The organism is Streptomyces sp. GS7, from assembly GCF_009834125.1.
Classification (GTDB): Bacteria; Actinomycetota; Actinomycetes; order Streptomycetales; family Streptomycetaceae; genus Streptomyces.
Genome location: NZ_CP047146.1, coordinates 6,179,208 through 6,233,878, shown reverse-complemented (window position 1 = coordinate 6,233,878; position 54,671 = coordinate 6,179,208). Strand labels below are relative to the sequence as shown.

General features: G+C 72.0%; 53 protein-coding genes and 2 pseudogenes (2 of these 55 cut by a window edge). 21 read left to right on the top strand and 34 right to left on the bottom strand.

Features of this window, described 5'->3' with window-relative positions; genetic code table 11:
- From GR130_RS27175 to GR130_RS27165, 3 genes are all read right to left on the bottom strand, one after another.
- On the bottom strand, nt 1-18 hold the start of the coding sequence (locus GR130_RS27175) for a hypothetical protein (RefSeq protein ID WP_159507146.1). Its footprint begins 333 nt before the window's first position; only the first 18 of its 351 coding nucleotides appear in the window; the start codon lies at nt 16-18; its stop codon lies beyond the left edge, outside the window.
- A gap of 126 nt (nt 19-144) precedes the next feature.
- Nucleotides 145-432 carry a hypothetical protein gene (locus GR130_RS27170; RefSeq protein WP_159507145.1) on the bottom strand — a complete coding sequence of 96 codons (288 nt, stop codon included), beginning with the start codon at nt 430-432 and terminating at the stop codon, nt 145-147.
- Nucleotides 433-757: 325 nt separating this feature from the next.
- Nucleotides 758-1,009 carry a hypothetical protein gene (locus GR130_RS27165; protein WP_159507144.1) on the bottom strand — a complete coding sequence of 84 codons (252 nt, stop codon included), beginning with the start codon at nt 1,007-1,009 and terminating at the stop codon, nt 758-760.
- 748 nt (nt 1,010-1,757) lie between these two features.
- Between GR130_RS27165 and GR130_RS39995 the strand changes: the two genes are divergently transcribed.
- Together GR130_RS39995 and GR130_RS27150 are read left to right on the top strand one after the other, a co-directional pair.
- Complete coding sequence (locus GR130_RS39995) at nt 1,758-2,315, top strand: hypothetical protein (RefSeq protein WP_201305281.1); 558 nt, start codon at nt 1,758-1,760, stop codon at nt 2,313-2,315.
- A gap of 129 nt (nt 2,316-2,444) precedes the next feature.
- Nucleotides 2,445-2,792 (top strand): hypothetical protein, encoded by a 348-nt coding sequence (locus GR130_RS27150; protein WP_159507142.1) that lies wholly within the window; start codon nt 2,445-2,447, stop codon nt 2,790-2,792.
- A 374-nt stretch (nt 2,793-3,166) separates the two neighbouring features.
- Here GR130_RS27150 and GR130_RS27145 read toward each other — a convergent pair whose 3' ends face one another.
- Entirely contained in the window at nt 3,167-3,454 is a 288-nt protein-coding gene (locus tag GR130_RS27145; protein WP_159507141.1) for a hypothetical protein, read from the bottom strand.
- A 1,081-nt stretch (nt 3,455-4,535) separates the two neighbouring features.
- Here GR130_RS27145 and GR130_RS40955 point away from each other — a divergent pair.
- The 3 genes and pseudogenes from GR130_RS40955 to GR130_RS27135 all read left to right on the top strand — a co-directional run.
- A pseudogene (locus GR130_RS40955) lies at nt 4,536-4,763 on the top strand (chaplin); the annotation flags it as partial.
- Between the two features lie 75 nt (nt 4,764-4,838).
- Nucleotides 4,839-5,081, top strand: a complete 243-nt coding sequence (locus GR130_RS41430; protein ID WP_268977980.1) for an LPXTG cell wall anchor domain-containing protein — start codon at nt 4,839-4,841, stop codon at nt 5,079-5,081.
- A 521-nt stretch (nt 5,082-5,602) separates the two neighbouring features.
- Entirely contained in the window at nt 5,603-6,784 is a 1,182-nt protein-coding gene (locus tag GR130_RS27135) for a serine hydrolase domain-containing protein (RefSeq protein ID WP_236573529.1), read from the top strand.
- Between the two features lie 138 nt (nt 6,785-6,922).
- On the opposite strand, the gene GR130_RS27130 is transcribed toward GR130_RS27135, so the two are convergent.
- On the bottom strand, nt 6,923-8,815 hold the full coding sequence (locus GR130_RS27130) for an alpha-keto acid decarboxylase family protein (protein ID WP_159507139.1): 1,893 nt from the start codon (nt 8,813-8,815) through the stop codon (nt 6,923-6,925).
- Nucleotides 8,812-10,935, bottom strand: coding sequence for a flavin monoamine oxidase family protein (locus GR130_RS27125; protein ID WP_159507138.1), 2,124 nt, complete (start codon nt 10,933-10,935; stop codon nt 8,812-8,814). Before GR130_RS27125 ends, GR130_RS27130 begins: the two co-directional genes overlap by 4 nt.
- A 429-nt stretch (nt 10,936-11,364) precedes the next feature.
- Between GR130_RS27125 and GR130_RS27120 the strand changes: the two genes are divergently transcribed.
- Together GR130_RS27120 and GR130_RS27115 are read left to right on the top strand one after the other, a co-directional pair.
- A complete protein-coding gene (locus tag GR130_RS27120; RefSeq protein ID WP_159507137.1) occupies nt 11,365-11,781 on the top strand; it encodes a hypothetical protein in 417 nt (138 codons plus the stop codon).
- Between the two features lie 93 nt (nt 11,782-11,874).
- Nucleotides 11,875-12,462, top strand: a complete 588-nt coding sequence (locus GR130_RS27115) for a GNAT family N-acetyltransferase (RefSeq protein ID WP_159507136.1) — start codon at nt 11,875-11,877, stop codon at nt 12,460-12,462.
- 11 nt (nt 12,463-12,473) lie between these two features.
- Here the strand turns inward: GR130_RS27115 and GR130_RS27110 are convergent.
- A pseudogene (locus GR130_RS27110) lies at nt 12,474-12,668 on the bottom strand (hypothetical protein); the annotation flags it as partial.
- Between the two features lie 252 nt (nt 12,669-12,920).
- Here GR130_RS27110 and GR130_RS27105 point away from each other — a divergent pair.
- The gene (locus tag GR130_RS27105) at nt 12,921-14,069 is read left to right on the top strand and encodes a HoxN/HupN/NixA family nickel/cobalt transporter (protein WP_236573527.1); all 1,149 of its coding nucleotides are present in this window, start codon (nt 12,921-12,923) and stop codon (nt 14,067-14,069) included.
- A gap of 37 nt (nt 14,070-14,106) precedes the next feature.
- On the opposite strand, the gene GR130_RS27100 is transcribed toward GR130_RS27105, so the two are convergent.
- The 4 genes from GR130_RS27100 to GR130_RS27085 form a co-directional block, all read right to left on the bottom strand.
- Entirely contained in the window at nt 14,107-14,325 is a 219-nt protein-coding gene (locus GR130_RS27100; RefSeq protein WP_159507134.1) for a hypothetical protein, read from the bottom strand.
- Nucleotides 14,326-14,452: 127 nt separating this feature from the next.
- Entirely contained in the window at nt 14,453-16,024 is a 1,572-nt protein-coding gene (locus GR130_RS27095; protein ID WP_159507133.1) for a GMC family oxidoreductase, read from the bottom strand.
- Nucleotides 16,025-16,050: 26 nt separating this feature from the next.
- Nucleotides 16,051-17,637 (bottom strand): APC family permease, encoded by a 1,587-nt coding sequence (locus GR130_RS27090; protein WP_236573525.1) that lies wholly within the window; start codon nt 17,635-17,637, stop codon nt 16,051-16,053.
- Nucleotides 17,634-19,103 carry an aldehyde dehydrogenase family protein gene (locus GR130_RS27085; RefSeq protein WP_159507132.1) on the bottom strand — a complete coding sequence of 490 codons (1,470 nt, stop codon included), beginning with the start codon at nt 19,101-19,103 and terminating at the stop codon, nt 17,634-17,636. The genes GR130_RS27090 and GR130_RS27085 overlap by 4 nt, the downstream gene beginning before the upstream one ends.
- 175 nt (nt 19,104-19,278) lie before the next feature.
- Between GR130_RS27085 and GR130_RS27080 the strand changes: the two genes are divergently transcribed.
- The gene (locus GR130_RS27080; RefSeq protein WP_159507131.1) at nt 19,279-19,713 is read left to right on the top strand and encodes a DUF6314 family protein; all 435 of its coding nucleotides are present in this window, start codon (nt 19,279-19,281) and stop codon (nt 19,711-19,713) included.
- A 17-nt stretch (nt 19,714-19,730) separates the two neighbouring features.
- Here the strand turns inward: GR130_RS27080 and GR130_RS27075 are convergent, their stop codons facing one another.
- Both GR130_RS27075 and GR130_RS27070 read right to left on the bottom strand, forming a co-directional pair.
- Nucleotides 19,731-20,621, bottom strand: a complete 891-nt coding sequence (locus tag GR130_RS27075) for a class I SAM-dependent methyltransferase (RefSeq protein WP_159507130.1) — start codon at nt 20,619-20,621, stop codon at nt 19,731-19,733.
- Nucleotides 20,622-20,631: 10 nt separating this feature from the next.
- Nucleotides 20,632-21,375: an ATP-binding cassette domain-containing protein gene (locus GR130_RS27070; RefSeq protein WP_159507129.1), complete on the bottom strand. Its 744-nt coding sequence runs from the start codon at nt 21,373-21,375 to the stop codon at nt 20,632-20,634.
- A 298-nt stretch (nt 21,376-21,673) separates the two neighbouring features.
- Here GR130_RS27070 and GR130_RS27065 point away from each other — a divergent pair, with 298 nt between their 5' ends.
- Entirely contained in the window at nt 21,674-22,492 is an 819-nt protein-coding gene (locus GR130_RS27065) for an SAM-dependent methyltransferase (RefSeq protein WP_159507128.1), read from the top strand.
- Nucleotides 22,493-22,556: 64 nt separating this feature from the next.
- Here the strand turns inward: GR130_RS27065 and GR130_RS27060 are convergent, their stop codons facing one another.
- Both GR130_RS27060 and GR130_RS27055 read right to left on the bottom strand, forming a co-directional pair.
- Nucleotides 22,557-23,465, bottom strand: a complete 909-nt coding sequence (locus tag GR130_RS27060; protein WP_159507127.1) for a helix-turn-helix domain-containing protein — start codon at nt 23,463-23,465, stop codon at nt 22,557-22,559.
- Nucleotides 23,466-23,587: 122 nt separating this feature from the next.
- Nucleotides 23,588-23,830 carry a DUF397 domain-containing protein gene (locus tag GR130_RS27055; protein ID WP_159507126.1) on the bottom strand — a complete coding sequence of 81 codons (243 nt, stop codon included), beginning with the start codon at nt 23,828-23,830 and terminating at the stop codon, nt 23,588-23,590.
- 211 nt (nt 23,831-24,041) lie between these two features.
- Between GR130_RS27055 and GR130_RS27050 the strand changes: the two genes are divergently transcribed.
- Nucleotides 24,042-24,578 carry an ATP-binding protein gene (locus tag GR130_RS27050; RefSeq protein ID WP_159507125.1) on the top strand — a complete coding sequence of 179 codons (537 nt, stop codon included), beginning with the start codon at nt 24,042-24,044 and terminating at the stop codon, nt 24,576-24,578.
- 205 nt (nt 24,579-24,783) lie between these two features.
- Here the strand turns inward: GR130_RS27050 and GR130_RS27045 are convergent, their stop codons facing one another.
- The 4 genes from GR130_RS27045 to GR130_RS27030 all read right to left on the bottom strand — a co-directional run bounded on the left by GR130_RS27045 (nt 24,784) and on the right by GR130_RS27030 (nt 31,153).
- Nucleotides 24,784-25,788 (bottom strand): carboxymuconolactone decarboxylase family protein, encoded by a 1,005-nt coding sequence (locus GR130_RS27045; protein ID WP_201305012.1) that lies wholly within the window; start codon nt 25,786-25,788, stop codon nt 24,784-24,786.
- A 169-nt stretch (nt 25,789-25,957) separates the two neighbouring features.
- Entirely contained in the window at nt 25,958-26,962 is a 1,005-nt protein-coding gene (gene meaB, locus GR130_RS27040) for a methylmalonyl Co-A mutase-associated GTPase MeaB (RefSeq protein ID WP_159507124.1), read from the bottom strand.
- Nucleotides 26,963-26,972: 10 nt separating this feature from the next.
- Nucleotides 26,973-29,237, bottom strand: a complete 2,265-nt coding sequence (gene scpA / locus GR130_RS27035) for a methylmalonyl-CoA mutase (RefSeq protein WP_159507123.1) — start codon at nt 29,235-29,237, stop codon at nt 26,973-26,975.
- On the bottom strand, nt 29,237-31,153 hold the full coding sequence (locus GR130_RS27030; RefSeq protein ID WP_159507122.1) for a methylmalonyl-CoA mutase subunit beta: 1,917 nt from the start codon (nt 31,151-31,153) through the stop codon (nt 29,237-29,239). The genes scpA and GR130_RS27030 overlap by 1 nt, the downstream gene beginning before the upstream one ends.
- A gap of 246 nt (nt 31,154-31,399) precedes the next feature.
- On the opposite strand from GR130_RS27030, the gene GR130_RS27025 reads away from it, so the two are divergent.
- Nucleotides 31,400-32,689 carry a DUF4185 domain-containing protein gene (locus GR130_RS27025; protein ID WP_159507121.1) on the top strand — a complete coding sequence of 430 codons (1,290 nt, stop codon included), beginning with the start codon at nt 31,400-31,402 and terminating at the stop codon, nt 32,687-32,689.
- An 18-nt stretch (nt 32,690-32,707) separates the two neighbouring features.
- On the opposite strand, the gene GR130_RS27020 is transcribed toward GR130_RS27025, so the two are convergent.
- The 4 genes from GR130_RS27020 to GR130_RS27005 form a co-directional block, all read right to left on the bottom strand.
- Entirely contained in the window at nt 32,708-33,109 is a 402-nt protein-coding gene (locus GR130_RS27020; protein WP_159507120.1) for a J-domain-containing protein, read from the bottom strand.
- A 74-nt stretch (nt 33,110-33,183) separates the two neighbouring features.
- A complete protein-coding gene (locus tag GR130_RS27015; RefSeq protein ID WP_159507119.1) occupies nt 33,184-33,816 on the bottom strand; it encodes a hypothetical protein in 633 nt (210 codons plus the stop codon).
- The gene (locus tag GR130_RS27010) at nt 33,813-35,477 is read right to left on the bottom strand and encodes a sensor histidine kinase (protein ID WP_159507118.1); all 1,665 of its coding nucleotides are present in this window, start codon (nt 35,475-35,477) and stop codon (nt 33,813-33,815) included. Before GR130_RS27010 ends, GR130_RS27015 begins: the two co-directional genes overlap by 4 nt.
- Nucleotides 35,474-36,178, bottom strand: a complete 705-nt coding sequence (locus tag GR130_RS27005; protein ID WP_159507117.1) for a response regulator transcription factor — start codon at nt 36,176-36,178, stop codon at nt 35,474-35,476. The genes GR130_RS27010 and GR130_RS27005 overlap by 4 nt, the downstream gene beginning before the upstream one ends.
- 157 nt (nt 36,179-36,335) lie before the next feature.
- Between GR130_RS27005 and GR130_RS27000 the strand changes: the two genes are divergently transcribed.
- Entirely contained in the window at nt 36,336-37,130 is a 795-nt protein-coding gene (locus GR130_RS27000) for a polysaccharide deacetylase family protein (protein ID WP_159507116.1), read from the top strand.
- Between the two features lie 163 nt (nt 37,131-37,293).
- On the opposite strand, the gene GR130_RS26995 is transcribed toward GR130_RS27000, so the two are convergent.
- The 3 genes from GR130_RS26995 to GR130_RS26985 all read right to left on the bottom strand — a co-directional run bounded on the left by GR130_RS26995 (nt 37,294) and on the right by GR130_RS26985 (nt 39,937).
- A complete protein-coding gene (locus tag GR130_RS26995; protein WP_159507115.1) occupies nt 37,294-37,707 on the bottom strand; it encodes an SsgA family sporulation/cell division regulator in 414 nt (137 codons plus the stop codon).
- A 149-nt stretch (nt 37,708-37,856) separates the two neighbouring features.
- Nucleotides 37,857-39,422 carry a PH domain-containing protein gene (locus GR130_RS26990; protein ID WP_443043671.1) on the bottom strand — a complete coding sequence of 522 codons (1,566 nt, stop codon included), beginning with the start codon at nt 39,420-39,422 and terminating at the stop codon, nt 37,857-37,859.
- Nucleotides 39,419-39,937: a PH domain-containing protein gene (locus GR130_RS26985; RefSeq protein WP_159507114.1), complete on the bottom strand. Its 519-nt coding sequence runs from the start codon at nt 39,935-39,937 to the stop codon at nt 39,419-39,421. The genes GR130_RS26990 and GR130_RS26985 overlap by 4 nt, the downstream gene beginning before the upstream one ends.
- Nucleotides 39,938-40,076: 139 nt before the next feature.
- Here GR130_RS26985 and GR130_RS26980 point away from each other — a divergent pair, with 139 nt between their 5' ends.
- Together GR130_RS26980 and GR130_RS26975 are read left to right on the top strand one after the other, a co-directional pair.
- The gene (locus GR130_RS26980; RefSeq protein ID WP_159507113.1) at nt 40,077-40,715 is read left to right on the top strand and encodes a TetR/AcrR family transcriptional regulator; all 639 of its coding nucleotides are present in this window, start codon (nt 40,077-40,079) and stop codon (nt 40,713-40,715) included.
- A 350-nt stretch (nt 40,716-41,065) separates the two neighbouring features.
- Nucleotides 41,066-41,389: a hypothetical protein gene (locus tag GR130_RS26975; protein WP_159507112.1), complete on the top strand. Its 324-nt coding sequence runs from the start codon at nt 41,066-41,068 to the stop codon at nt 41,387-41,389.
- 172 nt (nt 41,390-41,561) lie between these two features.
- Here GR130_RS26975 and GR130_RS26970 read toward each other — a convergent pair whose 3' ends face one another.
- Together GR130_RS26970 and GR130_RS26965 are read right to left on the bottom strand one after the other, a co-directional pair.
- Nucleotides 41,562-42,068, bottom strand: a complete 507-nt coding sequence (locus GR130_RS26970; protein WP_159507111.1) for a MarR family winged helix-turn-helix transcriptional regulator — start codon at nt 42,066-42,068, stop codon at nt 41,562-41,564.
- A gap of 171 nt (nt 42,069-42,239) precedes the next feature.
- Complete coding sequence (locus tag GR130_RS26965; protein ID WP_236573522.1) at nt 42,240-44,288, bottom strand: FUSC family protein; 2,049 nt, start codon at nt 44,286-44,288, stop codon at nt 42,240-42,242.
- Nucleotides 44,289-44,366: 78 nt separating this feature from the next.
- Here GR130_RS26965 and GR130_RS26960 point away from each other — a divergent pair, with 78 nt between their 5' ends.
- Nucleotides 44,367-44,987 (top strand): TetR/AcrR family transcriptional regulator, encoded by a 621-nt coding sequence (locus GR130_RS26960; RefSeq protein ID WP_159507110.1) that lies wholly within the window; start codon nt 44,367-44,369, stop codon nt 44,985-44,987.
- A gap of 345 nt (nt 44,988-45,332) precedes the next feature.
- Here GR130_RS26960 and GR130_RS26955 read toward each other — a convergent pair whose 3' ends face one another.
- The 4 genes from GR130_RS26955 to GR130_RS26940 form a co-directional block, all read right to left on the bottom strand.
- A complete protein-coding gene (locus tag GR130_RS26955) occupies nt 45,333-45,644 on the bottom strand; it encodes a hypothetical protein (RefSeq protein ID WP_159507109.1) in 312 nt (103 codons plus the stop codon).
- Nucleotides 45,645-46,035: 391 nt separating this feature from the next.
- On the bottom strand, nt 46,036-46,839 hold the full coding sequence (locus GR130_RS26950) for a DeoR/GlpR family DNA-binding transcription regulator (protein WP_159507108.1): 804 nt from the start codon (nt 46,837-46,839) through the stop codon (nt 46,036-46,038).
- A gap of 227 nt (nt 46,840-47,066) precedes the next feature.
- Nucleotides 47,067-47,948, bottom strand: coding sequence for a class II fructose-bisphosphate aldolase (locus tag GR130_RS26945; RefSeq protein ID WP_159507107.1), 882 nt, complete (start codon nt 47,946-47,948; stop codon nt 47,067-47,069).
- Between the two features lie 90 nt (nt 47,949-48,038).
- Complete coding sequence (locus tag GR130_RS26940) at nt 48,039-48,944, bottom strand: SIS domain-containing protein (RefSeq protein WP_159507106.1); 906 nt, start codon at nt 48,942-48,944, stop codon at nt 48,039-48,041.
- A 257-nt stretch (nt 48,945-49,201) separates the two neighbouring features.
- Here GR130_RS26940 and GR130_RS26935 point away from each other — a divergent pair, with 257 nt between their 5' ends.
- The 3 genes from GR130_RS26935 (at nt 49,202) to GR130_RS42045 (ending at nt 51,808) form a co-directional block, all read left to right on the top strand.
- Nucleotides 49,202-50,770, top strand: coding sequence for a sugar porter family MFS transporter (locus GR130_RS26935; protein ID WP_159507105.1), 1,569 nt, complete (start codon nt 49,202-49,204; stop codon nt 50,768-50,770).
- 181 nt (nt 50,771-50,951) lie between these two features.
- Nucleotides 50,952-51,305, top strand: coding sequence for a hypothetical protein (locus GR130_RS42050; RefSeq protein WP_443043670.1), 354 nt, complete (start codon nt 50,952-50,954; stop codon nt 51,303-51,305).
- Nucleotides 51,302-51,808: a hypothetical protein gene (locus GR130_RS42045; protein WP_443043669.1), complete on the top strand. Its 507-nt coding sequence runs from the start codon at nt 51,302-51,304 to the stop codon at nt 51,806-51,808. Before GR130_RS42050 ends, GR130_RS42045 begins: the two co-directional genes overlap by 4 nt.
- Before the next feature lie 72 nt (nt 51,809-51,880).
- Here GR130_RS42045 and GR130_RS26925 read toward each other — a convergent pair whose 3' ends face one another.
- A complete protein-coding gene (locus tag GR130_RS26925; protein WP_159507104.1) occupies nt 51,881-52,180 on the bottom strand; it encodes a YciI family protein in 300 nt (99 codons plus the stop codon).
- 138 nt (nt 52,181-52,318) lie between these two features.
- Here GR130_RS26925 and GR130_RS26920 point away from each other — a divergent pair, with 138 nt between their 5' ends.
- Entirely contained in the window at nt 52,319-53,041 is a 723-nt protein-coding gene (locus GR130_RS26920) for an endonuclease V (RefSeq protein WP_159507103.1), read from the top strand.
- Between the two features lie 15 nt (nt 53,042-53,056).
- Here the strand turns inward: GR130_RS26920 and GR130_RS26915 are convergent, their stop codons facing one another.
- On the bottom strand, nt 53,057-54,244 hold the full coding sequence (locus GR130_RS26915; RefSeq protein ID WP_159507102.1) for a saccharopine dehydrogenase family protein: 1,188 nt from the start codon (nt 54,242-54,244) through the stop codon (nt 53,057-53,059).
- A gap of 228 nt (nt 54,245-54,472) precedes the next feature.
- Here GR130_RS26915 and GR130_RS26910 point away from each other — a divergent pair, with 228 nt between their 5' ends.
- A protein-coding gene (locus tag GR130_RS26910) for a sialate:H+ symport family MFS transporter (protein ID WP_159507101.1) crosses the window boundary here: on the top strand, nt 54,473-54,671 show its 5' portion. Its footprint extends 1,325 nt past the window's final position; the window shows 199 of its 1,524 coding nt (coding positions 1-199); the start codon lies at nt 54,473-54,475; its stop codon lies off the right edge, out of view.

The following is a 54,671-nucleotide window of genomic DNA, read 5'->3' as shown; positions in this document are numbered from 1 at the left end:
CTTCTTCCGACTGAACATGTACTGCGTTCCTTTGTGATTGGTGCCCGGGTGTGCAGTGGCAAGTGCCGGTCCGCGCCCGAGCCTGGAGAATGCCGGCGGGTTCTGGTGTCCGGGCGTGTGCACCGGACACCAGAAACCTTCCGGCTACTTGTTGAGGGCGCTGTTGTCGCAGCCCACCCTCGACCCGATCGGGGTGGCCTGCGAGCCGGCGTTGCCCTCGCCGTTGATCGCGTTGCCCAGCAGGCCGTTGAGGATCCCGACCTCGCCGAGGACATCGACGTTCAGGTCGTGCGACCGGCACTGGGAACCCTGACCGACGCTGACGTGGTTCTCGCCGCCCTGCCCGCCGTAGGCGTACGAGGTACCGGCGCCGAAGAAGCCGACGCTACCGAGGGCAACGGCGACGACAGCAACTCTCTGAAGCTTGCGCATTTCTTCTCCATAGATTGAGCGGAGCGATCTGTGAGCGATCGACTTCGTACAGTTGCGGAAAGTTAATACGAAAGATCCGCAGTTGCTGAGCGACGCGCCGGATGTTATGAGCGTTGGGAACCGGCATCGGCCCCGGCACGGTCCCATGTTCCGGGCGGGCAGCGGGCTCAACGGGCCCGGGCAGGCTCGGGAGCTCCGTGGTGAACCACCCGTTCGGCCGTACCGCTTACGACTCGATCGGTCGGGCGCAAGCGAACGGGCCCTTCGGGGAACATTCCCGAAGGGCCCGCGATCGGTGTCGGGTGCGGCTGCCCCGGCGACCCGCCTACCTCTTCTTGGCGAAGGCGTGGTTGAACTGGCCGCAGGCGAAGCCCTCCGTCTCGGGCACCGCGAGCACGCCGAACGGGAAGTTCGCCGCGGCGAAAGTCTGCGGGCTGCACTCCTGGTAGGGGCGGAAGATGTCGTTCGCCCGCGCCTTGGCGCCATCGTGGGCATAGGCGGTGCCGGCGCCGGCACCGATGGCCGACAGACTGCCGGCCGCGGCGGCGACGAGCATGACCTGCTGAAGCTTGCGCATGGAACCCTCGACCCTTCGGTCCCTATACAAGGAGACCTAGTTGCTGGTTGTGACCGCGCGAACACTAGCAGTAGTCAAACTGGGCGTTCCACTTCGTTGTGCGTCTTGTGTCGAGTCGTGGCGGAGAGTTTCTGCGCACTATGCGGCAACGGGTCGGCAGCGGCGGCGCATTCGGTTCCGGCGGGCTTTCTTTTCGTGGGCGATGAGGGAAGGGTGCGCGGTCGAAAATCGCTGTCTTCGCCGGGAATTCGGTGAGTGCGGCTGACGCGGTGGTGGGGGTGCGTGAAGAGGGGCGTGCGCGATCTCCGTGTTGACGTCAGGGGCAAACGGGTGACCGTGGAGCGGCTTCCGTGACCCTGTCGGGGGGGCGTGTCGTTTCTCCCTCGGAGGGAGTAGAGGAAGGGGTTTCGGTGGTGTCGCCCTTCCTCTGGGCCGCAGGTTCGCGATGCGCGCCTTCGGCGAACTCCGTCGACGTCAAGTGGCCTGCCGTGCCTGTCTCGTTGGGCGACTTCCGGAGTGAATTCGCACGAGAGGTGATGGGGTTTGCCGTTCGTTTTTCGGGGCCTCGGAATGTGCGGTGGCGAGCGCCGGTCGCGGGCCTAAGGGAGGGGCGCTCCTGTTGCGGGCTCGACACGAAGTGTGTAGCGGGGGGAAATGCGCGATTGATTACACTCGGTGTGCATATACTCACACTAAGTAGTCAAGGCATGTCATCTCCATCCACACGCAACCAAGGATCAAGGGTTCCATGCGCACACTTCAACGAGTCGCCATCGTCGTCGCAGCGGTCGGCTGCCTGTCCACCGTAGGTGCCGGAGTCAGCCTTGCTGACGGCGGGCCGGAGGCCAACGCCTGGGCCGTTTCGTCGTCCGCCGCGGGAGCCACTTCGCGTGGCGGCGGCGGGTACGGCGGTGAGCAGACCGCTCCGCAGGTTGCCCCGCAGCCGGCCCCGGCTCCGCAGGCCGCTCCGCAGCCCGTTCAGCAGGCTCCTGCTCCGCAGGTCGCCCCGCAGCCGATGCAACAGGCCCCGGCCCCGCAGCCGATGCCGCAGGCTCCTGCTCCGCAGGTCGCCCCGCAGCCGATGCAGCAGGGGCCGGCTGAGAAGTCCGAGGGTCGCCGTGAAGACATCAACGTCAACCAGCACACCATGTGCCGGTCGCACGACCTGAACGTCGACGTCCTCGGCCAGGTCGGCGTACTCAACGGCCTGCTGGGCAACGCGCTCAACGGTGAGGGTGCCGCCGGTGCGCAGAACACCCGCCAGGGTTCGCGCATGGGCTGCGACAACGTCGCCCTCCGCAAGTAACCGGAAGGGGTTCTGGTGTCCGGCCGGCAGGTCGGGCGCCAGAACCCCCTTTCGCTATTCCTCAGGCTCGGGCGCGAACCGGCACACGGTACTTCGCGCCCGGGCATCGATCGCAAAGGAACGCAGCAGATGTTCAGTCGGAATCAGATCGCAGCCATCGCGGCACTCCTCGGCGGCGTCGCCGCGTCCGCAGTCGTCGCCCCCCAGGCGTACGCGTCAGGAGCGGATGACTGCAACCGCGGCGCCGCGGGCCACAGGAGCTGCGTCCACAGGAGCGGGGGCTCCTTCATCGCCAAGGACGGCAGGGACATCGTCGTCAGGCAGACGCAGAGGTGCTCGTCGGCCTCCCGGCAGCGACTGATCTGGCCCGAGAGCGGCCTGCTGAGCCGGGGTGACACGGAGATCGGTCCGCACCTGAACTGCTCGAACAGGCTCCCCGCCCCCAAGGAGTTGAAGCGGCTGCGCGCCGAGTTCTGACCTCACGCGATCGATAGCCGGGCCAGGTTGATCCTGTGCCCGGCTTTGCCGTGCCGCGGAGAGGTGACCCGCGCGCAGGCGATGTCCCGGCGGTCCGTACGCCGGCCGCCGGCGGGGTGCCGCCCGCACACCAGACTCCGGGGCGATGGCGCAAGGTGCGGCCGTCGCCCCGGAGTCGGTGGTTACTTCTGTGTGCGAGGGCTGATCCTGCTCCGTACGGCCCACGGGTCGGGGCCGACCAGGCGTGCGGACGGTCCACCGCGCAGGAAGCCCGGTCGGAGTTGTCCAATCCCCGCAGACTGTCCGGGCGTTGGGGGAGGGCAGGCATGAGTCCGGCGCCCGGCCGGTGGCTCGGGCGCCGGACTCGTTTTCCGTTACTTGCCGAAGGCTTCGTTGTCGCAACCCATGGTCGAGCCCATGTGGGTGGACTGCGCGCCCGGTGCGCCTTCACCGCCGAGCAGGTTGCCGGCCAGGCCGTTCGCGACGCCGACCTCACCGAGGATGTCGACGTTGGTGTCGTGTGACCGGCACTGGGCGCTCTGCTTGATGTCGAAGTGGGATCCGCCGCCTCCCTGGCCTCCGGCAAAGGCGGTGCCGGTACCGAGGATGCTGACGCTGCCGAGGGCGGCGGCCACGAGAGCGGCCTTGTGAAGCTTGCGCATTTCTTCTCCGGTGGATTGAGCGGATGGTGTCGCAGAAGTACCGAGTTCGTACTTGTAGTGAGGATAGTGCTAAATGTCCGTGAAGTCGCTTAACGACGCGCCGGATTGTATGATTGAGGTTTTGTGATCTGTGCAGGTCAGGCGGGGTTTTGAGGCCCTTTCAGGCACTGTCGGCCGCCGTTGTCGTGTGGCAACCCACCTGGTCGGCCGTATGTGCCGACTCTTTTTTCGACGGCGCCGCACCGCGGCCTCGTCTCGGCATGCCGCCTGTTCGCCGGCGTCCTCTGGGTGGTGGGCGGTCGCGCGTCGGTAGCGTGCTCTCCGCGCTCGCGCGATCAGGTGACCGCGTGGCGTGGGCGGCCGAGCCTGCGGCGGTCGGGTGCGAGGGTGGCGAGTGCCAGAGCACGCCAAGCCACGAAATGAAGCAGGAGCTGCTTATGCGCCGTGTATGTGCCGCCCTTCTGGGGGCCTTTGCTCTCGCTGGGGCCCTCTCCGTACCCGCCCACGCCGACGGTCCCGGTGCGGGCGTCCTCGGAATCATCGGAAACCCCGTGAAGGCCACCTCCGATATCGGTCCCGTGCACATCGGTCGACTGCCGCTGCTCGGCGGGAAGTGATCGCCCGTCGCAGGCCGGGTCGGTTACCGGTCGGGCTCGTTCGGCCGGCCGCTGCTCGGGATTGCCGCGGCCGGCCGGTGAGTTGCCCGTAGGGTGCAGGGTGATGAGGGGGCGGGGTGGGTGCGATGCCGTCTGTGCCCGTCGAGAGGTGCGCGTGAAGCCGCGCCGGGGGTGCGAAGGCCGCATCGGGATGACGGTGAGATGCGCCGGAGGGTTTCGCGAGCCGCGTAAAGCAAGATCGAATTCGGGCGGTGGAGGCGGGGTTCCCCTTCGAATTCGACTGGGCTGATTATCGTTGGGAATGCATCTCAGTAAAAAAGGAATATGTGTCACTCTTCAGCCGGGTGAGCATACATATCAAGCTGAAAGAGTGATCGAAATGACGCATTCGGAGCTTTCCTCCTTCGGGCTCGTTGTGTGTTGTGCGGTCCGCGGACGTGACCGCACTGTCTAGGAGGAGTCACGTGATCAAAAAGGTCATTGCCGCTTCGGTTGCCACGGGCGGCCTGCTGCTCGTCGGCGCGGGCACGTCCGTTGCCGACGCCGGTGCCGGAGGGGCTGCTGTCGGTTCTCCCGGCGTTCTGTCCGGCAATCAGATTCAGGTGCCCGTGCACATCCCGGTGAACGCCTGCGGCAACACCGTGAATGTGGTCGGCGCGCTCAACCCCGCCTTCGGCAACCGTTGCGCCAACGTATCGAAGGTCGAGAAGGTCGAGAAGGGCAAGAAGGGCCACGAGCGGCGGCGCCACCACCGTGAGCAGGAGCACATGCCGCAGCTGCGCCACGAGCGCCCGGAGGTCCACCACCGGGCGGCGCCGGAGACTCCGGCCGTCACTCAAGAGGCCGGGAACCACCGGCACCACCAGCACCACCGTGTCGTGTCTCACGCCCGCCCCCAGCTGGCGAAGACCGGTGGCGCGCAGACCGGCATGGCGATCGCGGCCAGTGCCGGGCTGCTGGCGGGTGGCACCCTGCTCTACCGCCGGGGCCGTCGCGCCGCCAACAACTGAACGAGCGGAGCGGTAACTGTCCGGCGGCGGCGCTCGGTTGTGCAGGAGCGTCGCGCCGGCAGGAATCGCCCGGCGCGGACGTGGGCGTTGACACGGTAGGACTCGCGGTCGGCCATCTCGGGCCGTGAACAGGTGACGAGGTGGTCGGCGTGCGTCCGGCACGCGGCGCGCGCATCCGGCCGGCCGTTCAGTGAAATCCAGCAGAGCCCGGGCCGTGGTGGTCCGGGCGACAGCTGGTCCTTCTCGGCAGTTCACCGCCGTCGGTGGTGAACTGCCGGTCTGTGAGGGGGGCGGCCCGTGCTGGGGCACGGGGTCCGTCCGACCTGCCGGAGCGCAGGCGGAGGGGCGTGATCGAGGGGCGCAGGGAGCCGCCGGCCTGCGTTCACGCGGAGTCGGGTCCGGAGGCCGGCCCTACGCCGCAGGGTCCCGCTGACCGGATGGGGCGGAGCACCGTGAGCGTGCAGGCCGGGCAGGTCCGGAAGGCCGCTGCGGCCGGCGGGCCGCACCACAAGGGGGTTGCCATGACCGATCGTTGCCGACGGCCGGTGCGGGTGCGCGGGCTGTCAGCGGCGGGGTGTCAGGCGATCGTGATGGTGGCGGTGACGGCGGCCGCGCTGGCCACCGGGGGTACGCTGCCGGCGGTCGTGGCGCAGGCCCGTGGGCCCGGTGACGCCGTGCGGCAGGGGCTGCACCGGCTGGTGCACGAGGACCGTTACCCGGCAGCGCTGGCCGCCGTCACCGGGCGGGACGGGCGCGACCGCAACTACACCGCGGGCGTGGCGGACGTGCGGACCGGGGCGAGGGTGCCGGTCGACGGGCAGGTGCGGGTGGCGAGCAACACCAAGGTGTTCACGGCCGCCGTCGTCCTTCAACTGGTCGGCGAGGGCCGGGTGGCGCTCGACGCGCCCGTGGAGCGGTATCTGCCGGGCCTGGTGCGGGGCGAGGGGATCGACGGGCGGCGGATCACGGTGCGCCAGCTGCTCCAGCACACCAGCGGACTGCCGAACTACACCGACTTCCTGGGCGACTTCGCCACGTACCGCCATGCGCACCTCCGCCCCCGGGCGCTGCTCGACCTGGCGCTGGCGCACAAGGCGGTGTTCGCGCCGGGTACCCACTGGTCGTACAGCAACACCAACTACCTCCTGGCCGGGCTGCTCGTCGAGAAGGTCACCGGCCGCCCCCTGGCGGAGCAGATCACCCGGCGGGTCATCGACCGCATCGGGCTGCGCCACACCTACCTCCCGGGGGTGGGTGAAGAGCGCCTGCGCGCCGCGCACCCCGAGGGCTACCGCCCGGTGAAGGGGGGCGGGCCGCTGGAGGACGTCACGGAGATGGATACGTCCTGGGCCTGGGCCGCCGGACAGCTCGTCTCCACCCCGAGCGATCTGAACCGCTTCTTCACGGCGCTGTTCGGCGGTGCGCTGCTGCGTCCCGAGCAGCTCGCCCAGATGCGCACCACCGTTCCGGCCGACCACGGCCTGTGGCCGGGGGCCCGGTACGGGCTCGGCGTGATCAGCACGCCGCTGCGGTGCGGCGGTCTGATGTGGGGCCACGGCGGCGACATCCCCGGCTACCGTACGCGCACCGGTGTCACCGACGACGGCCGTGCGGTCACCGTCGCCGTCACCGCCGACCCCGCGCCCGTGGCGCAGGACCCCGATGACTCCCTGGCCTTCCTCGACGGTGTCCTGTGCCGGTGACAGCGACGGTGACGGTGGCGGTACGCGGCCGTGAGTGGCATGCCGCCCCCCGGTGGTCGGGAGGCGGCATGCGGTGGGCGGGTCCCCGTGAGTCGCCGGGGACGGCCCCGGGAGTGGGCGTGCGGGGCTAGTTGCCGCTCATGCCACCCTCTCCCTCAGGACCGCGCCGGACGGGGGCGGGCAGTTCTCCTGGATCTTGTACTTGAGCGCCTCGGGGTAGTCGTGGCGCGAGAGGCACACCCGTACGACGATCGGGCCCCGGTTGATCGGGTCGTTGGGCTCGCCGATCTGCTGGAGGAGGGCGGCGAGTTCGTCGTGGGTGGTCACGGCGACGCCGTGCATCGGGTGCTTGGCGGAGCCGAAGACCTCGGCGAGCTTCTCGTAGCGCCAGGGGTGGAGCTCGTTGTAGAAGTCGGCGCCGTCGGAGGGCGGGGTGCCCTGCGGCTTGTAGTAGCAGGGGTGCACCAGCATCTGCTCGATGCCGTAGAAGCCCTCGTTGTCCAGGACGAACACCACCGGGTTCAGGCCCTCGCGGACGTGGGTGGACATCTCCTGGCAGGTCTCCTGGAACGAGCCGTCGCCGACGAAGACCAGCGGCCGCTTGCCCGCCTGGCGGCGGCCGAGACCCACCCCGGTGGCGGCGCCGACCGAGTAGCCGATGGACAGCCAGCTGTTCTGCGCCACGTAGGAGGCGCGCTCGGGCATCCGCAGGTTCATCGAGCCGATCAGTGCGAACGCGGCGTCGCTGATCACGGTGAAGGGGGTGGTGCGCTGCCCGAACTCCCCGGTGGTCTGGGATTCCAGGAAGGCGTTGAGGTGCCGGAAGAAGCTGTCGTAGGTCGGGCTCTTCGGGTACGGGCCGCCGGTCAGGGTCTCCAGGAAGGCGGCGACGCCGTCCGGGACGTCCAGGCCGGCCCGGTGCGCGTCGGCGTAGGGGTCGGCCTCGAAGCGGCCGGGGCCGAACTCCTCGACGAAGGCGTCGCGCAGTGCCGGGATGAACTGCGCGAGCTGGACTTCGGGGAAGTACGAGGCCCCTACCCGCACCCCTTCGTGCGCGGCGACCGCCCAGTCGTCGCCGATCGACGTCTTCCCGCCGAGGTTCTTCGACGTCGCCCAGGTGCCCAGTCCGATGCGGCAGCCGGCGTCGTGGAACACCTCGGCCACGTCCGGATTGCTGGCCTTGCCGTTGTAGACACCGCAGAAGCCCGGGGTGTCCTCGGAGATGACGGACTTGGCGCCGATGGTGGTGCAGTACGGGATGCGGGTCGCCCGTACCAGCTCCTCGAACTCCTCGGCCAGGTTGAAGCGGTCGATCTCCTCGCCGGCCCACAGGATGGGGTCGAAGTCGTGGTCCTGCACCAGCTTGACGCACGCCGCGACCGCGGCGTCCAGCATCTTCTTGTTCCGGGGTGTGAGGGGGCGCTCCTGCCGCTGCAGCCGGCCCTGCGGTGCCGAGCAGGGGGCGTCCCAGACGTCCTCCATGACTTCCAGGTAGACCGGCCGGCGGTGGGACAGGCAGGCGGTGAGCGCGCCGTCGATCTGGCTGGGGGCCAGCCCCGGGTTGGAGATCGCCTGGGCTTCCACCGTGACCTGCCGGTAGACGTCGAGGTTGCACTCCGGGCTCTGGGACATGTGCGAGGTGACCAGTCCGATCGCCCGCTGGTTGAGCCACTGCTCGTAGGTGGGGGCCCCGTTGACGGCGATCAGCGGGACGTACTCGGTGTAGCCGCCGCCGATCGCGTTGAGCAGGTTGAACGCGCCCACGCCGTAGGTGACGGCGACCGCGCCGATGCCCTGTTCGCCGAGCGCGGTCCGGGCGTCGGCGACCTTCACCCGGGCGTACCCGTCCGCGGCCTGGCCGGCGCCGCCCTCGGTGGGGGTGCCCACCCAGCGGACCTCGGTCTTCTCGTGCAGGGTCGACAGGAACGGGCCCAGGTGGTTGCCGGGCACGCCGAACAGGTGGGTGATGCCGAGCTGTTCCAGGCGGACGGCCAGGTACTCGGCCACGGTGCAGGTCCGTGAAGTGGTCATGAGGTCAGCACTTCCTCTCGCGCCGGCTTCGTCGACGCGGAGGTCCCGCGCCTGGTGGTGGCCGCGGTGATGCCCGCGTCGGCCGCGGGTGCCTCGTTGGCGGCGATGGCGGAACGTACGGCGGTCTCCACCGCCCCCTCGATCCAGGCGTGCTTGAGCGACACATGCTCACCGGCGAAGTGCACCGGCCCCTCGGGGCGGACGACGTCGAGGTGGAAGCTGGTCATCTGGTGCGGGGTGTAGACCGCCGCCTCACCGCAGGCGTACGGGTCGCGCAGCCAGCTCTGGGTCTGGCCGGCGCCGGTGAAGAAGACCTCGATCCGGCGGCCGTGCACCGACTGCAGGTTCTCCAGGGCGTAGCCGTAGCGCTCGGCGTCGTCGAAGGAGTCCCAGCGGGCGGCGTCGTCCGACCAGGAGTAGGCGGCCAGCACCACGCCGCCCTCGCTGCCGGGGACGGGGTGGGAGGGGTAGTACATGAAGCGGTTGGGGTTGTCGGTGGTGGACCCGCCGCCGTAGGCGTTGGTGGCCGGCCGCACCCCGCCGCGCAGCGAGGAGTTGCGGTGGTACTCGACCTGCTCCTTGCCGATCCGGCTCTCGTCCACGCTCGGGTGCGCGCCGAGCAGCCCGGTGGGCAGCTTCCGCAGGCTCTGCGGCAGGGCCAGCGCGGCCTCGGCGTCGTCCTCGCCCCACCGCTGGTAGTACTCGTACAGGCCGGGCCCGATCGCGTCCAGTTCCCGCTTCCAGTCGTCCTCGGTGAACTCCCACCAGCGGCGGGAGAACTCCAGCAGCACCTTGGTGGCCTGGTCGTAGTGGGTCTCGATGACGGCCCGGCGCTTCTTGTACGAGAACGGCGGGGTCACCTGGACGAACCGCAGGCTGGAGAACGGGATGGTGACGATGGCGAGGTCGCCGGTCCAGGTCCGGGGCGCCGCGTACGGTTCGGCCTCGGGCACGGTCTCGATGGCGACGGCCGGGCCGCCGGGACCGGTGAGTCCGCCGTGGTGGCCGTCGCGGCCCGGGTCGTAGTACTCCAGCCGCACCATCCGATGGCCCATGACGATCTGGTCCCGAAGGTCCTTGGCCAGCGCCTCGGGCAGCTTGCGGCTGCCGCCCTCGATCTCCCAGTACGTGGCCTGGGGGTCGATGTCGCTGCGTCCCAGGAAGCTGTGGAAGAACGCCAGGTGGAGGCGCGAGGTCATGTTCTCGATGGTGCCGATCGCCTCGACGGCCTCGTCGCTGAACCCCGCGTACTCGCGGAGGAAGCGCCCCATCGAATAGCCGTCGAAGTCCCGGACGACGTCGGCCCAGCCCGCCAGCCACTCCTCGAACGGCTTGTTGACCCGCTTTCCGTCGTTCTGCTTGACGGAGTAGTAGTCGCGGACCGGTTCCAGGGCCTGGTGGACCATGTCGGCGACGGTCAGCCGGGTCTCGCAGCCCGTGAGGTGGAAGCCCTCGTTGATGGCGGAGGGGTCCTTGGCGTACTGGGCGCGGCGGACCTGCTCGCGGTTGGTGCGGATCCAGGTGTGGTGGCGCTTGTCCGGCTCCTGGAACTCGGGGCTGGGGTCGCCGTACGTCCAGATCTTGCCGTCCTTGAACGACTTGTAGACCACCGGCGGCGCGGGCGCGTCCGGGTTGCCGGTCGACGGGTCGATGTCGACGTTGTAGAACAGCCGCCGCTTCAGGCCGAGTTTGTCGATCAGCGCCAGGGTCAGCGGATGGAAGCTGGGCAGCCGCATCGCCCCGGCCTCCGCGTACTGCGCCGGGTCGGTGAAGGGCGAGGGCCGGCCCTTTCGGGTGTGGAAGGTCTTGATCCGTCCGCCGACCCGGTCGCCGTTGGCTTCCAGGATCGTCACGTCGTGCCCCGCCCGGGTGAGCAGATCGCCGGCGACCAGGCCGGCGATGCCGGCACCGACGATCAGGATGCGCTTGGGTGGTCCGGGGGGCAGCCCGTTGTCGATCAGTACGTCGAGATAGCGCAGCCTGAGGTCCTCGTTGGCGGGGGCGGGGCCCACCAGCAGCAGTTCGCGCGCCAGCTGCTCGTAGGTCATCTCGTCGGCGCGGTCGGCACCGCTGCGGCGGCGGGGGGCGTCGGTGCGGTGGTCGGTGCGGTCGTCGTTCATGCGGCTTCAGCCGTTCTTGCGCAGGGACTGGTGTGCGGCGGGCCGCCGCGGGGTGCTGATGGTCACGGTTCTCCTTGTGACAGGGGCCGGCGGCGTGGGACGACGCAGGCGGCACAGGGTTTCGCTCACCGGGCATGCGCGGCCCTTGCGGGTGCGCGCGCAGGTGAAAACCGCGCGGAGCGGGACGCCGGCATATACCGGTGTCAGCTGTGCGGCAGATGAGACCAGCCCACCACCGAACGGGAGGGTCCGCATGCGCAGCGAGGCGAACGGGGCGCACGCCCGCCGGTACCGGACTCCACCAGGGTCGGCGAGGCGGACGCGCGGCGGCCGGCCGCCACGGTGCTCGGGGTGCGCGGGTGCGCTACGGGACGGGTTCCGGCGTGTGATCCTGCCCGCCGGGCAGGAGGAAAGGGGGGCGATGGACCTTTGCGGCTGCGCTACTTCCGGCTGCGCTCCTTCCCGGCCGTGGCGCGTGACGAGCACACCGGCCGGGCCGCGGAGGAGCTGCGGGGCGCCCGGCCGTCGCCCGGCCGGGCCGACGCACGCCCGGAGGCCGAGCCGGGCGCACCACTCTTCGACCGGTGGGGGCGGCGCATCCGACGCAACCGCCGCGGCGCGACCTTCCTGCGTCAGGTCGAGCGCACGCTGAGCGAACTCGACGATGGGCGGGGGGAGTTGCGGGGTACCCGCGATCATGTACCCGGCAGGGTCTCGGTGGCCGCCGAGACCCTGCCGGCGATCGGTGAGCCGCTGGGCGGCTTCCGTGCCGCGCGTCCGCGGGCCGGAGTACGGCTCTGCCGGTCGACCGCGGAGGAGAGGGGGCGTCAACTGCGGGCAGAATAAGTCGACTTCTGCGTCGCGTCGTCCCGATCAGCGCGTGCCGGGCAGCGTGTGGACGGCCGCGGGCGCGGCCTGTGGCCGTGGCACGATGCCGCCATGACGATTCCCCCACGCATACCCGCCGTCGTACCGGCGGGCCGGATGGCGCGGCTCGGCCAGCCGGTCCTCGGCCTCCCGGGCGGCATGGAGCTGCGCCCGTGGCGCCTCTCCGACGCCGGCGCCCTGTTCGCGGCCGGCCAGGACCCGGCAATCCGCCGGTGGAACCGGATGGTTGTGGAGACGACGGACGACGCGTGCGAGCGGATCGCGAGGATGCGCCGGCGCTGGCAGGACGAGCTGAGCGCGATCTGGGCCGTCGCGCAGCCGGGCGGCGAGGCCGTGGGGCTCATCGGCTGGGGCGATATCGACCTCCACGGCGGCAGTGCCGAAATCCTGTACTGGATGCTGCCCGAGGCGCGGGGGAGCGGTGTGGTGGTCGAGGCCACCCGGCGGGTGAGCCACTGGGCGCTGAACGACCTCGGGCTGCACCGGCTGCGGCTGTGCCACTCGACGGCGAACCCGGCCTCCTGCCGGGTGGCGGTCAAGGCCGGGTTCTCCCTCGAAGGCACCATGCGCAGCGCGCTGCTGCACGCGGACGGGTGGCACGACGAGCATCTGCACGCCCTGGTGCAGGGCGACGTCTGAGGGCCGGACGGTCAGGCGGCGGCCGGCCCCGCGGCGGGGCGGCGGACCATGTCCAGGACCTCGTCGCGCAGCGGCGTCAGCGAACTCCCGTCGGGGGCATCGACGTTGAGGCGCAGCAGCGGTTCCGTGTTGGAGGGGCGGAGGCTGAACCAGCGGCCGTCGGCGAAGGCGACGGTGAACCCGTCCAGGCGGTCCATGGTGACTCCCGAGCAGCGGCCCTTCGGCCAGCGGCAGGGTGCCCCAAGTGGCCGGCGGAGTCGCGCCGCCGCGCGCCGGCAGGATGCGGAGCAGCTGGTGCGCTGAGTCGCGCCAGGGGGCGTGGCGCTGCCCCGTGATCCGAACCTGCCACGGGCTTTACTGCGAATTGGTTGCAAGTAAAATCTTGTCGCACAAAGGTAGGGGCGTACACGTATCTCCCGGCGGCGGCCGGGACAGCTTGGAAGAGAGCAGCGCCGCACATGACGACGTCCCCCTCCCTCACGCCGGCCAGTACGGCACAGCCCTCGCGCCGGCAGCGGATCGCCCGCTCGATGAGCCGGGCCGAGTGGGGGCGGATGGCGGGGATGGCCGGGTTCATTCTCGCGCTGCATGTGATCGGCTGGTTCACGCTGGTGGCGATCGTGGCGCCGCAGCACTACAGCCTGGGCACCAAGAGCTTCGGGGTGGGCATCGGCGTCACCGCCTACACGCTGGGCATGCGGCACGCCTTCGACGCCGATCACATCGCCGCCATCGACAACACCACCCGGAAGCTGATGCACGAGGGGAAGCGACCGTTGTCGGTCGGCTTCTGGTTCTCGCTGGGGCACTCCAGCGTGGTGTTCGCGCTGGCCCTGCTGCTCTCGCTGGGCGTCAAGGCGCTGGCCGGTCCGGTGAAGGACGACAACTCCCAGCTGCACGCGGTGACCGGGCTGATCGGCACCACCGTCTCCGGGGTCTTCCTCTATGTGATCGCCGCGATCAACATCGTGATCCTGGTGGGCATCTGGGGGGTCTTCCGGCGGATGCGGGCCGGTGACTTCGACGAGGCGGCGCTGGAGGAGCAGCTCGACAAGCGGGGGTTCATGAACCGGCTGCTGGGCCGGGTGATGAAGTCGATCACCAAGCCGTGGCAGATGTACCCGCTGGGGCTCCTCTTCGGGCTCGGATTCGACACCGCCACCGAGATCGCGCTGCTGGTGCTCGCCGGCTCCGGCGCCGCCTCCGGACTGCCGTGGTACGCGATTCTGTGCCTGCCGGTGCTGTTCGCGGCGGGCATGAGCCTGCTCGACACCATCGACGGGTCGTTCATGAACTTCGCGTACGGGTGGGCCTTCTCCAAGCCGGTCCGGAAGGTCTACTACAACCTCACCATCACCGGGCTGTCGATCGCCGTGGCCCTGATCATCGGCACCGTCGAACTCCTGGGGCTGCTCGCCGACAAGCTCGGGCTGCACGGCTTCTTCTGGGACTGGATCGCCGGCCTGGACCTGAACGTCATCGGCTTCGCCATCGTGGGCGTCTTCTTCGCCACGTGGGTCGTGGCGCTCGCCGTTTGGAAGTTCGGCCGCATCGAGGAGAAGTGGTCCGCGCAGGTCCGGCCGGCGGCGGAGCGGGCCGAAGGATGACCCAGGGCCTGTCCGACGGGTCAGGGTCGGACAGGCCCTAACGCCGGCCCGCCACCGGGGCCGTCGCCGTACCCGGCCGGGCGTCCTGGTGGGGGAAGCCGTCGCGGCGGTTGCGGTGCAGGGTGAAGCGGTCGAAGAGCACGGGGTGGGGGGGCGGGTCGGCGGGGCGTGCCCACAGCAGGGCGGAACCGGGGACCGCCGCCAGCGCGCCGGCCGCCGTGGCGCCGCGCAGCACCGATCGGTGTGAGGGCTGCATCACGTGTCGCCTCCTGGGCCTCGGGAAACGGAAGGAGGCTCACAGGAGCGGGGGACGGGCGCGGCCCCGGCGGTGGGAGGGCGGGGGAACGGGGGGTGAACTCAGCCTCGGGGACGGATATGCGGTGTCATTCGCCGCGGATCAGGTCGGCGCACCTCTCGCCGATCATCATCGTCGTGATGCACGGGTTGGTGGTCGTCAGGAGCGGCATCGCCGAACCGTCCGCCACCCGCAGCCCGGTGACGCCCTTGACGCGGAGCTGCGGGTCCAGTGGGGCGGCCGGATCGCTCGGGGCGCCCATCTGGACGGTGCAGGCCGGGTGGTAGACGGTGTTGTGGGTGGTGCGGATGTAGTCCAGCAGGTCGTCGTCGGTGCGCGCGGCGGGGCCCGGGGCGAGCTCGGTGCCGGCCCAATCGGCCATCGGGGCCTGGGAGACGATGTCGCGGGCCAGCCGGAGGCCGTAGGTCATCACCCGGACGTCGTGCTCGTCGGTGAAGTAGCGGGGGTCGACCTTCGGCTTGTCGCGGAAGTCGCGGGTCCGCAGCCGTACGGTGCCGCGGGAGCGGGCGCGGGTGACGTTCGGGGTGAGGCAGAACGCGTTCTCCGAGGTGGGGTAGCCGCGGCGGTAGGTGTTCATGTCGAAGGGCACCGAGCCGTAGTGGAACATCAGGTCGGGGCGGTCCAGGCCGGGCTCGGTGTCGTAGAAGATGCCGATCTCCCACCACTGCGTGGAGGAGTCCACCATCGGCTGCCGGGCGTCCCACATGATGACGCCCTCGGGGTGGTCCTGGAGGTTGGCGCCGACGCCCGGGGAGTCGACCAGCGGCTCGATGCCGGTGGCGCGGAGGTGGTCGGCCGGGCCGATGCCGGAGAGCATCAGCAGCTTGGGGGAGTCGATGGCGCCGCAGGAGACGACGACCTCGCGGCGGGCGCCGACGGTGCGGGTGTGGATCAGGTCGGGGGAGAGGTAGTCCACTCCGGTGCAGCGCCGCGCGGAGTCGAAGCGCAGCCGCTTGGCCTGGACTCCGGTGCGCACGTCGAGGTTGCGGCGGGTGCCCAGGACCGGGTGGAGGTAGGAGACCGAGGCGGACGAACGGGTGCCGTCGGGGCGGCAGTTGATCTGGAACCAGTTCGCGCCCCGGACGACGGTCTCGCCGGTGTTGAACGGGGTGGTGGGGATGCCCGCCGCCGCACAGGCTTCCAGCAGGGCGACCCCGCAGGGGTCCTTGGCCGGGACGGTGCGGAGGGTGACCGGGCCGCTGCGGCCGTGGTGGCCGCCGGGGGCGTCGTTGGTCTCCAGGCGCTGGAACAGCGGGAAGCAGTCCGCCGCGCTCCAGCCCGTACAGCCCCTGGCGGCCCACTCGTCGAGGTCTTCGGCGGGGGCCCAGAAGGCGATGCAGGAGTTGTGCGAGGAGCAGCCGCCCAGCACCCGGGCGCGGGCGTGCCGCATGAAGCTGTTGCCGTTCTCCTGCGGCTCGACGGGATAGTCCCAGTCGTAGCCGGATTCGAGGAGCGCCATCCAGCGGTCCAGCCGCAGGATGTTCTCGTCGCCGACGTCGGAGGGCCCGGCCTCCAGCAGGCAAACGGTGACGGACGGGTCCTCGCTGAGCCGGGCCGCGACGACGGCGCCGGCCGTGCCGCCGCCGACCACGACGTAGTCGAACGAGTCGAGCGGGTCCACCGGGGCTTCTCGGTCCATCGTGCCGTCTCCAGGTCGGGGGAGGGTCAGGGGGCGGTGTCGCCGCCGGCGTCGGCGGCGTGCGCGGCGAGGACGCCGGTGCGGTGGCGCTGGACGCACCAGTAGTAGCCGAAGCCGCCGAGCGCCACGACGCCGATGAACAGGAAGGCGCCCCAGCGCAGATACCAGTGCTGCGGGCCGGTCGCGTTGTAGACCGCGGCGCGCGGCCAGGCGAGGTTGACGGACATCCCCAGGCCCCAGAGGACGGCGAGGACGTTCACCGGCAGCCCGAACCTGCCGAGCGAGAACCGGCCGGGCACCGGCGTCCACCGCCCGCGCAGCCGCTGCACCAGCATCGGCAGCGTGACCAGCAGGTACGCCAGGTAGATCATGATGATCGCGATGCTGGTGATCACCGAGAAGATCTGCGGCTGGTTGACGTTGATGAGCAGGATGCCGACCCCGACGAGGCCGATGACGATCGCGGGCAGCACCGGCGTCTGGAAGCGCGGGCTCACCCTGGCGAGCAGGGACGACGCCGGGAGGTTGTTGTCGCGGGCCATCGCGAAGGCGAGCCGGATGCCCGCGGTGTGCACCGCCAGTTCGCAGACGGTGATCGCGATGACCACACACCACAGCACCAGCTGCCCCACGGTCGATCCCAGGGTGGAGAGCACCACGTACTGGAGTCCGTCCACCGACAGCTGCCGGGAGTGCAGATCGGGGACCGCCAGCAGGGCGAAGAGCAGGATCAGGCCGCCGATGACGAACGAGGCGACCAGCGCCCGCAGGATCGCGCGGGGCGCGTTGCGGGCCGGGTCCTTGGACTCCTCGCCGAGCGACGAGGCCGTGTCGAAGCCGTACATGACGTACGCGGAGGCCAGCGAGGCGGTCAGGAACGCGCCGAAGTAGCCCAGGCTCTCACCGCGGCCCAGGCCGAAGGTCTGGGTCACCGCGGCGGGCCCGCGGGTGATGTGCGCGCCGAGCAGCAGGATCAGCACGACGGCGGCGATCAACTCGATCGCGACACCGGCCGAGTTGATGCGTGCCATCAGCTTCACGCCGAACGCGTTGATCAGCGTGGTGAAGGCGATGAGCACCGCGCCGAGCAGCACCGCGTTGGCCGCCGCGTCGGTCTGCCCGGTGCCGTTGCCGATGAACTGGAACCACGACGAGATCTGCGGCAGCGTCACCTGATACGCCAGTGCCACCGCGGCCAGCGAGACCATCGAGGCGGTCAGCATCATCCAGCCGCCCAGCCAGCCCACGTGCGGACCGCCCAGTTGCTTGGCCCAGTTGTAGATCGAACCGGCCACCGGATAGCGGGCGGCCAGCTCGCAGAAGCACAGCGCCACCATCAGCTGGCCCGCGAAGACCATCGGCCAGGACCACCAGTACGCCGGCCCGCCGTGGCTGACGCCGAAGTAGAACAGCTGGAAGGTACCCGTGAGGATCGAGATGTAGCTGATGCCGGCGGCGAAGGTGTGGAAGTTGCCGAGGGTGCGCTTGAGTTCGGGCTTGTAGCCGAGCTCGGCGAGCGCGCCGTCGTCGTGGGAACCGCCGTCCGGCGCACCGTCCCCGCCGGGACCCGGGCGTACGGAACCGGGAGCGGAGTCGGATTCGGAGCCGGTCACTCGAACCACCTCTGCGGACGCGGGGCCGTGTTGCGCCAGATGTGCTTGGCCTCCTGGTACTCGGCCAGCCCGGCCGGCCCGAGCTCGCGCCCGATGCCGGACTGCTTCATCCCGCCCCACTCGGCCTGCGGGACGTACGGATGGAAGTCGTTGATCCACACGGTGCCCGCCCGCAGACGGGCGGCGATCCGGTGGGCACGCTCGCCGTCCTGCGTCCACACGGCCCCGGCCAGCCCGTACACCGTGTCGTTGGCGAGCGACACCGCCTCGTCCTCGTCCCGGAAGCGCTCCACGGTCAGCACCGGCCCGAACGACTCGTCGCGCACCACGGACATGTCCGGGGTGCACTCGTCCAGCACCGTGGGGAGGTAGTAGAAGCCGTCCGCCAGCTCCGGGTCGTCCGGCGCCCTGCCGCCGCAGCGCAGTACGGCGCCCTCCGCGATCCCGGCCGCCACATACGCCTCGACCTTCGCCCGGTGCGCCGCGGAGATCAGCGGACCGGTGCGGGCCAGCTCGTCGAACGGCCCACCCAGCGGGATCCGTTGGGCCCGCGCCACCACCTCCTCGACGAACTTGTCGTGCAACTGCTCCTGGACCAGCAGCCGGGCGCCCGCCGAGCAGACCTGCCCGGAATGCAGGAAGACCGCCATCAGGGCGTAGTCGACCGCGGTGTCGAAGTCGGCGTCCGCGAAGACGATGTTGGGGTTCTTGCCGCCCAGTTCGAGCGCGATCTTCTTGACGGTGGGCGCGGCGGCGGCCATGATCCGGCGGCCGGTGAGCAGCCCGCCGGTGAACGACACCATGTCCACCCGGGGATCCTCGGTCAGCGGCGCGCCCACGTCCGGGCCGGTGCCCAGCACCAGGTTGGCCGCCCCGTCCGGCACCCCCGCCTCCGCCAGCAGCCGCATCAGGTGGATCGCGGTGTGCGGGGTCAGCTCGCTCGGCTTGAGGACGAACGTGTTGCCGGTGACCAGGGCCGGGGCGACCTTCCAGGCGGTCTGCAGCAGCGGGTAGTTCCACGGCGTGATCAGCGCGCAGACCCCGACCGGCTCGTGCCGGACCGAGCTGTCGGTCTCCGTGGCGCCGGTGTCCACCACCCGGTCGGTACCGCCGGCCGCGCCGAGATTGCCGAAGTACCGGAAGCAGTTGGCGATGTCGTCCATGTCGTACGCGCTCTCCACCAGCCGCTTCCCGGTGTCCAGGGACTCGGCGCGGGCCAGCGTGTCCTTGTCGCGCTCCAGCAGTTCGGCGACCCGCAGGACGATGCGGCCCCGCTCGGCGGCCGGCGTGCGCGGCCAGGACCCGTCGTCGAACGCGATACGGGCGGCGGTGATCGCCGCCGCCACGTCCTCGGGCCCGCCCTCGTCGACGGTCGCGACCAGCCGGCCGTCCGCCGGGCAGCGGATCTCCCGCCCCCGCCCGTCGGCCGCTGCGGTCCACTGACCGCCGATGAACAGCTCCGGCATGGGGTGGGCCTCCGGTCTCGGTCTCCGGGCGGGCGGATGCGTAGCGGTAGCGATCTCGGTACCGAGCGTAGGACGGGCGCCAAAAGACCGCACGGCGCGCGGGGCCGGGGGAGAGGCCCGCGGGGCGGGTTGGGGCCGATGGGGTGACGGCGCGGCCCTCCGGGACAATGGCGGCATGCATCCGGTTCCCGACGCGGCCGCCTATCTGGCCGGCCGCTGGCACATCGAGCGCGCCGTGTACGACCTGCGGGCCGGCGCCGAGGGCAGCTTCCGGGGCACCGCCGACTTCCGCCCGGACGGCGCCGGCGGTGCCCTGCTGCACGTCGAGGAGGGCGAGCTGGCCTGGGGCGGGGCGGTACACCCGGCCACCCGCACGCTGCGGCTGCTGCCCCGGCCCGACGGCACCGCCGCCGTCACCTTCGCCGACGGCCGCCCCTTCCACGACCTGGATCTGCGGACCGGCCGCTGGACCGCCGGCCACCCCTGCGCCGAGGACCACTACGCCGGGACCTTCACCGCCGTCGGCGCCGACCGCTGGGACCTGGAGTGGCGGGTCGGCGGCCCGGCCAAGGACCAGCTGCTGCGGTCGGTGTACCGGCGCGGCGCCTGACCCCTGCCGGCGGCCGGCTACGGCTTCACCGCCTTCAGGGCGTACAGCAGCGGGATGATCGGCTCGGACGGTGGCAGCCGCCACCAGCCGTTCTCGGACGGCACCATCGACGGGAAGCGCGGCCAGGGCAGCAGCTCGGTCTCGCGGACCCGCCGGACCGTCAGCCCGGCCCCGACCACCGCCGAGACGACCTCGCCCACGCCGTGCCGCCACGAGTAGCTCGTCGTGGCGCCACGCAGCGGCGGACCGTCGGTGTACGTGGCGGGGGAGTCGCTCCGGATCGCGCCCCGGCCGGCCAGGTAGTCATGGCGCAGGACGAGGCGGCGGCCGTCCTCGTCCGGGCCCGGCGTCGGGCCCAGCGAGTCGAGCAGCGGATGGAACTCCACCAGGTAGAACGTCCCGCCCGGCCGCAGGAGTTCGGCGACGATGCCCGCCCAGACGGTGACGTCGGGGATGTAGCACAGCGCGCCCTTGCCGGTGTAGATCACATCGAACCGGCGGTCCCCGAGCGCCTCGACCGCCCGGTGCACATCCGCCCGGACGAACTCCATGTCCCGGCCCGCCTCGCCGGCCAGCCGACGGGCCTGGGCGACCGCCTCGGCGGAGATGTCGAGCCCCACCGCCCGCGCGCCCCGGTCGGCGAAGGCCGCCGTCTCGGTCCCCAGATGGCACTGCAGATGCAGCACATCGCGCCCGGCCAGCTCACCGAGGTCCGTCCACTCGAACGGCGCGAACCAGTCCTCGGCGGTCCGCGAGCCGTCCAGGCCGTAGAAGGCGCTGGCCACATGGACGGGCGTACGGGCGTCCCAGTTGGCCTGGTTGGCGCGCACCATCTCGTCGGTACTGGGGGCGCGGGGCGACGGGGCCGGGTGAGCGCTGGTCGGGGGCTCGCTCTGCTCTGTGGTCATACCCCCTCTTCTATCGGGCGCCCCCGCTCGCACACCAGGGCGCGGGTCGAGCCGCCCCGGCCCCCTGCGGGTCGCCGTTGCCGGCGGTGGTCACCGTCCCCCGGGCGAGCGTCACCCGCCGGGGCGCGCGCCGGGCCAGGGCGTCGTCCTCGGTGGCGATGACGCAGGTGAGCCGTCGCTCGCTCCACAACCGGGCCAGCAGCTCGGTGAACTCCGCGCGCGCGGCGGCGGGCAGGCCGGCGGTCGGCCGGTCCGCCAGCAGCGCGGTGGGCCGCTTGACGAGAGCCCGCGCCAGCGCGGCACGGCGCCGGGCCTGGGCGTCCAACTCGCCCGGCAGGAAGTCCATATGGCCCGACAGCCCGACTTCGTCCAGCGCGTCGCCGGCCAGTTCCCAGCGGTCCGCGGGGTGCAGCCGCAGGGGGACGAGGGCGCTGGACACGTTCTGGCGGGCGGTGAGGCCCGTTACCAGCCCGGCGTCGGGGCCCGGGCCGAGCAGGCCGATGGACTCGGTGCGGATCCGGGCGAGCCGGGACTCGGTCACCGTGGCCAGATCCGTGCCGTCGAGTTCGACGCTGCCGTGGGTGGGGCGCTCCAGCCCCGCCAGGATCCGCAGCAGCGTCGACCTGCCCCCGCCGGGCGGCCCCTGGAGGACGAGGGTGCCGCCGTCCTCGACGTAGAGCCCGATTCCGTCCAGCGCCCGCACCACGTCGCCGCCGTCGCGGTAGCACTTGGTCACGCCGGTCAGGTGGTACATGGTGCACGCTCCTCCAGGACCGCGGGGCTGTGGGCCGCGGGCCTGGTGTCACCGTAGGGGCGGGGTGTGACGGGGTGATGAGCGGAGAGTGAGAGGTCGATGAGAAAACGGGGCGTTCCGGGCGAAGGGTGAACCGGGACGGGGTGCCGGCCCCGCCGCATCGGCCTCTCCCGCCCCTGGCGTCGCGCACCGGAATTCCGCTGCGGAGCGCAACACCCCTGTTGCGGTGGGTATGTTGGACGCCGCACAGAGTGGTCGTGCCGCTACCGGCGCCGTGTCCCGACGGGAAGAGTGTGGAATGAGCCAAGATATCCAGCCGCAGTCCAGCACCGTCGATGTGAGCATCCCGAGTGTCGCACGGATGTACGACTACTACCTCGGCGGCAAGGACAACTACGCCGTCGACCGCGAGGCGTGCGAGGAGCTGAGCAAGGTCGTGCCCAGCACCCAGGTGCTGGCGATCAACAACCGGCGATTCCTGCGGCGCGTGGTCCGCTGGCTGGCCCAGGAGCACGGCATCCGGCAGTTCGTCGACCACGGATCGGGCCTGCCGACCCAGGACAACGTCCACCAGGTCGCCCAGCAGATCGACCCCGACTCCCGTGTGGTGTACGTCGACAACGACCCGATCGTGCTGGCGCACGGCCGGGCGCTGCTGGAGGAGAACGAGAACACCGCCGTCATCCAGGCCGACATGCGGGACACCGAGGGCATCTTCGGCCACCCGGAGGTCGAGCGGCTGATCGACCTCAAGGAGCCGGTCGCCGCGCTGTTCGTGTCGGTGCTGCACTGCATCCCGGACGCGGACGACCCGGCGGCGCTGGTCCGCCGGGTCGCCGAACGGCTGGTGCCGGGAAGTTTCCTGGTGGTGTGTCAGCTGGTGAGCGAGGACGCCGCGACCCGGGACTTCGTCACCGAGTTCATGCGGGTGAGCACCCACGGCAACTGGGGCCGGGTGCGGCAGGAGTACGAGCTGCGGGCGTTCCTGGACGGGCTGGAGATCCAGGAGCCGGGGCTGGTGGAGGTGTCCACGTGGCTGCCGGACGCCTCGGACGTCGGCCCGAAGCAGCTGACCAAGGAGTGGATCGAGTTCGGCGGGGTCGCGCGGAAGCCGTAGTCCCGGCAGGGGCGGTGAGCCGGCAGGGGAGGCGAGGACGTCGCCTCCCCTTCGGGCGGACGTGTCAGCTGTACTGCCCGAGCAGCCGGTCGAGTATCGCCAGCGACTCGCGCGGTGACTCGGCCTGGGCGCTGAGCCGGTCCATCACCGCCAGGTAGTGATCGACGTCGTCGCGCTTGTCGAGATAGAGCGCGCTGGTCAGCTGCTCCAGGTAGACGATGTCCGGGAGATCCGGCTCCAGGAAGCGGAGGATGGTGATCGGGCCGCCCGCCGCGGCGAGGCCGCCGAGGGCGAAGGGGGCTATCTGGAGGGTGACGTTGGGCAGTTGGGCGACGGTCAGCAGATGGCCGAGCTGATCGGCCATCACCTCGTCGCCGCCGAGCGGACGCCGCAGGCACGCTTCGTCGATGACGGCCCAGAACCGCGGCGCGTCATTGGCGGTCAGCAGCTTCTGCCGCTCCAGGCGCAGCCGCACCCGCTGCTCGGTCTCCTCGGGGCCGGCCCCGGGATGCCCCAGCCGGGAGACGGCGCGGGCGTAGTCGGCGGTCTGCAACAGGCCTGGTACGAACTGGACTTCGTAGGTGCGGATGACCGAGGCGGCCTCTTCGAGGCCGATGTGGGTCTCGAACCAGCTGGGCAGCACATCGCTGTACTGGTGCCACCAGCCGGGGGTGCTGGTACGGCGGGCGAGGGTGAGGAATCCGGCGCGGGCCTCGGCCTCCGTGACGTCGTAGAGCGTCAGCAGATCGGCGACATCGCGCTCCTTGCAGCCCACCCGGCCCAGTTCCAGCCGGCTGATCTTGGCGTGGGAGGCGCGGATGTGGTCCCCGGCGGCCTCGCGGGTGATGCCCGCGGCTTCCCGGAGTCTGCGCAGCTGGGTGCCCAGCACGATGCGCAGTACGGTCGGGCCGCCCCTCGGATGTTCCAGATAGCGGCGCAGGGACGGTTCGCTGCTCGGCTGCGCGGCGCTCATGCTGACTCCCCTGAGTGGTCGGGCGAACGCCCAGTGTCCCATTGCCTGTTGCGGTCGTACAGCCGTGCCGACTATCCGGCCGACATATGCCTGAGTCTCGTCGGCCGGTGGCCGTCCCGCGGTCAGTCGCGGGCGATCAGATGGTCGAAGTCGCCGTCCTTGGCGCCCTGGACGAAGGCCGCCATCTCGTCGTGGGTGTAGATCAGCGCGGGGCCCGCGGGGTGCCGCGAGTTGCGTACCGCGACTCCGCCGTCGGGAAGAAGCGCCAGTTCAACGCAGTTGCCACTGGGGTTGCTGCGGCGGCTCTTGCGCCAGACCGCACCGTCGATGCCGGTCGCCGGCATGCCGTTGGTCATCGATTCCATCAGAGCTGCTCCCTTGCCGGATGGTGCTCTCGGTACCGGTCCGGGGCGCGATCGCCGTGGCGTGATCCCGTCCCTGGACTGCCGTCCTTGCCGAGGTAATTGCAGATGCACTTGCAGCGAGGGACGGTTGACGAGGATATTAGCCCTCCGGAGCAGCCCCGCCCAGAGTTGCCGACGCGCCCAGCCCCGTACGCCCCTCGCGGAGATCGTGATGACCACATATCCGGCAGAGCCCGAGCACGACGCCCTTCGGGAGGGAGCGATACCGGTAGCGGAGCGGGGCAACGGTGCGGCGCACGGCGGCTGGTGGATGCCGGGGGCGAACGACTTCGCGGCCTGTGCGCTCAGCGGATCGGCGTGCACCGTGGCGGAGGCGCGGCAGTTCACCCGGACCACGCTCCAGGGCTGGCGGATGTGCCCCGGACTCGCCGATGACGCGGTGCTGGTCGTCTCCGAACTCGTCACCAACGCGCTGCGATACGGCGCCGGCGAGACCCGACGCACCCTCAACTACGCCAGTCCCGAACCGTTTTGCCAGGCATGGCTGGCGCTGACCCGGCAGGAGCACAGTGTGCTGTGCGCCGTCTCGGACGCCGGTGCCACCGCGCCCGTCCTCCGGGACCGGGACGAGCTGGCCGAGTCCGGACGCGGGCTGCACCTCGTCGAGCTGCTCAGCGACGCCTGGGGGTGGACACCGCCGGACCGCGCGGGCAAGACGGTGTGGGCGACGGTGTCGGCGCGCGGCTGACGCGGCGGTGCGCTTCCGGGATCCGGGCGTGGCGTGCGCCATGGCGACAACGCACCTTCTCCGCAACCGAGTTCAGGGGATTCCGTGGATTGCCGTCGAAGAGCCCGCGCGCGAGTCCTGCGGATAGCTGCCTGCCCTCATGATGGCTCCCCGGGCCCGGTCGGAGGGTTGTCACCCGACATACTCGGCATCCGGTCCGGACGCGTCATGGGTGCGGCTGCTCAGGTCCGCCGGTGAGTGTCCGTGCGCGGGGCGGCGGGGCGAGGCGCGCCTCGACGCGGTCGACGGCGGTATGGGCGCCGAACGCGGCGAGGCGGAGCAGGTCGGCATCGCCCGAGATGCCGACGGGCGCCGTGGAGCGCCAGAACTCCACGTCAGCGGCGGCGAGCTGGTCCGGTGCGAGGGCGGTCAGCAGGGCCAGTGCGGCGGCCGGGCGGTCGGCGCCGCGGAGCCCGGTGAGCGCGTCATAGAGCCAGGACCGGGCCGCGGGGTGACGGCTGGTCGGTTCGCCGCCGGGTGGGCGGAGTCCGTGCTCGGCCACCGTGGTCCGCACCCGAGCCCGGACGGCGTCGGTCAGGGCGGGGTGGTCGGCGTCCATGGCGACGGCACGGAGTGCGGCGAGCGCGGTGCGCGGGGGTGTGGCGCCGGCGCCTCCCGGCAGATCGCCGGCCGGCAGGCGGGCCGGGCGCCGCCACGGCGGTCCGAACCGCGGCACCCGCCCGGTCAGCAGGGCCCCGGCGAGGCGGTTGAGGAAGTGGCACACCAAGGCGGTGGCGAGGTATTCGGGGAGGTGGTCCGCGGCCGGGAGGGCGGCGCCCGGGGTGGCGGTGGCCGCGCCCCAGGCCAGCGGTTCCGCGTGGGCGGCATCGTCCGGGGTACCGCCGGTGCGCACGGTCCGGGCCAGGGCGGGGTGGCCGGCGGCCCGGAGCGTGCGGGCATGGGTGTGCAGGCAGGGCGCGCAGCGGTTGGCCCGCGCCACGCCCGCCGCCACCAGCTCCCGGGCCGTGCGCGGGGCGCGGCCGGTCACCAGGCAGGCGCGTACCGCGACCCACGTCGCGTCGAGGAGAGCGGGCGCGGGGGAGAGGAGGCGGAACTCCGCCGGGGCTGAGCTGAGGCCGAAGGCGCGCGCCAACTCCCGCTGGACGGCGGTGCGTCGACCGCCCTCCGCGGTCGGGTCCACGGGGGAGGTGAAGCGGAAGGGGCTCGGCACGGCGGTCTCCAGTTCTGGGTGAGGCGGCCCCGCACGGCCGCCTCCGGAACCGATCCTCGCCGCCCGATCGCCGCGGATCGTCCTCCGCAGGGCGGCCGTTGCCCCTACCGCACCCGGAGCGCGTACGGGCCCCGCCTACTCCTGCGGGAGTAGCGGGACCCGTACGGGCTCACCCTCCGGCGCCGGGATCCGCCAGCCCGAACGCCGCCAGCAGCCGTTCCGCCGCCAGGGTCGCGGTGATCTCGCCGTCGCGGACCGCCCGTTCGATGCCGGGCCCCAGCCGGCGCACCTCCGGATGGTCCTGGAGGCGGTCGATCAGCCGGTCGCGGACCATCGACCAGGTCCAGTCGACCTGCTGCGCGCGGCGCCGTTCGGCCAGTGCGCCGGTGGAGTCCAGCAGGGTGCGGTGCTGCTCGATCCGCTCCCACACCGCCTTCAGGCCGGTGCCCTCGCGGGCGCTGCACGTGAGGACCGGCGGGGTCCAGACCGCGTCGGCAGGCTGCAACAGCCGCAGCGCACCGGCCAGTTCGCGGGCCGCGGCGCGGGCGTCCCGCTCGTGCGGACCGTCCGCCTTGTTCACGGACACCAGGTCCGCCAGCTCCAGTACGCCCTTCTTGATGCCCTGGAGCTGGTCGCCGGTGCGGGCCAGGGTCAGCAGCAGGAAGGTGTCGACCATGTTGGCGACGGTGGTCTCCGACTGGCCGACCCCGACCGTCTCCACCAGGACGACGTCGTAGCCCGCCGCCTCCATCACCACGATCGACTCGCGGGTCGCCCGCGCCACCCCGCCCAGCGTGCCGGACGTCGGGGAGGGGCGGACGAACGCCGCGGGGTCGGTCGCCAGCCGCTCCATCCGGGTCTTGTCGCCCAGGATGGAGCCGCCGGTACGGCTGGACGACGGGTCGACGGCGAGCACCGCCACCCGGTGCCCCAGGCCCGTCAGCAGCGAGCCCAGCGCGTCGATGAAGGTCGACTTGCCGACGCCCGGGACGCCGCTGATGCCCACCCGGCGGGCCGCACCGGAGTACGGCAGCAGCCGGATCAGCAGCTGCTGGGCCGCCGCGCGGTGATCGGGCCGGGTGGACTCGACCAGCGTGACCGCGCGGGCGATCCAGGCGCGGGAACCCGCCCGGACCCCTTCGGCATACCGGTCGACATCGATCCTCGCAGGCATGACCCCCCGCTCACAGCTCGTGGCCGAGGACCGCCGCCAGGTCCTTCACCAGGTCGTGGGCCGCGTCCGGGATGACCGTGCCCGGCAGGAAGACCGCCGCGGCGCCCATGTCGCGCAGCGGCTGGACGTCCTGCGGCGGGATCACCCCGCCGACCACGATGGTGATGTCCTCCCGGTCCTCCGCGGCCAGTGCCTCGCGCAGCGCGGGCACCAGGGTGAGATGACCGGCCGCGAGCGAGGAGACGCCGACGATGTGGACGTCGGCCTCCACCGCCTGGCGGGCCACCTCGGCCGGGGTCTGGAACAGCGGGCCGACATCGACGTCGAAGCCCAGGTCGGCGAAGGCCGTGGCGATCACCTTCTGGCCGCGGTCATGGCCGTCCTGGCCCATCTTGGCCACCAGGATGCGCGGCCGGCGCCCCTCGGCACGCTCGAACTCGGCCACCAGGTCCCGGGTGCGCTCGACACCGGAGGACGGGCCCGCTTCGTCTCGGTACACACCCGAGATGGTACGGATCTGGCTCGAGTGGCGTCCGTAGACCGCCTCCAGGGCGTCGGAGATCTCACCGACGGTCGCCATGGCCCGCGCCGCGTCCACCGCGAGCGCCAGCAGATTGCCCTCAAGTCCCGTACCGGGGCCGGACCGTGCCGCCGCGGTCAGCGCCCGCAGCGCCGCCTGGCAGGCGTCCTCGTCGCGCTCGGCCCGCAGCCGCTCCAGCTTCTCGATCTGCTGGGCGCGCACCGCGGAGTTGTCGACCTTGAGGACCTCGATCTCCTCGTCCGTCTCCACCCGGTACTTGTTGACGCCGATCAGCGCCTGCCGCCCCGAGTCGATCCGCGCCTGCGTACGGGCCGCCGCCTCCTCGACCCGCATCTTCGGGATGCCCGCGTCGATCGCCTTGGCCATGCCGCCGGCCGCCTCCACCTCCTCGATGTGCTGCCAGGCCCGGCGCGCCAGATCGTGCGTGAGCCGCTCGACGTAGGCGCTGCCGCCCCACGGGTCGATGACCCGGCAGGTGCCCGACTCCTGCTGGAGGAACAGCTGCGTGTTGCGGGCGATCCGCGCCGAGAAGTCCGTGGGCAGCGCCAGCGCCTCGTCGAGGGCGTTGGTGTGCAGCGACTGGGTGTGGCCCTGGGTCGCGGCCATCGCCTCCACACACGTCCGGGTGACGTTGTTGAAGACGTCCTGCGCGGTCAGCGACCAGCCCGAGGTCTGCGAATGGGTGCGCAGCGAAAGGGACTTGGGGTTCTTCGGGTCGAACCGCTGGACCAGCCGCGCCCACAGCAGCCGGGCCGCGCGCAGCTTGGCGATCTCCATGAAGAAGTTCATGCCGATCGCCCAGAAGAAGGACAGCCGCGGGGCGAAGGAGTCCACGTCCATCCCCGCCGCCAGACCCGCGCGCAGATACTCGACCCCGTCCGCGAGCGTGTAGGCCAGCTCCAGGTCGGCCGTCGCACCCGCCTCCTGGATGTGGTAGCCGGAGATCGAGATGGAGTTGTAGCGCGGCATCTTCTGCGAGGTGTACGCGAAGATGTCGGAGATGATCCGCATCGAGGGCTGCGGCGGATAGATGTAGGTGTTGCGGACCATGAACTCCTTGAGGATGTCGTTCTGGATGGTCCCGGCCAGCTTCTCGGGCGGTACGCCCTGTTCCTCGGCGGCCACGATGTAGAGGGCGAGAACGGGCAGCACCGCGCCGTTCATCGTCATCGACACCGTCATCTTGTCCAGCGGGATGCCCTCGAAGAGCTGCCGCATGTCGTAGATCGAGTCGATGGCGACGCCCGCCATGCCGACGTCGCCGGTCACCCGCGGGTGGTCGCTGTCGTAGCCGCGGTGCGTCGGCAGGTCGAAGGCGACCGACAGGCCCTTCTGGCCGGCGGCGAGATTGCGCCGGTAGAAGGCGTTGGACTCCTCGGCGGTGGAGAACCCCGCGTACTGCCGGATGGTCCAGGGCTGGTTGACGTACATCGTCGGGTACGGACCGCGCAGATACGGCGCGATGCCCGGATACGTGCCCAGGAAGTCCAGCCCGTCGAGATCCGCCTCGGTGTACAGCGGCTTGACGTCGATGCCCTCCGGCGTCTCCCAGGTCAGGTCCGCCGCGCTTTTGCCGGTGGCCTGCTGGACGGCCTGTGCCCACCCGTCGGCGTCGGACGTGGCGGCCGGATCGCCCAGCTCGATCCCGCTGAAGTCCGGGACGGCGCCGGACTGCGCCGGGGTGCCGAGCGGCGATCGGCCCACGGCGCCCACTTGTTGTGCCGTCTCCTTCATCACGCCACCTCCGTGACATCCAGGGCCGAGGTCAGCACCCCGACCGCGTCGCAGCCCGCGAACACGAACGCGTCCACACCGGCCGCCACGAACTCCTCCCGGCGCTCACCCGGCTTGCCCGCGAGGTGGACCCGCACCGCCCCGGCCGACTTCAGCGCCGCCACCACCTCGGCCGCCTGCTCGGCGTACACCGCGTCGCTGGAGCACACCGCGGCGATCCGGGCACCGCTCGCCGCGAACGCCGCGGCCACCGACCCCGCCGTCACCTGCTCCGAGGCAGTCTCGATCCCGCCCGCCTGGAAGAGGTTGGCGGCGAACGCCACCCGAGCGGTGTGCGCCGCGACCGGGCCGAGAGCGGCCAGGAAGACCCTGGGGCGCTCCCCGGTGGCCGCCGCATGCGCATCGGACCGCGACCGCAGCGCCTCGTAGGCATCGTCCCTGCGCACCCGCGGCAGCCCGCCGGGACCCCGGCCGGCCGGCGCGGGGACCGGCTCGCGGTGCACCGGCGGCTCGGCCAGATGCGGGAACTCGCTGACACCGGTGATCGGTTCGCGGCGGTGCGCCAGGTCCTCGCTGCGCCGCCGCCAGGTCGCCGCCAGCCGGTCGCCCAGCATCCCGGAGCGCAGCGCCGCGGCCTGGCCGCCCGCGCCCTCGATCTCCTGGAAGAACTCCCAGCCCGCGCGGGCCAGTTCGGCGGTCAGCTGCTCCACGTACCAGGAGCCGCCCGCCGGGTCGATCACCTTCGACAGATGTGACTCCTCCAGCAGCACCGACTGGGTGTTGCGGGCGATCCGCCGGGCGAACGCGTCCGGCAGGCCCAGCGCGGCGTCGAACGGCAGCACCGTCACCGCGTCCGCGCCGCCCACGCCCGCGGACAGCCCAGCGACCGTGGTGCGCAGCATGTTCACCCACGGATCCCGACGGGTCATCATGACCGTTGAGCTGACGGCGTGTTGACGCTGCGCGGCGGCGCCCGGCGACACCCCGCACACCTCCGCGACCCGCGCCCACAGCCGCCGCGCGGCGCGCAGCTTGGCGATGGTCAGGAACTGGTCGGCGGTGGCGGCGTAGCGGAACTCCAGCTGCCGGCAGGCGTCGTCGATCCCGAGACCGGCCTCGGTCAGCTGCCGCAGATACGCCACGCCGGTGGCCAGCGACGCGCCCAGCTCCTCGGCCGCCGAACCGCCCGCCTCGTGATACGGCAGCGCGTCGACGGCCACCGCCCGCAGCCGGGGCACCTCGCCGGCGCAGCGCACGGCCAGCCGCGCGGTCGCCGCCAGCAGGCCCGGCAGCGCTCCGTCGTCGCCCGTACGGGCCAGCACGCCGAGCGGATCGGCGCCCAGAGAGCCGCCGCCCTCCGGCAGCGCCGCACCGGATTCCCGGTACAGCTTCAGCAACTCCTCGGCGGCGGCCTCGCATTCGGCCCCCGCGTCCAGCACCACCGGCGCCAGGTCCAGATAGACGCCGCGCAGCGCCTCCGCCAGCCCCGCCACCGGTACGCCGCCGTCGCCGACGGCCAGCCACACCGAGGTGACGCCGTTCTCCAGATCGGCGAGCAGCGCCTCGTTCACGCGCCGCGGATCGGTGCCGACCTGGCGCTGGCGGACGTCCCACCCGGAGACGGCGGTGCCCTCGGGGCGTCCCGCCCGTACGAACGGGGGGAAACCGGGGTGCCCGAGGGCGGCCGGGGCGTCCTCGGCCGTATACAGCGGGCGGATGCGGATCCCGTCCTGGAGATCCGTGGCGAGCGCGTCCTCGGCGGCGGCACCGTCCCCCAAGCTCTCAACGAGCAGGGGGGACCCCCATCCGGCGACGGCTGATTTTCGGAGCACGCCCTCGACGAGACGCTGCCACTGCGCTCGATCGGCGTCCGGGAAGGCGGCGGCCAGGGGGAGTTCGGGGGACTCGGCGGTCATGGCAGCAGGCTAGGCGAACGACCGTTAGCTGGAGCAGGGGCAACCGCTGTGACCTTGCACTCGTTGCCCCGGCCCGCCCCGGCGCGCTACAGGAATCCGCCCCTCCGCACCGTTGTCAACCCCCGGGACGGGCGATTTCCGCCGCCGAGGACCGCAACGCCCCGCCCGCCACCGTGTCGGCCGGATGACCCGGATTGCCGGTCTCCGCGGCGGTAGCGTGGGCCCGGCACCACACCGAGGAGCGGAATGCCCAGGCCGACCGTCACCCGCACCACGATCGCCGCCGCCCCCCTCCTGCTGATCCTCCTGCTCACCGCCGTCGCCCTGCTGGTTCCGGCGCTGCCGCCGGCTGCCCGGGACCGCGCCGCCTGCACGGGGCGCATCCCCGCCTCCTGGTCCGCCGACCCGGTACCCACCGACGCGTTCGCCCGCTACGGCGACGACAACACCCGCACCGACGACTGGACCGGCGGCGACGGCACCCACTCGGTGCGCCTCCCGGACGGACGCATCCTCTGGCTGTTCTCCGACACCTTCCTCGACCGGGTGCACCCACCGCCCAACCCCCAAGGCCAGCCCTATAGTTGGCGCACCGCGGACATCGGTGGCATCCCCTACCTCCGGCACAACTCGCTGGTGGTGACGTCCCCCGCGGGCCGCCCGGAGCGCACCCTCACCGGCGGCGGGCCGGCCGCCCCCGGCCCGTTCTTCCCCGACCCGCCCGGCGGCGGCTGGCGCTGGCCGGTCCACGCGCGCGTGGAGCCCCGCATCCCCGGCTCGCCCGAGAAGGTGGTCCGGGTCCTGCTGTGGAACCGCGTCCCCGGCACCGGCACCTGGGTCTTCGGGGTGCCCCACACCACCGAGGTCGCCACCCTCTCCCTGCCCGGCCTCCACCTGGAGGGCATCAGCCGGACCGTCGAGGCGGCCACGGTCGCCGACCCGGGCCGCCGCGTCCTCTACGGCGCCGCGGCCGTCGCCGACCGCGGCCGGACCTATGTCTTCGGAGGCGACGACCCGCCCGCGTCCCCCGCCGACAGCGCCTATCTCGCGCGGGTCCCGGACGGGCGGCTCGCGGACCGCGCGGCCTGGCGCTTCTGGGACGGCGCCCACTGGCAGCGGCGGCCCGAGCGGGCCGCGCCGGTACTGCGCGGCGGCGGCCGGCGGGGCATCGGCAGCGCCTTCACCGTCGTCCGCGACGGTGCGACCTGGCTGCTTTTCACGATGGACACCCCCGCCGGCGGCACCGCCGGCCTCCGCACGATCACCAGCTACTGGTCCTGCTCGCCCCAGGGGCCCTGGCACGGCCCCAACGGGCGGATCACTCCGCCGCGGCCCGCAGGCCCCGACCCGGGGCGCATCGCCGTCTACAACCCGCAGGCGCACCCGGAACTCACCGCAGGCGGCGCCCTGTTGCTCAGCTACGACGTCAACTGGCTCGGCCCGCCCGGCGTCCCCGCGGACCCGCAGGTCAACGGCGATGTCGCCCTCTACCGGCCGCGCTTCCTGCGCGTGCGGACGGCGCCCGCCAAGCCCTGAAGCGGGCGCCTGAGCCGCTCAACTCCCCTGCTGCTCACGCCACTTGGCGGCCAGCTCGTCGATGTCGAACGGGACGAGGTTGAGCGGCGGCCCGTCCAGCGGCGCGGCCAGCGCCGCCCGGATCCGGTCGTTGATCTCCGTCAGGATCCGGCGCAGCGCGGCCTCGCTCGGCGCCCGGTCGGCGGCGGCCAGCGCGTCCTCGGCCTCCTTGCGCAACGCCAGGCTCGCCGGCAGCAGCGAGAGGTGCTCGCGGCTCATCTTCTCCTTGATCCACCACATCTCGTCATAGGGCCGGTCGAGGTGGGGGAGGGGCTTGCCGAACCCGTCGAGATCTTCGAACGCGCCGCGCTCGGCCGCCTCGCGGATCTGCTTGTCGGTCCAGCTCTCGAAGCTGATACCCGGGGGTTTGCGCTCGGTCATCGTGTGCGTCTCCCGAGAGTGCGGGGCCGGTTCGGTCCTCGTCCCCACCGTAGCGCGACGGGCTCCGCCGGAGGTCAGCTGGCCGGGCTCGGGCTGCCGGCGACACCCCCGGTCCCGCCGGTGTCGGTCGGGGTCGGCTGCACCACCGGGAAGGCGTTGTTGCCGCCGCACACCATCGGGCCGACCCGGACGCTCCCGCCCACCAGGGTCACGACGACCTGGCCCGGCGGCTTGTTGCCGGGGACCCGGGCGTTGGCGGCGGTGCACACCAGCTGGTTCATCGAGGCCGGGTCCAGCAGCTTGGCGTTCACCGGCAGGGTGATCACGACCGTGCCCGGACCGGTGTCGGCGGTCACCGGCCCCGGGAACTTCGGCACCACACTGGAGAGTCCGCGCATCCGCTCGGCGTGGTTCGGCCCCTGCATCAGCAGCTGGATCGCCTCCCCGGGGTCCACCGGAGCCTTCGCCGGGCGGGTCGCCGAGCGCAGCCCGGACGGGCCGTAGAAGAACAGCTGGACATTGTCCGCGGGCCGGCCCGGGGACTTGACGCCGGTCGCCGGTTCACCGGCGTCGATGACGTCGGTGGGCTCGATACCGCAGCCGGCCAGCACCCCGGCGAGCACGGCGCCCAGGGTGCCCAGGACGATCCGCCGGGCCCTCGTGGCGGGCACGGCGCGGCGGGCGATCACGGTACGGAGGGCGGTCATGCGGTGTCGTTCTCTTTCCCGGCCGCGGGGCGCTCGCCCGCCGGGCCGTCTTCCTGGTCGTCCTGCGCGGTGTCCACACGGTCGCCGCCGGCGGGGGGCCCGCCGGCGGTCGGGCGGTCCGCCCCCGGCGAACCGTCCGGTGTCGCCCCGTCCGGTGCGGCGCCGTCCGGTGCGGTGTCGTCCCGTACCGGGGCCGGCCGCACCGGCAGCTCCACGGTGAACACCGCACCGCCGTCGGGGGAGTTGGCGGCGCGCAGCGTGCCGCCGTGCAGTCGGACGTTCTCCTGCGCGATGGCCAGCCCCAGCCCGCTGCCCTCCGACCGGGCGCGCGCCGAGTCCGCCTTGTAGAAGCGGTCGAAGACGTGCGGCAGCACCTCGGGGGCGATCCCGGGGCCGCTGTCGCGGATCTCGATCAGCAGCCGGCCGGCGCCGGGCTCCGGCGCGTGCAGCACCACCCGGACCGGCTCCCCGCCGTGGTGCAGGGCGTTGCCGACGAGATTGGCGACCACCACGTCCAGCCGCCGGGGGTCGAGCCGGGCCCGCACGTCGGCCGCCAGCTCGGCCGCGACCCGCTGCTGCCAGGCCCTGGCCTGGAGGGTCTTGCGGATCGTCTCGGCGACATCGACCTCGTCCAGATGGAGCGCCGCGGCCCCGGCGTCGAACCGCGAGACCTCCATCAGGTCCTCCACCATCCGCACCAGCTTCCCGGTCTCCTGGCTGATCAGCCGGACCGCGGAGGCGGTGTCCGGGTCCAGTGAGTCGGCGTCCTCGTCCAGCACGTCGGTGACCGCCGCCATCGCCGCCAGCGGCGTGCGCAGCTCGTGCGAGACATCGGCCGCGAACCGCCGGGAGTTCGCCTCCATCCGGCGCAGCTCGGCCATGCTCTCCTCCAGCCGCGCCGCCATGTCGTTGAACGTCCTGGACAGATCCGCGAGTTCGTCGGCGCCCTTGACCTCCAGGCGGGTGTCCAGCTTGCCCTCGGCGATCCGCCCGGCGGCCTGCCGCAGACCCCGTACGGGCCGCAGCACCCCGCGCGCCGCGACCAGCGGCAATATCACGGCCAGCGCGAACGCCGGCAGTGCGCCGCCGCGCGCGGCGCTCACCAGCGCCTCGACATTGGCCTCCTCGGCGCTCAGCGGCAGCTGCGCGTACACCGTCAGCGCGGACGCCGCACCGTCCGACTGGCGCACCGGCATCCCGATCAGCAGCCAGGGGTCGCCGTCGCGGTCGATGCGCTGGAAGACCGGCACCCGGCGCTTCTCCACCGAGTTCTTGAAGTCCGTCGGCACCGCCATCTCGCGCCGCAGCCCGCCCTGGTCACTGTCCGGGACGCCGTTGTAATGCACGGTGATGTCCCAGTCGCGGGACTTCCCCGACCGCTCCAGCTGCACCCGGAAGAAGTCCAGGTCCGACTGGGACGGCGGCACCGCCAGCTCCGGTGCCAGCGAATTGACCTGGGCGCGCAGGTCGTTGACCGCCCCGTCCTGGGACCGCTGGAGGATGGCGTTGCGGGCCTCGCGGTAGGTCAGCCCCGCGGTGGTCAGCGCACTGACCGCGGCCACGAGCAGGAACGCCACCACGAGCCGGGCCCGCAGTCCGCGCGGCACGGAGAGCGCCGGCAGCAGACGGCCCAGGCGCCCCGGGCGGCCCGTGCGGTTCACAGTGGCCCGAAGCGGTAGCCGAACCCGCGGACGGTCTGGACGTAGCGGGGGCTGCGCGGGACGTCCTCTATCTTCGTCCGCAGCCGCATCACACAGGCGTCCACCAGCCGCGCGTCGCCGTGGTAGCTGTGCTCCCAGACGTGCTCCAGCAGTTGCTGGCGGCTGAAGACCTGTCCCGGGGTCGCGGAGAGGAACAGCAGCAGCTTCATCTCGGACGGCGCCAGCGCCAGGTCCTGGCCGCCCTTGGTGACGACCAGACCGGCCCGGTCGATGGCCAGTTCGCCGTAGGTCTCCACAGGAGAGGGCCCCGGCTCGATGGCCGGGGCGCCGTCGGCGGGCAGTGCCGTACGCCGCAGCACCGCGCGGATCCGGGCCTCCAGGACCTCGCCGCGGGCCGGCTTGACGATGTAGTCGTCGGCACCGGCCTCCAGCCCGAGCACCACGTCGAGGTCGTCGCCGCGGGCGGTGAGCATGATGATCGGCAACTGCCGCTCGGCGCGGATCAGCCGGCAGATCTCGAAGCCGTCTTTACCCGGCAGCATCAGGTCCAGCAGTACGATGTCAGGGCGGAAGCCAGGCAGTGACGCCAGCCCTTCCTCGCCGCTCGCAGCCGCCGCCACCTCGTGGCCGCGCCGCCGCAGTGCGAGGCTCACTCCGTCCCGCACGGCGGCGTCGTCCTCGATCAGAAGTACTCGTGGCATGGGTCCAGTATCAATAAGTTTCATGATGGATCCGTAACAGGCGCATCCTGTCCCGAGTCCTGTGCATCTGTGGGGGTGTGGGCGGCGACAGTGCGAGGGCGCAGGCACCGCCGCCGAGGTAGGCAGACCAGCAGAGCATACGAGGGCGGGATCGAACATGGCAGGGCGCTTCGGGGCGGGACGGCGGTTCTTCGGGATAGAGAGCGGCATCATCGGCGTGACCACGGCGGCCGTGGCGTCACTGGCGGTTGCGGGGGCCTTCGCCTTCCTCCAGCCCGGTGCCACCGCCAAGGCCGAGGCCGACACCGTTGATGCCGCGAAGGCCGCCCAGCCGGCCCGCAGCGCACCCGTCGACCCGTCGATCGTGCACGCCTCGGACCGCCCGGGCCGCAGCCTGAACATCACCATCGACGACGGCCCGGACCCGGTCTGGACCCCGAAGGTGCTGGCGGTCCTGAAGAAGTACGACGTCAAGGCGACCTTCTGCATGATCGGTCCGCAGGCCAAGGCGCACCCCGACCTCGTCAAGAAGGTGGTCGCCGGCGGGCACCGGCTCTGCGACCACACCGTCAGCCACAACACCGCCATGGACCACCGGTCGGAGAAGTACCAGTCCGAGCAGATACTCGGCGCCCAGAAGATGATCGAGGACGCGGCGGGCGGCGCCAAGGTCGACTACTACCGCGCCCCGGGCGGCGCCTTCACCCCGTACAGCCGCAAGCTGGCCGCCGATCACGGCATGCGCCCGCTGGGCTGGAACGTCGACAGCAAGGACTTCGAAGGCGGCAGCGTCGCCAAGATAGAGGCGACCGTCCGCGGCGAACTCCGCAACGGCCCGACCGTCCTCTTCCACGACGGCGGCGGAAACCGCGCCCGGACGGTCGCGTCCCTGGACAGCCTGCTGCCGTGGATGAAGCAGCAGGGCTACGGCTTCGGCTTCCCGCAGCGGTAGCTCCCGGCGGACGGTGCGCGGGGCCGGGCGGCCGGCGCACCGCGGCTGGTACGGATATGCGGAACGGGCCGGTGACACCGGCCCGTTCCGCATATCCGTACCAGCGGGCGAACTCCGCCTCAGCGGTCCCCGTTCGCCGCCGTGCCCCGACGGGAGCGGCCCGTCACGCCGAGCCGAACAGCTCCGCCAGCCCGCGCTCCACGCCCAGGTACTCCTGCTCGCGTCCGGCCGGCACCGCCTCGTACGAGCGGGCCAGGAACCGCCGGACGTCCTCCGTCCTCAGCTGGACCATGGCGATGCCCTCGTCCGCGTGGAACTCCATCACCGTGCGCTCCGGACCCGACGGCCGCACCCGTACGTCGCCCCGGCCGGCCGGCATCCGCAGCCCCTCGGCGAGCAGTTCACGCGCGAACGCCCAGTCCACCGCGGCGCCGTCGAGCGAGATCTCCGGTGGGAAGGACATCCGCACCGCCAGCGGATCGGCGCGCTGGTAGTGCAGCACCGCGGGCACCGCATGCGAGCCGAGCGAGGTCGCGAGGAGGCGGACCTGGACGGCTTGGTCGATGGCGGTGTTCATCGCGGCTGCTCCTCACGGCTGTCGGCGCACGGGTCATGGGCACGGTCATCCAGTAGGACGCTGTGCCCGCGCCTGCCGTGCACGCGACAGGGGTGTGATCTGCGTCATGCCGGCCGAGATCGTCCGGAACCCCGCAATCCGGATCTCCGTCAGGACGGGTGCACCAGGAACTCGTCCAGGATCCCCGGTGCCACCGCCGCCGCGAATCCCGGAGCGTCGGCTTCCGCGAGGTCCGGAATCCGATAGCCGTCCTCGCCCGCCGCGACCGCCGCGGTGAGCGCGACCAGGCCGGTCCGGCGGGTGAACGGCGACGTGGTCAGCGTCCAGGCCACGACGGCCTCGCGCCGCAGGGCCAGGGTGTCCCGGCTGAACGTGCCCGACCGGGTGACCAGGTAGCGGCCGGCGATCCCGTGCCCCAGATTCCGGTACGCGTCCCGCGCCAGCCACAGCACGACCGGCGTGCTCAGCACCGCGTAGATCCACGCCGCGTGCAGCAGGACGGGAGTGAACGCCGCTCCGAGACCCGCGAGCAGGACGGTCCCCGGCAGCACCGCGAACACCAGCCCGCGGACCCGGCGCCGCCGCAACGCGACCCGCGGGTGCGGCAGCAGCTGCACGCCCTGCCGGCCGTACGGCGGCTCCGCGTCGGGGAACGGGGAGCACAGCGTCCCGCTCGCCACCCGCACCGCCTCCCCCCGGGGCGCCGGCGGCAGCAGCCCGCTGCGCTTGCGGTTCTCCTCCTTGTCGCCCAGGCCGCCCGCCACCGCCCGGACCGTCGCCCCGCCGCCGGCCCGCAGCAGCAGCGGCTCGCGCAGCAGCACCCCGCGCAGCCGGGCGCGCTCGATCGTCACCGACCGGGTGGTGAGCAGCCCCCGCCGCACCTGGAGCGTCCGCGCGTCGGACCACTCCAGGCAGTAGCTCCACCAGTTCTCGATGTACAGGACGACCGCGCCCACCGACCCCAGGGCGATGACCGCCAGCAGCGCCGCGGGAATCGTCAGCCACAGCATCCCGTTGCCGAACTCGGTGAACGCCCGCTGCACAAAGCCCAGTTTCCAGGGCTCGATGCCCATCTCGTGCAGCGCCCGGTAGACCGACCCGGCCGCCACGAACACCCCGCCGACGACCCAGAACGTCAGCGGCGCGTACCGCAGCCAGCGCCAGCTGATCCGCGCCAGCACCGGATCCTCGGCGACCTCCCCGGCGCCCGCGCGCGCCAGCAGCTCCGTACGCAGCCGGTCGGCCTCGGCCACCGTGAGGGCCTCCAGCGACAGCTCGCCGGAGCTCTCCCCCGAGCCCGCCGTACCGGCCCGCAGGACGGTGACCCCCAGCAGCCGGTGCAGCGGTGTCGCGGTCAGGTCGACGGTGCGGATGCGGTGCAGCGGCACGCTGCGCAGCCGCCGGGTCAGCAGCCCGCTGCGCACGTCGAAGGTCTCCCCGGTGACCCGGAAGTCCGTACGGGCCCAGCGGATCAGCCCGAGCGCGGTGACCACGGCGAACGAGGCGGCGACGGCGGCGAGCGTGATCCAGGCACCGGGGCTGATCCGGCCGCCGGTGGCCAGTGCGGTCAGCGCCAGCGAACCGAGCGGCGCGCCCATCCAGCCGCAGTGCACCAGCAGCGTACGGGCGTCCAGGCGTCGCCACTCGGGGGCGGGCGCGGCGGCGGTGGCCGCCGGTGAGTCGGAGTACGGGCCGGGACCCTGCGGGGTGCTCACGCGGCATCACCCGGCACGTCCTGCGCGACCTCGCCGATCCGCCGGGACAGCTTCTCCGCGTCCGCGCACGACAGGCCCGCGATCTTGATGTCGCCCGCGGTGGAGGCGGTGGTGACGGTCACCGTGGCCAGCCCGTACCGCCGCTGTATCGGGCCGCGCACGGTGTCCACGGTCTGCACCCGGGACAGCGGCGCGATCCGCCGCTTCTGCCAGAGCCAGCCGCCCGCCGCGTAGACCGCGCGGTCCCCCAGCTCCCAGGCGTGCACCGCGTACCGCCAGCGCGGCATGACCACGAGATAGCCCACCGCCGGCAGTACCAGCACGACCAGCAGCAGCGGCCCCAGCCATGACAGCGCGCTCGGGAAGAACAGGAGCGAGAGCACCGCCATCACGAGCGCGGTCAGCAGCATCGGGCCGCTGAGCGTCAGCAGCGCCTGGACCCGCCACCAGCTGCGGGCGCGGGGATCGACGCGGTGGCGGGGCGGGCGCAGCAGCGGGCCGGCGTGCTCGGGCATGAGGGGTCACCGTTTTCCAAGTCAAACGTATTGAGTGGCGGTACGTTATAACGGTACAAGCGACTTGTAAAAGCGGGCCGGTCACCGACGGGCGGCGTGACGGCAGGCCGCACCACGCAACAACGAAGGGAGGCCGCCCGTGCCCAAGAAGGTGGATCGCGAAGCCAGGCGGCAGGAGATCTCCGCGGCGCTCTGGCGGATCGCGAGCACCCGGGGCATGGACAGCGCCAGCCTGCGCGATGTCGCCGCCGAGGCCGGCATCTCGCTCGGCCGGCTCCAGCACTACTTCCGCACCAAGGACGAGATGCTGCTGTTCGCCCTCCGGCACATCAACCGGCTGGCCACCGACCGCATCCGCGAACGCATCGAGGCCCTCGACGAGGAGCCCACGCCCCAGGCCGTGCTGCGCGCCTGCCTGTCCGGCATGCTCCCCCTCGACGAGGAGAGCCGGACCGGCCTCCTGGTCGGCGCCGCCTACTACTCCCGCGCCGTCCACGACCCCGCCCTGGGCGCCGAGGCCCGGGACGGCATCCCCAAGCTCCGCGCCTTCTTCGCCGATCAGCTGCGGCTGGCCGCCGACCGCGGCGAACTGCCGCCGGAACGGGCCACCGAGGACGAGGCGATGCTGCTGATCAGCCTCACCGACGGCCTCGCCACCTACGTCCTGCTCGGCGTGCACGGCCCGGACGACGCGCTGCGCATCCTCGACCGCCACCTGACCGGACTCTTCGGCGACCGCACCCCACCGGGGGACGGCCCCCGGGACGACATCCCGTAACACCGATCGGGAACGCTGCTCGGGGGCGCCGCTCGGGAACACCACGTGGGGACGCCGCTGGGGAGCGCTGCTCTGTAACGGTGTTCCCGAGCGGCAACGGCGTTCCTGCACGATCCGGAACGGTGACCCAGAAGGGCGTTCCCGAACGGCACTCCAGAACCGCGTTCCCGAACGATGTTCCGGCCATCTGCGACCGGCGGTGGACTTGACCTCTGGCGGAATACCGGAACCCGCTCGACGTGTTCCCGCCGTCTGCCATCCTGACGTCCGACCGTCGCGCATGACCTGCACCCCGCCACATCCGGCCGGGCGTTCACGCGCGTCACCAGCAGGACCAAGGGGAGGCGGCAATGCCGTACATCGGTGAGATCTGGCGGGTGGAGCGAGGCCCGGACATGGTCGGTGAAATCACCGTCACCCAGGCGGACTTCCCCTGGCTGAACGGCCGCTTCGCCCCCGGCCCGGCCTTCGCCGAACTGGAGCCGCACTTCACCCGCGAACTGGCCCTCCTCGACACCATCGACGACGACCCGACCGCCTGGGAGGACGCCTACAGCCGCGCCGCCGACGGCGTGCGGCTGGTGGCCCCGGCCGGCCCCGTCGCCGAGTTCCTGCTGCACATCGAGGACGACGCCGCGTGGTTCCGCTGGAGCGACGAGCCGTTCGCGGGGTAGTGGAGGAGTCCAGCCCGGGGGAGTGAGGAGTCCGCTCCAGGAGAATGAGGAGCCCGGTCCGGGTGGAGCGGCGGAAGCGCGCCGGAGTGGCAACAGGACTGCGAGGCCGCGGGCTGCGAGGAGTGGCCGCCCGCCCTCCCCGCCGGGGCCCGCGGAGGCCCGCAGCCCCCCGTCACTCCATCAGGCTCCCCAGCCGACCCTCCAGCACCACCAGCAACTCACCCAGCGCCGCGGACAGTTCCTCCTGCCGCTCGTCCCCGATGCCGGCCAGCAGCGCCGCCTCGTAGCGCAACTGCTCGGGCAGCAGCCGGTCGATGGTCTCGCGCCCTTCCGCCGTGAGCGACAGATGCGCGACCCGGCGGTCCCGGTCGTCGGGCCGCCGGCTGATCAGCCCGCGCTCCTCCAACTGCCGTACGCGCTTGGTGACCGCCGCCCCGGAGGCGAACGTCTCGCGCGCCACCCGGCCCGGTGTCAGCTCACGGTCCATCCGGCGCAGGGTGCCCAGGATGTCGAACTCGGGCCGGGTCAGCCCCGCCTTCCGCAGCGGCGCGTCGGCGGCCTGCTGGAGCAGCGCGGAACAGCGGTTGAGCCGCCCGATCACCGCCATCGGGCCGGTGTCCAGCCCGGGATGCACCTGCTGCCACTGGCGGAGCACCCCCGCGACGATGTCCTCGGTCACCCGCACTCTCCTCTCGGCACCTTCGTACCGCCCCAATCCCGGCAGCGTCGTACGGCCGTACACCCCGCACACCGGCCATGCCGTACGGCCGTCCGCCCGGTCCTGGCGACGGCCCTGTCCTCATTGTGCCTGCCATCCGGCACCCGCCGCCGGGCCGGGCGGACGTGCGCGTCAGGCGGCCAGCGCGGGCGCGGACAGCCGCCGGACCAGGCCCGCCAGCGTCCGGTGCCCCTGCTGCTCGGCGCGCGCGATCCGCTCCTCGGGCAGCGCCCGCTGCCACCACTCGCCGGCCGCCACATCGACCGCCTCCCGCAGCTCCACCAGGCACCCGGCGAGCCGGTCGCGCGCCCAGCCCGCCTCCCGAGCCTCGTCCGCCACCAGGTCCGACGCCCAGGACGTCCCCGGCCCGGGCACCGTCCCCGGCCCTGTTTCCGGCCCCGCGGCCAGCAGCCGGGACGCCGCCGCCTCGGCCTCCGCCAGCCGCTCCAGCGCGCCGTCGATACGGTCGGCGGCCCGCCGGTTGGTGACCAGCACACAGCAGGCCAGCCCGACCGCCGCCCCCACCACGGTGTCGATCCACCGGTCGGCGACCAGCGCCGACGCCGGCAGGTGCCTGCCGAACTCGGTCAACAGCAGCGCCATGGGCGTGACACACACCGAGCCGAGCCAGTAATTCCGGGTGATCGTGGCCTCCGCGCCGAGCTGGAAGGCCAGTGCCAGCGCGATCATCGTCAACCGCCCGGTGTGGATCAGCGGCAGCAGGGCGGTGAACAGCACCAGCCCCAGCAGGTTCCCGAGGGTGCGCTGCACCGCGCGCTGCCAGGAGAGCGTGGTGTTGGCCTGGTAGATCGACGCCGCCGTCACCACGGCCCAGTACGGATGCCCGACCCCCACCGCCATCGACGCCCAGCCCGCCAGCACGCATCCCACCGCCACCCGCGCCCCGACGGGCAGCAGCGGCGAACCGGGCGCGAGGCGCGCGAGCACCGCCCGTACACCGTGGTGGTGCCCGGGGGCGGGGCGGCGCAGACAGGGGGAGGGGGGAACGAGGCGGTCGCCGGTGGGCGGGGCGGCGCGGAGACCGCCGGCGGCACCGCCGATGCCGGCCTCCGCCGCCACCCCGGCCAGCTCCTCTGCCTGGGCCGCGGACAGCGGCACCTCGGGCACCGGCCGCCCACTCCGCAACTCCCGCGCCCACCTGCCGAAGCGCTCCGCCGCGGCCTCGGCGCCGCCCGGCGGATCCGCGTCCCCCAGCGCCGACTCGGCCTGAGCCAGCAGCCGTTCCAGCCCCGCCCGGGCCGCCGCGTGCTGCGCCGTACGCACCGGAACAAGGAACAGTGTGTGCCACGCGGCATTCACCGCCGCCGCGGTCGCATGCCGGGCCTGCGCCACCCCGGCCGGATCGGTTCCGCGAGCCGTTCCCGTCCCCGCCGCCCCGTCGCCGGCGGCCCCGGCCCCCGTACGCAGCAACCCGGCCGCGGCCTCCAGCGCCCGCGCGGTGGCGATCCGCTCCGGCCCCCGCGGCCGTACCAGCGCGGGCGCCATGCACACCAGCCACGCGAACGCCCCGGCGCCGAGCGCCGGCGCCAGATGCGCCGGCACCTCCGCGAGCCGCTGCGGCACGAAGAACGCCGACGCCGCGATGAACGTCAGGATCAGGTTCCCCGGCGGCCCGATCCGCGTCGCATCGCACACCATCTTGTGCACCGCGGCCATCAGGGACGCCAGCACGACCAGCACCGCGGCCGACCCGACCAGCGACGCCGCGGTCAGCGCGACGGCCAGGCTCGCGACCATCCCGAGCACCACCCACGACAGCGTCCGGGCCCGCGCCGCGTACGGCAGCCCGTGCGCATACAGCGCGCACATCGCGCCCGCGGAGGTGTAGAGCACCAGATCCAGCCGCCCCAGGGCGAACAGCGTCAGATCGGGGACCGCCATCGCCACCACCGCACTGAGCGCCGGCTTGTGCCAGATGTCGACGGGCCGCCGCAGCCGCACCGTGCTCCGGACCGGCAGCGGCCGGACCCGCACCGCACCCGGCAGCCCCGCCTCCGGCGCGCCGGACGCACTCTCGGGGTACTCCGAGTGCTCCGCGTTCTCCCCGTGCTTCGGGGCCTTCGGGTGCTCCGCGTTCTCCGAGTCCTTCGGGTCCTTCGGGTCCTTCGGGCTCTTCCTCGGCTTCCTCGTGAGCGCGGCAGGCTTGGCGTGCTTCCCCATAGCCAAAAGGTTAGCAGGTGTTTTACAAGTAAACGATATGCCGCCCGTGGCCGATCAGCGGCGCGCGACAATAGCCACGTGCCAACCGCCAAGAACACCAAAGCGACCCCCGCGCCCACCTCCCCCGACCGCCGCCGCGAACTCCTCTCCATCGCGGCCGAGGTGTTCGCCGACCAGGGCTACAACGCCACCACCGTCCGCCGTATCGCGGACCGGGCCGGAATGCTCGCGGGCAGCCTCTACTACCACTTCGACTCCAAGGAATCGATGGTGGACGAAATCCTCGCCACCTTCCTGGACGAACTGTGGGCCGGCTACGACGCGGTGCTCGCCGCGCACCTCGGCCCCCGCGAGACCATCGAGGCCCTGGTCACCGAATCGTTCCGGGAGATCGACCGGCACCGCGCCGCCGTCGCCATCTACCAGAAGGAGGCCCGGCACCTCGCGACCCAGCCCCGCTTCGGCTATCTCACCGATTCCCAGCGGAAGTTCGAGAAGGCATGGCTGGGCACGCTGGAACGCGGCGTCACCGAAGGCGTCTTCCGCGGCGACCTCGACATCCGGCTGACCTACCGTTTTCTGCGCGACACCGTCTGGGTCGCCGCGAGCTGGTACCGGCCACAGGGCCGGCACAGCCCCGAGGAGATCGCCCGCCAGTACCTCTCCATGGTTCTCGACGGCATCACACTGCGCGCCTGAGCCGCGGGACCGTGGCTCCCGTCTCAGGCGGCTGCCCTGGGCGAGTGTACGTCCTCGACGGGGCCTGCCCGTCCCGCCGTGGAACGGTTCGGCAGTCGGAAAGGGGCTCGCCGGGAGCGGTGGGGCGTACGCGGGGAGGGTTGGTGTGTGCGGGAAAGGAGCCTTCCAGGGAAAGACCCTTCCGGGGCAAGGTCCCTCCGGGGCAAGGTCCTTGTGCAGGGAGGTGCTCGCTAGAAGGACCGGGTGCTTCGAAGGGGGAACGGTGGCCTTGAAAGGGGCCGGGTGCCCCGAAGGGGAACGGGCGCCTGGGAAGGGAAGATCGCGTCGGCGAGGAAGGCGCGGCCGTCAGCAGGGAACGGTCTTGACGTACAAGGCCCGCGGTCCCGCAACCGTCCCGTACCGCACGTCCTTCGTGGCCCCCTGCGGCAGCCTGCCGTGCGGACCGGCCCGGTGCGGGATGACGATGGTGTAGCAAGCCGGCCGCTTGGCGCACAGATTCGTCAGGCGTACATAGCGCTGCTGGCCCAGGTCGAAGAACTTCCGCACCTTCACACACCGCGGCACCTGCTCGGCGGCCACCGCCTCCGACGCCACGGACAGCGTCAGCGACGCCGCGCACGCCGCACCCGTCAGCGCCATGGCAACGATCTTCCGCATGTGATCTCTCCCCCCGACAGCGCCGGCAGTCCCGGTGGCCCGGCGCTCACCGCCGGCCTCGATGTCCCTGCCGTCCTGGCTGTTCGTGCTGCTTCTGATGGAAAACTCCCCCAACGGGGACGGGCAGGCCGACCACCCCGGCCCTGCGACGGATGTCCCGTGGCTCCGCCCCATTCTGCATAGGCAGCCGCCGGAATTCAGCCCTGGCAACCCCACGACAGCGCATCAGAAGCGCAACAGCGACACTTCCGCAACCGGACCGCGCCCGCAATCGGGGAACCGAAACGGCCTGATACGGGGCGTACTCGTCACATCACCCCAGGGGCACACCAGGCCCCGCCCCATCCTTCCCCCCCCGCCTACCCCGCCCCCCTCCCCACCCCCCTCTCGCTCAATCGCCCGCGGACGGTCGAGCCGTCACCACCTTCAGGCCCCGGTCCGCGAACTCGCGGCGCGTCGACTCCTTCGCCCCGCCGTCCGTGATGAACGTGTCGAAGACATCCGCGTCGCCGACCCTGGCGAAGCAGCGCTCACCGATCTTCGACGAGTCCGCGACCACCACCGCACGCCGGGAACGCTCGGCCATGAGGCGGTTCACCCGGGCTTCCGCCTCGTCGTGCACCGTCGCCCCCATCATCGGGTCCATGCCGTTGGCCCCGATGAACGCGATGTCGATGGAGATCTGCTGCAGTACCAACTCACTGAACGGGCCCACCAGTTCAAACGACCGCGAGTGTGCCACGCCGCCCGTCAGGACGATCTTGATCTGTGGGCGCACCGCCAGCTCATTGGCGATGTTGAGGGAGTTGGTGACGATCGTCAGATGCGGTTGCGGCCCCGCCTCCGCGAAGTCCGGACGGGTGGCGAGCGCCCGGGCGATCGCGGTGGTCGTCGTCCCGCCGCTCAACCCGACGACATCCCCACGCTCGACCAGCTTCGCCGCCGCCTTCGCCACCGCCTCCTTCTCCGCCGACCTGTGTGCGTGCTTGTACCGAATCGGAAGGTCGTACGCCACCGAGCTGAGCACCGCCCCGCCCCGGGTGCGGGTCAGCAGCTGCTGCTCGGCGAGGGCATCCATGTCGCGCCGCATCGTGGCAGCCGAGACCTCCAGCTCGGTCGCCGCCTCCTCGACATCCACCCGGCCTCGATCCCCGAGCAGCTCAAGCAGTGCGTTCATTCGTTCATGGCGCTTCATGGCGCGAGCCTAATTCGTTTCCACCGACCGCGGTGCGGGCCGAGCGATGCCCCTCGCGCCCCCCGCCCCGGCTATCCCGGGGCCCCGCCTCCATGACGCCGTACCGACGCCCCCACCACCCGAGCCGGAACCGAACACCTCATCCCTCACCGGTCTTCCTCCTCACCGGCTTTTGCCGCCTGCTTGCGCCGGATTCCTCCCGCTCGCCCCTCCCGCTCGCCGGTTCCTCACCCCCGGGCCGTTACCCCGGCTGCACGCAGATCGGGGACCGTCTCCGGGGTGCCCAGTACGCCCAGCAGTCGTGCCGCCTCCTGAGCGACTGCTTCCCGGGCCGGCTTGACGTACTTCCGGGAGTCGACGAGGGCCGGGTCGGCGTCCAGGGTGCGCCGTATCGAGTGGGTGAAGACGGAGACCAGATGCGTGGAGATGTTGATCTTCGTCATTCCGGCGGCGATGGCGCGCCGCAGTTCGTCGTCCGGTACGCCGGACGAGCCGTGCAGCACCAACGGCACCGGCAGGGTCGCGCGCAGCGCCGCGATCAGGTCCTTGTCCAGTTCTGCGGTGCGCTCGTGCATGGCGTGCGAGGAGCCGACGGCGACGGCGAGCGCGTCCACCCCGGTGGCGCGGACAAAGGCCAGGGCTTCGCCGGGGTCGGTGCGTACGCCCGGGGCGTGCACCCCGTCCTTCCCGCCCACCTTGCCGAGCTCTGCCTCGACATAGACGCCCCGGTCGTGGCACCAGGCGGTGAGCGCGGCCGTGGTGGACACGTTCTCCTCGTAGGGCAGCGCCGAGGCGTCCACCATGACCGAGCCCGCACCGGCCGCGACTCCCTGGTGGACCAGTTCGGCGTCGGTGATGTGGTCGAGGTGTACCGCGATCCGGGCGGTGGAGTGCTCGGCGAGGGCGAGCGTGGCACGGGTGATGGGCAGCAGGCTGCCGTGGTAGCGGATGCAGTTCTCGCTGATCTGGAGGATCAGCGGGATGTCCGTGCGTTCGGAGGCGGTGACGAGCGCCTCGGCGGTTTCGAGATGGATGACGTTGAATGCCGCGGCACCGACCCCCGCTTCGCGTGCGGCGTCGACGATGGCCGAGGTGGGGACTAGAGGCATGAGGGCCTGACTCCCTTGTGGAATGGGTGAGTTGGTGGGGGAAGGAGGGTGGGGAGGGGACGGAGGCGTGGGGAGGGGAGAGGGGGTGGGCTAGGACGCGGCCGGTTCGTGGAGCATCACCGAGCGGGTGAGGCTGCGCGGGTTGTCGGGGTCCAGGCCGCGGGCGCGGGCCCGCTCCAGCGCGACTCGGTGCACGAGCACCAGGTCGGCGAGCGGATCGCGGGCATGGCACACGAAGCGCGCACCGGTCCGAGCGACATCGGCCTCCAGTCCCTCCGGCGCCTGGCCGAACAGCCAGGTCACCCGGCCCGGAGCAGCTATCGCGATGGGGCCGTGGCGGTACTCCATCGCGGGGTAGGACTCCGTCCAACTCTGCGACGCCTCGCGCATCTTGAGAGCGGCTTCATTGGCCAGGCCGTACGTCCAGCCCGTGCCGAGGAACGAGAACTGCTCGGCGTCCACCCACTCCTTCTCGATCGGCGCCGCAAGCGCTTCCTCGGCGTCGCGCACTGCCCGGGTGACGTCCTCGCCGACATGCGCGCGCAGCAGCGTCAGCGCCGTGGTCGCGAAGCGGGTCTGCACGACGGACCGCTCGTCGGCGAAGGGCAGTGCGACCGTCTCGTCCGAGAGGGTGACCGCCGGCGTCTCCGGATCGCCGATGATCGTCACCGTCGGGATCCGCCCCTTGACCGCTTCCAGTACGCGCAGGACCTCGGTCGTCGTCCCCGAGCGCGTGATGGCCACCACCGCGTCGTAGCCGCGGTGGTGGCCCAGGAACGCCTCCGAAGCGGGGAACGGGTCCGTCACCCCCAGGCCGGCGCCTTCGCGCAGTGCCGCGTACGACTGCGCCATGAACCACGAGGTCCCGCATCCGATGACGGCCACGCGCCGGCCGGCCGCGGGCAGGGGGCCGCCGGCGGCGCCGATCCGCGCGGCCTCCCGCCAGGTCTCCGGCTGACTGTGCAGCTCCTGCTCCATGTACGAGGTCTCGCTCATGACCTGCCCTCCCGTGATCGTGTGGTCGATTGTGATGCGTGAAAATGCAAGATTGTGGTTTGTTGCAATCGACTCTACGCAGTCTTGTCGCGCTGATCCATCCCTCGTGCGGGTGGATGCAGCAGAGGGGAGCGCGGACTGGTGGTGGGTTGTCTTGCCGTGTGGGTTGGAGGTGGGGCGGGAACGGGTATGGCGAAAAGCAGGTGATGGACTGTTGACAGCTGCGTGAAACGTGCCTGATATTCGCAAGATCAGTCATGCAGGCTCGTCCACGGCCCGTGACGCAGTGCCCCGAGACTCCGCACGCAGCTCCGCAGAAACGCAGCAAGGACGTTCCGCCGCACAAAGGACTCCGTATGTCCACTGCCCCGCTCTCCGCGACACCCCCGCCGCAGCCGTCGTCCACGACCGCGCGCCGCACCGGCCGGCTGTTCGCGCTCACCGGCGCCGTCGTCGGCGTCATCTACGGCTATGACACCGGCAGCATCTCCGGTGCCCTCGTCTTCCTGAGCAAGGACTTCCACCTCACCGAGACCGAAAAAGGGCTGGTCAACAGCGTCCTGGTGTTCGGCTCGATTCTCGGTGCGCTGATCGGCGGCAAGCTTGCCGACGCGCTCGGCCGCAAGGCCGCAATGCTCATCGTCGCCGGCTCGTACGCGGTGTTCGTCGCACTGTCCGCCGGCGCCCCCAATGTCGAGACGCTCGACGCGGTCCGGTTCCTGCTCGGCGTCGCCATCGGCATCTCGATCGTCGCCGCCCCGCTCTATGTGGCCGAATCCACCCCGGCCCGTATCCGGGGCGCCTCCGTGGCCGCGTATCAGGTGGCGACCGTCGTCGGCATCGTCATCACCTACTTCGTCAACTGGGGCCTGTCCGGAGGCGGTCACTGGCGCTGGATGCTCGGCCTCTCCGCGATCCCCGCGGCACTGGTGATGATTCCGCTGCTCCGCCTGCCGGACACGCCCCGCTGGTACGTCCTCAAGGGACAAACGGAACGGGCCGTCGAGGTCATGGCGACGACCGACCCGGACGTCGATCCGCGCGCCGAGGTCGCCTCGGTGCAGGCCGCACTCGCCGCGGAGAGCGGCGGCTCGGTGCGCTCGCTGCTGCGCAAGCCGTATGCCCGTGCCGCGTTCTTCGTCGTCGGCCTCGGCTTCTTCTGCCAGATCACCGGTATCAACGCCGTCACGTACTACAGCCCGCAGATCTTCGAGGAAATGGGCTTCACCGGCAACGGACAGAACTTCCTGCTGCCGTCGTTCGTCGAACTCGCCTCGCTGGCCGCGGCGGTGCTCGCCATCCTCATCATCGACCGCATCGGCCGCCGGGTGGTGCTGCTCTGCGGGATCGGCACGATGGCGGTGATGCTCGCCGTCCTGACCGTGGTCTTCGGCATGGGAGACCTGCACGGTGCCACCACGTGGGTGGGCTTCGGCGCGATCCTCCTGTTCACCGCCGCCTTCAACTTCGGCTTCGGATCGCTGATCTGGGTCTACGCGAGCGAGGCGTTCCCCGCCCAACTGCGCTCCACGGGAGCATCGGTGATGCTCACCGCCGACCTGGTGGCCAACCTGCTGATCGCCCAGTTCTTCCCCTCCCTCATGGCCAGGGCGGGTGCCGCAGCGACCTTCGCCGGTCTGGGCGTGCTCGCGCTCGCCGCCCTCGTCTTCGCCGCGTTCACCGCCCCCGAGACCAAGGGGCGCCACCTGGAGGAGATTCAGGAGTACTGGCGCAACGGCGGGAGCTGGCCCGACACTTCCGTGCCCGGCCCGGTCGGCGCCGGACCGTTCGACAATCCGGCCGCGTCGTCTCCCTCGACTCCATAAGGTGACCGCATGGGCGTCTTCTCCTGAGCTGACGGACAGCGAACGCGTTCGCGTCTCCCACCCGACGACGGCCGCCGGGTGCTGTCCGCCTGCCCTCCCACCACTGCTCAGGAGTCATCGCCCATGCCGTTCTCCGCGTCCGCCGCGCATCGCGAACCAGCCGTCCCCGGCCGCCCGTCCGATGCCGCGTCCGGCCTCCAACGGGGGCGGCGACAGCCGTCTCGACCGCCGTATCGAGCGCCTGCGGGAGGCCGCGCGGGCCGACCGGCGGCCGGACGGCGTGCTGCTGTACGGGTCGTGGACGCTGGGGGAGGCCGACGACCACTCGGACATCGCGGCGTACCTCTTCGTCCGCGACGAGGCGGAAGCGGGCTTCGAAGGGCGGGAATTCGTCCGCCGGTTGGCGCCGTTGAAACTGGCGTACACCAACATGTACGGCGTTCTCGCCGTGGCCTTCGACGACCTGATGCGCGGTGAATTCCATGTCGAGGCCGCCGGGCCGGGGTCGCCCGGGTCGTCACCTGGCGGGGCATGATGCATCTGCCCGACCCCGACGCGGCCGTGTTGCTCGACCGCAGCGGACGGCTGACCGCCGCGGCCCGCACGCTCGCCGATCACTGCCCGCCCGACCCGCTGACCACCGCCCAGCAGCTCACCGACGAACTCACCAACTGGACGCTGATGCTCGCCCACGTGCCGGCCCGCGGTGAGACGGCCCGCGCCCACGCACTGCTGCACACCGTCATCGCCCCGCAGCAGCTCCGGCTGTGCCGGCTGCTGCGCGGATCGACCGTGCACTGGCCGACACCCAGCCGGGCGCTGGAAGCGGATCTTCCGGCACATGACGTCGAGAGGTACACAGCGACCACCGCGCCCGCCCGCCGGCCGGACCTGCGGATCGCCGCGCGGCGGAGCCGGCAGTGGAGCAGGGAGCTCGCGGTGGAGGCGGCGGCCCGGTGGGGCACGGTATGCCGCGGCGGACTGCACGACGAGATCGGCACGCTGCTGAACGCCCGTGACGGTGGACGGACGGCGTAACCCCCGGACAGCAGGTGGCCCGGCACCACCGGGGTGAACCGGGGGCCGGGCCGTGCTGCGTGGGGCGGTATCTCAGGACGGCAGCTGCTCCCGGTACCCCTCCAGGGCCGGAGCGGTCTTCGTCGCGACGAACTCGGTGATCCGGTACTCGCAGACCCCGGCGACGACGAACGGGTCCGCGGCGGTGATCTTCTCGACTGCCGCACGGTCGATCCCGGCGGCGAGGATCACGCCGCCGTTGCGCGGGTTCTTGCGGCCGGAGGCGATGAAGTGCCCGGCGGCGTACTCCTTGTCCAGCCACTCCACGTGGTCCTGGAGGGCGGCGTCGACGCGTTCGAGGGGCGCGGTGTAGGTCAGTTCCAGTACGAACATGGCTGCAATATACGAGGCGGGGGTGCACGTCGCGGACCTGCCCTGCCGGGCGGGGAAACGCGCAGGCCGGAGGGGATGGGGCGGGGCGCTGAGGGGCCCTGCGGTCCCGTTGGGGGCTTCGGTAGCGTTGCGGTCACCATGGACACTTCCGGAATCATCTCCCGCGACGACGAGCTGCGGCACTGGCCGACGGACGAAGCCGGGGCACGCGCGGTCCAGGACCGGTTGCGGACCCGTGTACGGCTCGACGAGCCCGGCCCCGAACCGGGTTTCGAGGGCACCGTGGTCGGTGTGGACGTCGCCTACGACGACGCGCGCGACGTGGTCGCCGCGGCGGCCGTCGCCCTCGACGCGCGGACGCTCGCCGTCGTCGACGAGGCCACCGCCGTCGGCCCGGTCTCCTTCCCGTACATCCCGGGGCTGCTCGCCTTCCGAGAGATCCCCACCGTGCTGGACGCGCTCGCCCGCCTCGCCCGCACGCCCGGCCTGGTGGTCTGCGACGGCTACGGGCTGGCGCACCCGCGGCGCTTCGGTCTCGCCAGCCACCTCGGAGTGCTGACCGGACTGCCCACCATCGGCGTGGCCAAGAACCCGTTCACCTTCCGGTACGCGCCTCCGGGGCCGGAGCGGGGCGACACCTCGCCCCTCCTGGACGACGGGACGTCCACGGAGGAGCCCGAGGAGGTAGGACGTGCGCTGCGCACCCAGCGGGGCGTCAAGCCGGTGTTCGTGTCCGTAGGGCATCGCGTCGACCTCGACCGGGCGTGCGCGCATACGCTCCGTCTGGCGGCCTCCTACCGGCTTCCGGAGACGACCAGGGCCGCCGACTCCCTGTGCCGGCGGGCCCTCGCGGGCGCCTGACGGCCCGGCCGCCCGCTACCGCCGGACCACCCGGAAACCGATCCCGGCGTCCTGGAGGCGGCGGGTCAGCGCGTCTCCCATGGCGACCGCGGTCGTCACCTGGCCCGACGTCTCCGGCAGGTCGTCGAAGGCCAGGCTCAGAGCCGACTCGGCGAGCATCTTCGCCGTCTCGTCGTAGCCGGGGTCGCCGCCCGCGACCTCGGTGACCAGCTGCTCCCCGCCTCCCGAGGCGACGAAGCGCACCCGGAACCAGCTGCGTGCGCGCCGCTCCTCACCGGGCCCCGCGCCCGGTTCCAGACGTCCCGACAGCCAGCGGCGGGCGGGCGGCACCTGGGCCAGAGCGCACACCGCACCGGCGCCCAGGGCCGCTCCCGCGGCGGTCGGCAGCCGGCGCACGGCCGCGTAGTGGCGGTAGCGGAAGTCGGGCCCGTAGCGGTCGAGGGCGGCGGCCGAGCGGGCGACGATCTGCGGGTCGACGGTCGGCAGCGGGATTCCCCAGGTGCCGGTTTCGGCGCTCCGGAGGGGCGGCCCGAACGGTGCGCGTACGGTGCGGCCGGCGGGCCGCGGTTCCACCCGACGGCGCTCCCGGGCGACCCGCGCCATGGCGGCCGGGCGCGAGACGGCGGTCAGTGCGGAGGCGAGGGTTCCGCCGGAGAAGGCCCCGTTGGTCCGCACGAAGCCGTCGATGCGCAGCGGGACGCCCTCGGGGAGCAGCCCCACCGTGTAGTGCACCCCCAGGTCGTGCGGAACGGAGTCGAAGCCGCAGGCGTGGACGATGCGCGCCCCGGAGGCACGGGCCGTCGCATGGTGGCGGAGGTACACGCGGTCGATGAACTCCGGCTCGCCCGTGAGGTCGAGATAGTCCGTGCCGGCCGCGGCGCAGGCCGCGACCAGGGGCTCGCCGCGGAGCAGGTAGGGGCCGACCGTGGTGGCCAGGACCCTGGTGGCGGAGGCGAGGGCGTGCAGCGAACCGGGGTCGGCGCTGTCGGCCGTCAGAAGCGGGAGGCCGGCGCAATCCGGGTTGATCGCGGCCAACCGGTCGCGCAGCCGCTCCAGTTTGGCGGTGCTGCGTCCGGCGAGCGCCCAGCGGCAGTCCTCGGGGGCGTGCTCGGCCAGGTATGCGGCGGTGAGCGCGCCCGCGAACCCGGTTGCTCCGTACAGGACGAGGTCATGGGCCCGTCCGGAGGTGTCCTGCGGTCGCATGGTCCGTCCTCTCGGGGTGACCTCCGGACCCTAGGGAGCCTCGGGCGCCCCGTCAACGACCAGCGGTCCCGGCCGGGTTGGCGGCCCGCCCCGTTCAGGCGCCGGGGCTTGACGCGGTGGGGGAGCGGGATCAGATTCGTCGGTGACATGGGATATCCGATGTCCGGGTTGCCGGTTACGGACGGAAGAAGGCGTCGGGCGGCTGCTGGAGGAGGGCGGGCCCCTGTGATGGCGCATCCTGCGGACGGCCCCCGTCGGACGGGGAGGCGGCGCTGGTACGAGGAGGTCACCCCGCGTCGGTGGAAGGCGATGTTCGCCGCCTGGATCGGCTATCTCCTCGACGGTTTCGACTTCGTGCTGATCACGCTGGTGCTGACCGAGGTCGCGGGTGAGTTCCACCTGGACACCGCGACCGCCGCCTCGCTCG

What these genes read in the sequence shown, in the direction of transcription:
- GR130_RS27075 (WP_159507130.1), bottom strand. Translation starts at nt 20,621, where the DNA reads ATGACCACAGAGCAGAGCGAGCCCCCGACCAGCGCTCACCCGGCCCCG.
- GR130_RS27170 (WP_159507145.1), bottom strand. Translation starts at nt 432, where the DNA reads ATGCGCAAGCTTCAGAGAGTTGCTGTCGTCGCCGTTGCCCTCGGTAGC.
- GR130_RS26985 (WP_159507114.1), bottom strand. Translation starts at nt 39,937, where the DNA reads ATGCCCGAGCACGCCGGCCCGCTGCTGCGCCCGCCCCGCCACCGCGTC.
- GR130_RS39995 (WP_201305281.1), top strand. Translation starts at nt 1,758, where the DNA reads ATGCGCACACTTCAACGAGTCGCCATCGTCGTCGCAGCGGTCGGCTGC.
- GR130_RS27115 (WP_159507136.1), top strand. Translation starts at nt 11,875, where the DNA reads ATGACGATTCCCCCACGCATACCCGCCGTCGTACCGGCGGGCCGGATG.
- GR130_RS26975 (WP_159507112.1), top strand. Translation starts at nt 41,066, where the DNA reads ATGCCGTACATCGGTGAGATCTGGCGGGTGGAGCGAGGCCCGGACATG.
- GR130_RS27125 (WP_159507138.1), bottom strand. Translation starts at nt 10,935, where the DNA reads ATGAACGACGACCGCACCGACCACCGCACCGACGCCCCCCGCCGCCGC.
- GR130_RS42050 (WP_443043670.1), top strand. Translation starts at nt 50,952, where the DNA reads ATGCCGCGTCCGGCCTCCAACGGGGGCGGCGACAGCCGTCTCGACCGC.
- GR130_RS27055 (WP_159507126.1), bottom strand. Translation starts at nt 23,830, where the DNA reads ATGGAATCGATGACCAACGGCATGCCGGCGACCGGCATCGACGGTGCG.
- GR130_RS27015 (WP_159507119.1), bottom strand. Translation starts at nt 33,816, where the DNA reads ATGACCGCCCTCCGTACCGTGATCGCCCGCCGCGCCGTGCCCGCCACG.
- GR130_RS27105 (WP_236573527.1), top strand. Translation starts at nt 12,921, where the DNA reads ATGACGACGTCCCCCTCCCTCACGCCGGCCAGTACGGCACAGCCCTCG.
- GR130_RS27000 (WP_159507116.1), top strand. Translation starts at nt 36,336, where the DNA reads ATGGCAGGGCGCTTCGGGGCGGGACGGCGGTTCTTCGGGATAGAGAGC.
- scpA (WP_159507123.1), bottom strand. Translation starts at nt 29,237, where the DNA reads ATGAAGGAGACGGCACAACAAGTGGGCGCCGTGGGCCGATCGCCGCTC.
- GR130_RS26955 (WP_159507109.1), bottom strand. Translation starts at nt 45,644, where the DNA reads ATGCGGAAGATCGTTGCCATGGCGCTGACGGGTGCGGCGTGCGCGGCG.
- GR130_RS27080 (WP_159507131.1), top strand. Translation starts at nt 19,279, where the DNA reads ATGCATCCGGTTCCCGACGCGGCCGCCTATCTGGCCGGCCGCTGGCAC.
- GR130_RS26945 (WP_159507107.1), bottom strand. Translation starts at nt 47,948, where the DNA reads ATGCCTCTAGTCCCCACCTCGGCCATCGTCGACGCCGCACGCGAAGCG.
- GR130_RS27065 (WP_159507128.1), top strand. Translation starts at nt 21,674, where the DNA reads ATGAGCCAAGATATCCAGCCGCAGTCCAGCACCGTCGATGTGAGCATC.
- GR130_RS26940 (WP_159507106.1), bottom strand. Translation starts at nt 48,944, where the DNA reads ATGAGCGAGACCTCGTACATGGAGCAGGAGCTGCACAGTCAGCCGGAG.
- GR130_RS27025 (WP_159507121.1), top strand. Translation starts at nt 31,400, where the DNA reads ATGCCCAGGCCGACCGTCACCCGCACCACGATCGCCGCCGCCCCCCTC.
- GR130_RS27145 (WP_159507141.1), bottom strand. Translation starts at nt 3,454, where the DNA reads ATGCGCAAGCTTCACAAGGCCGCTCTCGTGGCCGCCGCCCTCGGCAGC.
- GR130_RS27050 (WP_159507125.1), top strand. Translation starts at nt 24,042, where the DNA reads ATGACCACATATCCGGCAGAGCCCGAGCACGACGCCCTTCGGGAGGGA.
- GR130_RS26925 (WP_159507104.1), bottom strand. Translation starts at nt 52,180, where the DNA reads ATGTTCGTACTGGAACTGACCTACACCGCGCCCCTCGAACGCGTCGAC.
- GR130_RS27165 (WP_159507144.1), bottom strand. Translation starts at nt 1,009, where the DNA reads ATGCGCAAGCTTCAGCAGGTCATGCTCGTCGCCGCCGCGGCCGGCAGT.
- GR130_RS27020 (WP_159507120.1), bottom strand. Translation starts at nt 33,109, where the DNA reads ATGACCGAGCGCAAACCCCCGGGTATCAGCTTCGAGAGCTGGACCGAC.
- GR130_RS26965 (WP_236573522.1), bottom strand. Translation starts at nt 44,288, where the DNA reads ATGGGGAAGCACGCCAAGCCTGCCGCGCTCACGAGGAAGCCGAGGAAG.
- GR130_RS26935 (WP_159507105.1), top strand. Translation starts at nt 49,202, where the DNA reads ATGCAGGCTCGTCCACGGCCCGTGACGCAGTGCCCCGAGACTCCGCAC.
- GR130_RS26920 (WP_159507103.1), top strand. Translation starts at nt 52,319, where the DNA reads ATGGACACTTCCGGAATCATCTCCCGCGACGACGAGCTGCGGCACTGG.
- GR130_RS27100 (WP_159507134.1), bottom strand. Translation starts at nt 14,325, where the DNA reads ATGCAGCCCTCACACCGATCGGTGCTGCGCGGCGCCACGGCGGCCGGC.
- meaB (WP_159507124.1), bottom strand. Translation starts at nt 26,962, where the DNA reads ATGCCTGCGAGGATCGATGTCGACCGGTATGCCGAAGGGGTCCGGGCG.
- GR130_RS27030 (WP_159507122.1), bottom strand. Translation starts at nt 31,153, where the DNA reads ATGACCGCCGAGTCCCCCGAACTCCCCCTGGCCGCCGCCTTCCCGGAC.
- GR130_RS27135 (WP_236573529.1), top strand. Translation starts at nt 5,603, where the DNA reads ATGACCGATCGTTGCCGACGGCCGGTGCGGGTGCGCGGGCTGTCAGCG.
- GR130_RS26950 (WP_159507108.1), bottom strand. Translation starts at nt 46,839, where the DNA reads ATGAAGCGCCATGAACGAATGAACGCACTGCTTGAGCTGCTCGGGGAT.
- GR130_RS26915 (WP_159507102.1), bottom strand. Translation starts at nt 54,244, where the DNA reads ATGCGACCGCAGGACACCTCCGGACGGGCCCATGACCTCGTCCTGTAC.
- GR130_RS27005 (WP_159507117.1), bottom strand. Translation starts at nt 36,178, where the DNA reads ATGCCACGAGTACTTCTGATCGAGGACGACGCCGCCGTGCGGGACGGA.
- GR130_RS26995 (WP_159507115.1), bottom strand. Translation starts at nt 37,707, where the DNA reads ATGAACACCGCCATCGACCAAGCCGTCCAGGTCCGCCTCCTCGCGACC.
- GR130_RS27060 (WP_159507127.1), bottom strand. Translation starts at nt 23,465, where the DNA reads ATGAGCGCCGCGCAGCCGAGCAGCGAACCGTCCCTGCGCCGCTATCTG.
- GR130_RS27085 (WP_159507132.1), bottom strand. Translation starts at nt 19,103, where the DNA reads ATGCCGGAGCTGTTCATCGGCGGTCAGTGGACCGCAGCGGCCGACGGG.
- GR130_RS42045 (WP_443043669.1), top strand. Translation starts at nt 51,302, where the DNA reads ATGATGCATCTGCCCGACCCCGACGCGGCCGTGTTGCTCGACCGCAGC.
- GR130_RS41430 (WP_268977980.1), top strand. Translation starts at nt 4,839, where the DNA reads ATGCCGCAGCTGCGCCACGAGCGCCCGGAGGTCCACCACCGGGCGGCG.
- GR130_RS27150 (WP_159507142.1), top strand. Translation starts at nt 2,445, where the DNA reads ATGTTCAGTCGGAATCAGATCGCAGCCATCGCGGCACTCCTCGGCGGC.
- GR130_RS27095 (WP_159507133.1), bottom strand. Translation starts at nt 16,024, where the DNA reads ATGGACCGAGAAGCCCCGGTGGACCCGCTCGACTCGTTCGACTACGTC.
- GR130_RS27130 (WP_159507139.1), bottom strand. Translation starts at nt 8,815, where the DNA reads ATGACCACTTCACGGACCTGCACCGTGGCCGAGTACCTGGCCGTCCGC.
- GR130_RS27070 (WP_159507129.1), bottom strand. Translation starts at nt 21,375, where the DNA reads ATGTACCACCTGACCGGCGTGACCAAGTGCTACCGCGACGGCGGCGAC.